Origin of the sequence: Nocardia sp. NPDC052566 (assembly GCF_044547285.1) — a bacterium.
Classification (GTDB): Bacteria; Actinomycetota; Actinomycetes; order Mycobacteriales; family Mycobacteriaceae; genus Nocardia.
The window spans coordinates 172,178-229,848 of record NZ_JBIUAF010000010.1 but is presented as its reverse complement, the minus strand read 5'-3'; the positions used below and the strand labels follow the sequence as shown (position 1 = coordinate 229,848).

Genomic DNA, 57,671 nt, shown 5'->3' with positions numbered 1-57,671 from the left:
CCGAGCGCGTCAGCGGATGGAGCGGACCTCGAGGTCACCGTTCGCCGCGGCGGCCTCGGTGGCCTCGGCGAGCAGCTGATCCAGGTGGTACGGGTAGACGGTTTCGCCCGACTGGTCCAGCCCCGCGATATCGGCGGTGGTGCACCATTTGTGCCCGGAGATGGAGCGGCGTTCGATGAACGTCAGATTCGCGGGCTGCGGTTCGTAGGCGCGCACCCGCAGCACGAAGAACAGTTCCTCGGAGCGGATCAGCTCGCCGTTGAACGGGAACACCGCGACCCGGCGCCAGATCGGACCGCGCAACGCCTCGGGCTCGGCCCGATATCCGGTCTCCTCGTACAGCTCACGCACCGCGGCCGTGCGCAGGTTCTCCCCCGGCTCGACACCGCCGCCGATGGTGAACCAGAACGACACCTCGGGGGTTTGGGGATCGTTGCCGCGCAACAGCAGTACCCGGTCGTGCTCGTCGAGCAGCACCACGCGCGCGGTGGTGCGGATGGTGTCCACCGCGAGCCCGGTCGAGGCGGCGGGGGTGGCCCGTTCGGTGATCTCGAAGTAGGTGGGCAGCGGCGCGGTGCCGCCGAGATGCAGGATGCGCACCGGCCTGCGGGTGCGCAGCGCGAGGGTGTCGCGGACCGCGTCGTTGTGGAAGCGGCGCGCGATCAGCACCCGCGCCTCGGCGTCGGCGAGTTCGGCGACGAGCTGCGGGCGCAGCTGGCCGATGTCTACCGCCGAAAGTGCCGCGGAGAGTTGGTTTTCGACGGTTTCGCGCTCGCCGCGATCGGCCCGCTCGGCGCGATCGGCCAGTGCGGACAGCCGCCGAGCCTGGTCGGTGAGTGTCGCGTCGGAAACCGGCCCCGCGATGGCCATGGCCACCGACCTGGCGACCACCGCGCGCCGGTCCAGCGCCGCGTCGAGGGCGAGCCAGGCCTGGTCGGACCGCACGTGCAGCCGGTCGAGCCGGTTGGCCGTGGAGTACGCCCAGATGCCGATCGCGATGAGCACCGCGGCGATCAGCGCGAGGACGAGCACCGTGGTGGCGGAGAAGGTGATCATCCGGCGGCCCGCACCCGCACGTCGCCGACGGTCACCGTCTCGTACACCCGCAGGATCTGCTCGGCCACCACCGGCCAGTCGTACTCGCCGACCACCTGGGTTGCCGTGCGCACCAGCGCGTCCCGGCGCTCCCGATCGGTGAGCACGGTCTCGATGGCCCCGGCCAGCCTGGCCGAATCACCTACCGGCACAAGCATTCCCGCGGCGCCGTCGCGCAAAACTCTGCGGAAGGCGTCCAATTCGCTGGCCACCACCGGCGTGCCGGCGGCCATGGCCTCGATCAGGATGATGCCGAAACTCTCCCCGCCGAGATTGGGCGCGACGTAGACGTCCGCGCTGCGCATCGCCGAGGCCTTCTCCGCATCCGATACCTGACCGAGGAAGCGTAAATGCCCGGCGAGCGGCCCGGCCTCGCGGCGCAACCGGTCCTCGTCACCGCGGCCGACGATGAGTATCTCGATGCCGGGATGGCGGCGCGCCAGCTCGGGCAGTGCCGCCAACAGCACCTCCATCCCCTTGCGCGGCTCGTCGTAGCGGCCGAGGAACAGGACGGTGCCGCCCCGGCGCGGGTAGCCGGGCAGCATCGGCGCGCGCGCGAACGCGGGCACGTCGACCCCGTTGGGGATCTCCACCGCGTCGGAGCCGAGCGCCTCGACCTGCCAGCGCCGCGCCAGCTCCGAGACCGCGATCCGCCCGCTGATCTTCTCGTGATAGGGCCGCAGTACCCCTTGAAAGGTGCTGAGCACCAACGATTTCGTGGTCGAGGTGTGGAAGGTCGCGACGATCGGGCCCTCGGCGATCTTCAGCGCGAGCATGGAAAGGCTCGGCGCGTTGGGCTCGTGGATGTGCAGCACGTCGAAGTCGTTGCCGTCGATCCAGCGGCGAATCCTGGTGTAGGCCATGGGCCCGAAGGACAGCCGCGCCACCGACCCGTTGTACGGAATGGCGACCGCGCGGCCCGCGGACACCACGAAGTCGGGTAGCACGGTGTCCTCCGCGGCGGGCGCGAGCACGCTCACCTTGTGCCCGCGCTCGATGAACACCCGCGCCAGCTCGACGACGTGCGCCTGCACGCCACCGGGCACATCGAACGAATAGGGGCAGACCATACCGATTTTCACGCGGTGCCCTCCGCCGGATCCGGGCTGTCCCGCTGGGCGACGCCGCGCTGCGCCTCGGCGATGCGCGCGAGCCTGGCCTCGGACAGATCGCCGGCGAACATCGGCTGCAGCATGTGCCAATCCGCGGGATGCTCGGCGATATTCGCCGCGAACCGATCGGCGAGCAGCTGGGTGGCCGCCGCGACGCCGCCCGAAACATCCAGCGGTGCTTCGGTTTTCATGCCCCAGCCTTCCCTGCCGTCGGCGTCGTCGGTGAACCACAGGTGCACCGGGATCAGTGCCGCGCCGGTTTCGATGGCGAGCTTGGCGGCACCGGCGGGCAGCCAGGTGCGCTCGCCGAACATGGTCACCGGCACGCCTTTTCCGGTGAGATCGCGCTCCCCCATCAGGCAGACCACTCCGTTCTCCCGCAGCCTGGCCGCCATCGTCGCGAACGGCGGCTGCTCGCCACCGGTCAGCGGGAACACCTCGAAACCGAGGATCTCGCGGTAGGCGATGAAGCGCTCGAACAGCGATTCCGGCTTCAACCGCTCCATGACGGTGGTGAGCCGACCGTGGTTCTGCACCAGCCACACCCCGGCCATATCCCAGTTGCCCGAATGCGGCAGCACCAGCACCACGCCGCGACCGCGCGCCAGCGCCGCCTCGAGGTTCTCCACCCCGTCCACCCGCAGCGCGTTGCCGAGCGCCACATGGTCCATCGACGGCAGCCGGAACGCCTCGCGCCAATACCTGGCGTAGGAACGCATACTCGCCCGGATCAGGTCGTCGGGCACCTCGTCGGGAGTCCCGCCGAGGACACGGGACAGGTTGCGCCGCAATTGCATCGGGCCGCCGTCACGCGCCGCCCGATCGGCGCCCCAGTCGAAGAGCCTGCGCGCCGCCCGGTCCGGCAGCGCGCGGACCAGCCGCCAGCCCGCCGCGTAGCCGAGGTCGCTGAGGCGCTCGCCGATACTCACGATCTCTCCCCTGTTTGCCGCAACACCATTCGACCGGAGCGCACCCGCACCGCGCAAGACCGACCGGTCACACCCTGCGGCCGCATCCGGCCGAGGGGCACCTTCACCGCGCCTCCTGCGCCGCCGGACCCGGCTGACTCGGCGGGATGACGTCGCGGGCACCCGGCGAATTCCGCACCGCGAGCACCCGCTGGAACACCGTGACGATGCTCAGCACGGCCAGGACCCACATCGCGACATGCACCGCGTAGGTGAGCCAGTCGATGCCCCAGTAGCCGCCGATACCGGTGAATCCGGCGCCGACGAGCACGATGATCAGCCGGTCCGGCCGCTCGATGATGCCGCCGTCGGCCGAAAGCCCACTGGCCTCGGCGCGCGCCTTGGCGTACGAAATCACCTGGGAGGTAACGAGAACCACCAGCGTCGCGAAGAACAGCGGCTTGTGCTGCTCGTGATACACCGCCCACCAGGCGAGCCCGGCGAAGATGGCGCCGTCGGCCACCCGGTCACAGGTGGCGTCGAGCACCGCACCGTATTTCGTGCCGCCGCCGCGTGCGCGCGCCATCGCGCCGTCGAGCATGTCGAACATGACGAACAGCCAGATCACCATGGTTCCCCAGAACAGATGTCCGGTCGGGAACAGGGTGACCGCGGCCGCGATCGAGGCGGTGGTACCGATCAGCGTCATCGCGTCGGGGGTGAGCCCCGTGCTCACCAGCGCTTTGCCCAGCGGCGCAGTCGCTTTGGAGAACGTCTCGCGGCCGAAGAAGCTGAGCATCGCTACTCGACTTCCTTCCATGCCTGCGACAGCAGCGCCCTGGTCTCGCGCAGCAGCTGCGGCATGACCTTCGAGCCGCCGATGACGGTGATGAAGTTCGCGTCGCCGCCCCAGCGCGGGACGATGTGCTGGTGCAGGTGGTCGGCCAGCGAACCACCGGCCACGCCACCGAGATTCAGCCCCACGTTGAATCCGTGCGGCCGCGACACCTTCTTCATCACCCGGATCGCCTGCTGGGTGAAGTGCATCAGCTCGACGCTCTCCGCGTCGGTGAGGTCCTCCAGGTTGGCCACCTTGCGGTAGGGCACCACCATCATGTGGCCGGGGTTGTACGGGTACAGGTTGAGCACCGCGTACACCAGCTCACCGCGGGCGATGACCAGGCCGTCCTCGTCCGACATCTTCGGGATGTCGGTGAACGGGTGGCCGGTGCTGTCCTTGCGGTCGGCGCCCGCGGCCTCGGCGATATAGGACATCCGGTACGGCGTCCACAGTCGCTGCAGCCGGTCCGGTTCCCCGGCGCCCTGATCCACGATGCTCTCCTGATCCGCGGCGTCGGTCAGGTCGGTCAGACCGTCCGGCACCGTGCGTTCGGTCATGCTGTGCCCTCCAAGGCATTCGCGGGACTGACCCTCATGCCTGCGCCGTCCTGATCTCGAACCCCTCCGCCGTGGGCGAGGCGTTCTCGCGGTTTGTGATCCACTCCGTGATGGTCGCGACCGCGTCGGCCACCGGCACGCCGTTGACCTGCGTGCCGTCGCGGAAACGGAAGCTCACCGCGCCCGCCGTCACGTCGCGCTCACCGGCGAGCAGCATGAACGGCACCTTCTGCGCGGTGTTGTTGAAGATCTTCTTCTGCATCCGGTCGTCGCTGCGGTCGACCTGGGCGCGGATACCCGCGTCCTGCAGCTGCTCGATCACCCGATCCAGGTGCGGCGCAAAGGTTTCCGCGACCGGGATGCCGACGACCTGCACCGGCGAGAGCCACGCGGGGAATGCGCCGGCATAGTGCTCGGTGAGCACGCCGAAGAAGCGCTCGATCGAACCGAAGAGCGCGCGGTGGATCATCACCGGCTGCTGCTTGGTGCCGTCGGGCGCGGTGTACTCCAGGTTGAACCGCTCGGGCAGGTTGAAGTCGAGCTGAATGGTCGACATCTGCCAGGTGCGCCCGAGCGCGTCCTTGGCCTGCACCGAGATCTTCGGGCCGTAGAAGGCGGCGCCGCCCGGATCCGGGACCAGCTCCAGACCGGAGGCCGAGGCGACCTTGGACAGCGTCTCGGTCGCCTCCTCCCAGATCTCGTCGGAGCCGACGAACTTCTTCGGATCCTTGGTGGACAGCTCGAGGTAGAAGTCGTCGAGGCCGTAATCCTTGAGCAGGTCCAGCACGAACTGCAGGGTGCTGGTCAGCTCCGCGTGCATCTGCTCTTTGGTGCAGTAGATGTGCGCGTCGTCCTGGGTCATGCCGCGCACCCTGGTGAGGCCGTGGATGACGCCGGACTTCTCGTAGCGGTAGACCGAGCCGAATTCGAACAGCCGCAGCGGAAGTTCCCGATACGACCGGCCGCGGGCACGGAAGATCAGGTTGTGCATCGGGCAGTTCATCGGCTTGACGTAGTAGTCCTGGCCGGGCTTGCGGACGGTGCCGTCCTCGTTGAGCTCGGCGTCCAGGTGCATTGCCGGGAACATGCCGTCGCGGTACCAGTCCAGGTGACCGGAGATCTCGTACAGATGCCCCTTGGTCAGGTGCGGCGTATTGACGAATTCGTAGCCCGCGGCGATGTGACGGCCGCGCGAGTACTCCTCCATCTCCTTGCGGATGATGCCGCCCTTGGGATGGAACACCGGCAGACCCGAGCCGAGCTCGTCCGGGAAGCTGAACAGGTCCAGCTCCAGGCCGAGCTTGCGGTGGTCGCGGCGCTCGGCCTCGGCGAGCAGGTGCATGTGCTCGTCGAGCGCCTCCTGCGATTCCCAGGCGGTGCCGTAGACGCGCTGCAGATCCTCGCGGCTCTGATCGCCGCGCCAGTAGGCGGCGGAGCTGCGGGTCAGCTTGAACGCGGGGATGAACTTGGTGGTGGGGATGTGCGGGCCGCGGCACAGGTCGGCCCATATGCGTTCGCCGGTGCGCGGATCCAGGTTGTCGTAGATGGTCAGCTCTTTACCGCCGACCTCCATGACCTCGGGATCGTCCACGCCGGACTTGTCGTCGATGAGCTCGAGCTTGAACGGCTCCTTGGCCAGTTCGACGCGCGCGTCCTCGATTTCGACCACCCGGCGCGAGAATCGCTGCGCGCCTTTGATGATCTTCTTCATCCGCGATTCCAGCTTGGCCAGATCCTCGGGGGTGAACGGCTTTTCGACCTGGAAGTCGTAGTAGAAGCCGTCCTTGATGAACGGGCCGATGCCGAGCTTGGCGTCCGGGAATTCCTGCTGCACGGCCTGGGCGAGCACATGCGCGGTCGAATGCCGGATGACGTTGCGCCCGTCCTGGGTGTTGGCGGCGACCGCGGTCACCTCGACATCGGCGTCCGGGGTCCAGGACAGATCCTTCAGCTCGCCCTCGTAGCGGACGACGACGATGGTGTCCGGGCCCTTGGTCGGCAGGCCGGCCTCACGCACCGCGGCACCCGCCGTCGTCCCGGCCGGCACCCGGACGAGGGCGACAGGGGGGATAAGGGCTGAGGTGGTCACGGCGGCGCTCTCCTTGGCGTTCGTGTGCGGGCGTGTTCCCGCGAGTGATCGAGCCGCGAGCACGTTGCTCCGGCGCGACAATGCTAACTAGCCCAGCTCCGCGCGTCTCATACCGGTCGTGCGGTTGCGGTCACTTCGCGTCGCGGACGGGCCCGCGCACACCGGCCCGAATTGTTCAGTTCTCGGCCGCGAGATCGGCGAGTAGCGACTCGCGTTCGGCGGCCGGGCGTTTCGGGCAGCTGGTGCACATCTGGCAGCCGGGCACCTCGAACACCAGGCAGCAGGAGATCCGCCGTACGAAGGTGCGCCCGCCGATCTCGACGAACCGCGGCACCGGCAGCTTCCCGCCGACCTCCGCCGCGAGCCGCGCGCCCGCCTCGGCGGAGCCCGCGTCCAGCGCCCGATTGCCGATGGCATCGGCCACGATCGCCCACAGCGACGGCACCCCGGCGCCGGAGACCGCCGCGACCGCGGGGATCACCGTCGCCAGCGTCTCCCGCAGCACGGCGCCGCACTCGGCGGCATCGGCCTCGTCGACGGCGAGCACGTGGATGCGGTCGACGCCGCCGTCCGGGCGTACCTCGCAGTCCAGCCGATCCAGCGCGGGGCCCGGCGCCGATTCCTCGCGCGCGTAGGCGGCGGCGAGCTGCTGCACCAGCGCGGAGGCGACCATGCACCACCACAGGGTGCCGCCGATCCGCGGCGAGGTGGTCCCCCACGACTGACCCATCTCCGCGATCCGCGCGGTCAGCCAGTCCGGCTCGGTGAGCATCCGCCCCGGGACGGTACTCACGGATTCAGGGGACTGCGTAACCATTGCCATTCGACTCCGATCCAGCTGCCGATCATCCCGAAGGTGCCCAATATCCACAGTGTCGCGAGGACAAGCGCAACGGTAGCCAGCGCCGCGAACACCCGCATGGCCGCACCCCGCGCGGAGTACCAGGCCATACCCTGCCGGTACTTGGCCCGCAACCAGCCGAGCGCCTTGCGCGCCCAGGCGAATTCGGTGGCGAGGATGCCGAGTCCGGCGAACACGATCGCCCAGCCGGGTCCGGGATAGGGAATCGCCAGTATCCCGACGATCAGCACCGCGACGCCGACGGCCGCGACCCCGATCCGGTAGGCGAGGTTCAGCGTAGGTCGCTCGGCCAGTTTGTTTCGGAAGGCGCGCCAGCGAGTCGGCGCGGCCTCGTCGACTGCGGCGACGCGGTCTGTTTCGAGAGTCATCTTCTCCAGCGTACGAAAAGTCCGGATCCGGTCCACCCGCCACGGAGAACGCGAACCCGCCCGGACACTGCGTCCGGGCGGGTTCGCGGTCGGTGGATCAGACCAATTCCGGTGCGGTGTCGTCGATGTGGGCGACACCGTCCACGGTGACCTCGACGACGCGCGCGCTGGCGATATCGAAGAACAACCCCGACACCGTCACCCCGCGCTCGGCCACCGCCTTGCGCACGGCCGGATGCCGCTGCAGGTTTTCCAGCTGCACAGCCACATTCACCATGCTGAGCTGATCGACCGGGCCGAAACCCGCGGCCGCGGCCGCGCGGGCCACCGGATGCCCACGGTGGTACCGGTCCAGGCTCGGGCGGGCGTGCGCCAGCCAGGTGCCGATCTCCGGGCCGGCGTCGGCGCCGGAGTGCAGTGCCGCCATGGCGCCGCAGGCCGAATGCCCGCAAACCACGATGGAGCGCACGTTCAGCTCCTCCAGCGCGAAGACCAGCGCCGCGTCCACCGAAGGATCGCCGAGCGCGGGGACCAGGTTGCCGACGTTGCGCACGGTGAACAGGTCGCCGGGACCGCTGCTGGTGATCACGTTCGGCACGATCCGCGAATCGGCGCAGGTGAGGAAGAACGAATCCGGGTCCTGCCGGTCGCGTAGCTCGTCCAGGTGTGGCCGCACCACGTGCGCGTGGCTGCGGTGGTACGCGGCGACGCCCGCGGTGACCGGATCCGGATGCGGTTCGTCGCGCCGCCACGGTCCGAGGATGTCGTCCCACACCGCCCTGCCGAACCCGCGCGCGGGCGGACCGGCGGTCGCGTCGGCCATCTTGGCGCTCCCGATTTCCACGAAATCGACAGTGCCGCCGCTGCTTTCCTGCTGACGCACCCATTCCTCGATGGCCTCGAAGGCGGCGTGATCGAGGAAGTCGACGGTCATCTCGACGGTGACGTCCGCGCCGGCTGGCACCTTCGCGAATTCCGCCGACAGCTTGGGCAACGCGAGGAAGGTGCACGAGCCGTCGATGGCGACCAGCCAGCGCTGCGATCCCGGAATCGGCTTGGCCACGATGGCGACCCGCACCACCCGCCACAGCAGCAGCGCGAACGCGAGCACCAGGCCGATCACGACGCCCTCCAACAGGTTCAGGAAGACGACGCCGAGCACCGTGACGGCGTAGACGAGCAGATCACCGGTGCGCCGGGCGAGCTTGATATGCCCGACCTTGACCAGCTGGATGCCGATCACGATGAGCAGACCGGCCAGCGCGGCCTTCGGAATCTGTTCCACCAGGCCGACCAGCGCGACCGAGAACAGCAGAATCCACAGACCGTGCAGCACGGCCGAGGCCCTGCTGCGCGCACCGGCCTGCACGTTGGTGGCGCTGCGCACGATGACGCCGGTGACCGGCAGGCCACCGAGCAGGCCCGACAGCACATTGGCCGAGCCCTGGCCGACCAGTTCGCGGTCGAAGTTGGTGCGCGGCCCCGTCTGCATCTTGTCCACGGCCACCGCCGAGAGCAGGCTCTCCACGCTGGCGATCAGCGCGATGGTCAGCACCGTCATCGCGATCGACGACCACCCGCCGTCCGGAATCCGCGGCAGCGCGATGGCGTCGAACAGCGAGCCGCTCAACACGATTCGCTCCGCGCCGGTCGGCAGCACCATGGCGAGCACGGTGCCGACGACCACCGCGACCAGCGGGCCGGGCACCTTGCGCAGCTTCTCCGGGACGTAGCGCCAGGTCAGCATGACCACGATGACCACAGCGCCGACGAACGCGTCACCGCCGTGCAGATTCAGCAGCTGCCCGGGCAGCTCGATGATGTTGTTCCATGCCGAACTGTGCGAGGAACCGCCGAGCAGCACGTGAATCTGCTGCAGCGCGATGGTGATACCGATACCGGCCAGCATCGCGTGCACCACAACGGGCGCGACCGCGAGTGCGGCGCGCGCGATCCGGCTGAGGCCGAACAGGATCTGCAACACACCGGCCGCGACCACGATGAAACTGGTGACGCGCCAGCCGAATTGGTTGATCGACTCGGCGACCACTACGGTGAGACCGGCCGCAGGGCCGCTCACCTGGAGCGGGGAGCCACCGAGGGCGCCAGCGACGATACCGCCGACGACGGCGGCGATCAGACCGGCGGCGATCGGCGCGCCGGAGGCGACCGCGATGCCGAGGGACAGCGGCAATGCGACAAGAAAAACCACGATCGAAGCGGGAAGATCGTGGCGTAGAACGGAATTCAAACGTTCGGACAGTGGAGCGGAACCTCGGCCGCTACCCACCTCCCTGGTCATCGGTGGGGCCAGGTCGTTCTCGACAGCCATGACTTCTCCTTCGCCGACTCGGCGGGTCGCCGAGGTCGGTTGACGATCAACATGTCCAGCAGGGCACAGACCGCGAACCGGCATCTCGCGGTGAAGCAGTTCTCGACGCGGCAATGGGTCGAGCGGTAAAACGCGTCAAGAATATTGGTAAAGACTTAGCAAAGACTGAGAAGTTGCCGGAAAGTGCCAGGCGCCATAGGAGCGCCGCGACTGTGCCCCGCATCACTGAGGGCCGACCGTGCCGGCCGAGCGACGGAGGCCGGTGCTACGCCGGCTCCGCGGCGGCACGGTGGCCCGCATCGTCGAATTCGGCGATACCGTCCGCGGTCACCTCGATGACCCGCGCCGTGGCGATGTCGAAGAACAGGCCCGACACCGCCACACCTCGTTCCTCCACCCCCCTGCACACTGCCGGATGCGCGTGCAGCGTCTCCAGCTGCACCGCCACGTTCACCATGGCGAGCTGGTCGACCTCGGAGAATCCGGCGAACGCCGCGGCTTCGGCCACCGGATGCCCGCGCCGGAAGCGTGCCAGGCTGGTGCGCGCGTGCGCGAGCCAATCACCGAGCCCCGGCCCCGCCTGGACCTCGCGATACAGCGCGTCCATCGCGCCGCAGCTGGAATGCCCGCACACCACCACCGCGCGCACGTCGAGCTTCTCCAGCGCGAAGATCAGCGCCGCCTCGACCGAGACCTCGTTGCCGTCCACCGGCACCAGGTTGCCGACATTGCGCACGGTGAACAGGTCGCCGGGACCGCTGTTGGTGATCACATTGGGCACGATCCTGGCATCCGCGCAGGTCAGGAAGAAGGTGTCGGCGTCGGGGCGGTTGCGCAGCTCGGCCAGATGCGGTCGCATCAGGTGCGCGTGACCGCGGTGATAGGCCGAAATACCGGCCACGATCGGGTCGACCCGGTTGCCCGTGCGCCGCCACGGGCCGATCACCTCGTCCACCGCCGCCCTGGAGTGACCGCGCGCGGGCGGGCCTGCCACCGCCGCGGCCATCCGCACCGCGCCGAGTTCGACGAACTCCACCGTGCCGCCGCCCGCGCGATGCCTGCGCACCCAGTCCTCGATCGCCTCGCAGGCCACGTGATCGAGGAAGTCGACGACCAACTGGAAGGTCACCGCAGCACCCTCGGGCACCTTCGCCAGCTCGCCGGACAGCTTCGGCACGGCGAGGAAGGTGCAGCTGCCGTCGACGGTGACCAGCCAGCGCGACGCACCGGACTCGCCGGGCACCGCCTCGGCGACCACCGTCACCCGGACCACCCGCCACAGCAGCAACAGGAATGCCGTTGCCAGCCCGAGCAATACGCCGTCGAGCAGATTCAGGAACACCACACCGAGCACGGTGACCGCGTAAATCAGCAGATCGCCGGTGCGCCGCGCGAGCCGGATGTGCGCCAGCTTCACCAGCTGGATGCCGACCACGATCAGCAGTCCCGCCAGCGCCGAGGTCGGGATCTGACGCACCAGGCCGACCAGGGCCACCGAGAACAGCAGGATCCAGAATCCGTGCAGCACCGCCGACGCCCGGCTGCGCGCGCCGGCCTGCACATTGGTCGCGCTGCGCACGATCACGCCGGTGACCGGCAGCCCGCCGAGCATCCCCGAGGTGATATTGGCACAGCCCTGACCGACCAGCTCGCGATCGAAGTTGGTGCGCTTGCCGGTGTGCATCCGGTCCACCGCCACCGCGGACAGCAGGCTCTCCACACTGGCGATCAGCGCCACCGTGAGCACCGTGACCGCCACCGCGAACCAGTCGCCGTCCGGGATGCGCGGCAGGCCGATCTCGTCGAACAGCGAGCCGCTCAACGTGATTCGGGCGATGTCACCGGGCAGGAGCAGCGAGAGCACGGTGCCCGCCGCGATCGCGACCAGCGGACCGGGTACCACCCTGGCGCGGGCGGGCAGGCACCTCCACCCGATCATGATCGCGATGACCACCGCGCCGATGAGGAAGGCGTCACCGCGCAGCGCATTCAGCCTGCCCGGCAGTTCGAGAATATTGCGCCATGCCGAACTCTGCGACGCGCCGCCGACGAGCACGTGCACCTGCTGCAGCGCGATGGTGATACCGATACCCGCGAGCATCGCGTGCACCACGACGGGGGTGATGGCCAGCGCGGCGCGCGCGATCCGGCTCAACCCGAACAGCACCTGCAGCACACCGGCCAGCACGGTGATGAAACAGGTGACGGCCCAGCCGAAGTGGTTGATCGCCTCGGCCACCACCACGGTCAGCCCCGCAGCGGGACCACTGACCTGCAGTACCGAGCCACCGAGCAGGCCCGCGACGATCCCGCCGACGACGGCGGCGATCAGCCCGGCGGCGACCGGCGCGCCGGTGGCCACCGCGATACCGAGCGACAGCGGCAGGGCGACGAGGAAGACGACGATCGAGGCGGGTAGATCATGGCGCAGAATTTCGTTGCAGCGCAACGCATCAGCGCGCGGCGACGTCCGTGGTGCGGGATCGGTGTCGGTGGACATTATTCTCCTTCGCCGAACCTGCGAATGCGGCTCGGTTCATCGGTCGAACATGTACTGGCATCGAAAGCGAGCGGCGGGCGAAGCGGTGGAGACCTGACCACGCGGGTCGGGGTAATAGTAAAGACTTCGCAAAGCGCATGGAAAGCTTTGCGTCGAGACTCCATGGAAGCGCTATCAAATTGTGACCTGAGTCACAATAGAGTATAGGCGGCCACGCTCCCCGGGGATCTACGAACTACAGCCCGGAGGGTCACGGCACCCGGCTCAGTTCGGCATTGATGGGATGTTCGGCCCGCGCTCGCGAACAGTTCATCCGAGCGTCCGAATCGTCGAATAGCAAGGGACCGCACTTGCTTTCTCGCTGTTCAGACGATCGGAGTGAGGATGACGATGACTGGTTCGATGACGCGGCGCACCGCCGTGAAGGCGTTCGGCGCGGCAGCAGGGTTGCTGGCGGCGGGGGTATCCATGCCGCTCGCAGGTGCGGCGCCGAGTAAGGAGATCCGGGTGCTTGCGCTCAACACCTGGCTCAGCGGCAGCAAGATCTCCGGCGGTATCGACCTGATCGCCGATCTGATCATCGACACGCAGTCGACGATCGTGCTGCTGTCCGAGGCGGGTAACGCGACCACCCCCGTCGCGGCGGCACTGGAGAAGAAGGGGCACAGGTTCAACGCGGTGCCCTCACACGACACGGGGGTGCTGTCGGCCTTCCCGATCGAGGACAGCGCCGACCTCGGCTTCCTGGTCAAAGCGCGGGTGAACGTCGAAGGGCGGAAGCTGACCGTCTACGCCGCACATCTCGAATATCGCTGGTACGCGACCTATCTGCCGCGCGGCTACGGCGCGGGCGTGCCCGCACCGGGCGAGTTCTCCGAATACGGCTGGAAGAAGATGCCCGCACCGGTGACCGATCCGGCCGTGGTGCAGCGGGTGAACATCACCTCCGGCCGCCCGGACGTGATCGGCAAGTTCATCGAGGACGCCAAAGGGGAAGCCGCGGCGGGACGTTCGGTGATCATGGGCGGCGACTTCAACGAACCGTCCACGCTGGATTGGACCGGTGCGACGAGGCACCTGTTCGACCACAACGGGGTCGTGCTGCCGTGGGAGAGCACGCAGCGGTTGCAGAACGCGGGGTTCGTCGACGCCTACCGGTCGAAGTATCCGAACCCGGTCACCCATCCCGGATTCACCTGGCCGGCAAGCAATCCGGACGCGAAGGTGGCCGAGCTGACCTGGGCACCCGACGCCGATGAACGCGACCGCATCGACTACATCTTCGCCGGGCCCGGCTCGGCACTGTCGCTGAGCGAGGTCGGCCTCGTCGGCCCGCGCGGATCCATCGTGCGCAATGCCCGCCAGGACGAGAACACTCAGGACAATTTCGTCGCGTCACCGAAGAAGTGGGTGACCGACCACAAGGCGGTGCTGGCCACCTACCAGCTCGGCGACGGAACCGGCCGCCCGCCAACGGGTTCCAGCGGTAACTGACGTCGCAATTGCGCCGGGCGGGGGACGCACCGCCCGGCGCTTCGGCGAAACGGCCGCCAATTATTTAGTGACCGAAAGGTTTTCAATTCTTCCCCAGTTCCACTGGGGAGACTCCGGCGCACATGCGGGTCCTACAGTAAATCTGTTCGCGTGAATATGTTTCGCGACCGAGCATTGCGAGGATTCCATGTTCAAACAGATTGCCACCGTTGGTACCGCCGTATTCGCATTGGCCATTCCACTCTCGGGCCCAACGGCTTCCGGTGCGCCGGGGCCGGTATTCACCCCGCCGCCGGACAAAATCACCATCGAGGTCGTGACGGTCAACGGCTCGGGTTGCCCGCAGGGCACCGCCGCCGTCGCGGTCGCGCCCGACAACACGGCGTTCACGGTGACCTACAGCGATTACACCGCGAAGGTCGGTGTCGGCGCCCAGCCGACCGATATTCGCAAGAACTGTCAGCTCAACCTGAAAGTCAATGTCCCGCAAGGCTTCACCTACGGGATCGCGCAGGCGGACTACCGCGGCTTCGCGCATCTGGAACCCGGCGCGACCGCGCTGGAAAGGGCGAGATACTACTTCCAGGGCAACTCGCCGACCGACTACATCGACCACACCTTCCGCGGCTCGCTGAACGACGATTGGCAGACGACGGACAAGACCGAAGTCAGCGCGATCGTCTACAAGCCGTGCGGCGAAATGCGCAATTTCAATATCAATACCCAATTGCGGGTGGACGCGGGCACTTCGGATCCGAAGAAGACCACCAGCTTCATCACCATGGATTCCACCGACGGAAACATCGCCACCAAATACCATTTCGCGTGGAAAGAGTGCCCCAAGTAGTCACTCGAGACCACTCTCAGCCTATTTCGGCGCCGCATTACCGAAACCCGCGCCACTGAAATAGGATCCGGCACCGTCGTCCGGCGAACCCTCGGCCCACACCTCTATTCCGCGGTCCGCCGGGCGACGGCGCCGGGTATCAGCCGAGCGGGCTGGCGCCGAGCTGAGCGCCCGACATGTCGGTGATCTGCTTCCACTGCGCGGCGACCTCGTCGATCGTCGGCGGCGTCGCGAACACCGCGCCCTCGCTCTGGAACAGCGCGACCCGCTGGACGCGACCGCCACCGGCCACGACAACCGTTGCGCTGTCGGTACATTCGTCGCTCATCAGATAGCCGACGACACCGGCGACATGGGCGGCGGGCAGCTGATCGAGCACCTCCTGCGGCACGATGTCCTCGGTCATCCTGGTGGCCGCGATCGGCGCGACGGCATTGGCGAGGATGTCGTACTTGCGCCCCTCGATCGCCAGGGTGTTGATCAGGCCGACCAGACCGAGCTTCGCCGCACCGTAGTTGGCCTGGCCGAAGTTGCCGAACAGGCCGCTGGTCGAGGTCGCGACGACCACGCGACCGTGGCGCTGCTCCCGGAAGTAGGGCCAGGCGGCGCGGGTGACGAAGTACCCGCCCCACAGGTGCACCCGTTGCACCGATTCCCAGTTCTCCGTGGTCATCTTGCCGAACGAGCCGTCGCGCAGGATCCCGGCGTTGTTGACCACGCCGTGCACCGCGCCGAACTCGTCGACCGCGGTCTTGATCAGCGCCGCCGCGCCCTCCTCGGTCGCGACGCTGTCGTAGTTCGCGACCGCCGTGCCGCCCGCGTCCCTGATCTCCTGCACCACCGCGTCGGCCATCGAATGTCCGGCCCCCGAGCCGTCACGCGCCCCACCGAGATCGTTCACGACCACCAGCGCCCCCTCCCGCGCGAGCAGCATGGCGTACTCGCGCCCGAGTCCGCCGCCTGCTCCCGTGACGACGATGACACGATCGGTTACTCCGGGCATGGTGTTGTCTCCCTCGATGAATCAGTGGCGCGCGGGTACGCACCGCTCATCGGGTAGCTTCGTCGATCGGCCCCGTTCGCACCAGCCGCGAAACACGCTACGAAGGCCGATCAGCGAGTTCGGGTTTCGCATTCCTCGAAATCGGCGCCGGTCTTGAAGCAGTCGTAGAAACCGCTTTGGACGTCCCCGCTGGTCGGCGGTTCGCCGCAGAGCAGGCCGCATCGATGGGCGCCCGGCACGTTGCTGCCGTCCGGCCAGCGGCAGGCGTCCTCATCACAGGTATAGCCGCGAGTGTTCGGATCGCGAGTGAGCGAAGCCCGATGGTAGGACCACACGAACGCGTCGGTCCGCTGCACCTGCGTGCAATACGCCGCGCGACCGTTCGCCAGACGGCCGAGCGCCCCATGGTCCTGGCAGTACGCGTTCAGTTCGACCACGGGCTCGGCCGTGGCGGCCGCCGCCGGACCGAACAGCACCATCGCACCGGCCAAACCCATGACGACGCGATATCCGATCCCGCGCCGCAGTACCTGTCCCATCATTTCCCCCTTGCGTGCCAGCCCGATTCGCGCCGATTCGGAACAACCCGCACGCGATTCTCGGAGATCCCCCTGTTCACAGTACCCGGGTGGCGGCCATGCCGATCGCGCTCGGCCCGGCGGGCCGCGTCGCCGAATCCGGCCGGACAACCCGTGACGCGCATCACGCACAGCCGCGTTGCCAATACCCCCAGGGGGTATTAATGTCATCGCTGTCGAGCAATCGAGAGAGGAACCGAGATGGAGCAGTGCCGCTGTCCCAGCACCCGCGATCCACCCCCACCCCGATCCCGAGGAAGTGTTTCCGATGCGCACCGCGCCCATGATCAGCTCTCTGTTCCGCAACCACGACTACCTGCGACTGTTCACCGCCCAGGTCTCCGCCCTGTTCGGCACCGGATTGACCACCGTCGCACTGGGATTGCTCGCCTACGACCTGGCCGGAGGTAACGCGGCCGCGGTGCTCGGCACCGCACTGACCATCAAGATGGTCGTCTACGTGACGGTCGCGCCGATCGTGGCCGCCTACGCCGACCGCTTCCCCCGCCGCCTGTTCCTGGTGTCGCTCAACGTCATTCGCGCCGCGATCGTGCTCGCGCTGCCGTTCATCGACCAGATCTGGCAGATCTACGTACTCATCGCCGTACTGCAAACCGCTTCGGCCGCTTTCACGCCCACCTATCAGGCGGTGATCCCGGACATCCTGCCCGACGAGCGCGAATACACCCGCGCCCTGTCGGCCGCGCAACTGGCAGCCACCATGGAAACCCTGCTGAGCCCCATGCTCGCCGCGGCGGCACTGGCCGTGATCAGCTTCCACTGGCTGTTCGTCGGCACCGCGATCGGATTCGCGATCTCGGCGATCCTGGTCATCACCACCCGCATCCCGAACGCGGGCACCGCCACCGAAGGCTCCTTCCGGGAACGCATCTCGGCCGGCATGCGCATCTTCGCCGCCACCCCGCGGCTGCGCGGCCTGCTCGGCCTCAACCTGGTGGTCGCCGCCGCAGGATCGGTGATCATGGTCAACACCGTCAACTATGTGCGCGACACCCTCGGCGGCACCCAGTCCGGTGTGGCGATGCTCTTGGCCGCCAACGGATTCGGCACGATGCTCGTCGCACTGTCGCTGCCCCGCGTCCTCGACCGCGCAGGCGCCAGGCCGGTGATGCTCGCCGGTGCGGCCACCCTGATCGCCGGACTCGGCTCGGCCATCGCGCTGTCGCTGGCGAATACGGGCGACTGGCGCTGGTCCGCCGCGATCGCGACCTGGGCGCTGGTCGGCGCGGGCACCGCGGCGATACTCACCCCGACCGGGCAGGTGCTGCGGCGCTCGTCGCAGCCCGCCGACCGTCCCGCGCTCTTCGCCGCCCAATTCTCGCTGTCGCACCTGGCCTGGCTCATCACCTACCCGATCGCCGGATGGCTGACCACCGCGGCCGGATTCACCACCACCTGGGTGACGCTCGCCGTGCTGGCCGGGCTGGGATTCGTCGCGGCACTGCGGATGTGGCCGCGTCACGATCCCGAGGTGATCAGCCACCTGCACGAGGTCGGCACCATCGACCCGGCCAGGCTGCTCGATGCGGTGCGCGTGGACGACCGCTTCTACCGCCACACCCACGCCTACGTCATCGACGCCGACCACCGGCGCTGGCCGGCACCGCAGCGGCGGCAGCTCGAAACCGCCGCCGCCTGAGTCCCTTCCGCGAGGCGGGCACCCGAGCCACGGGTGCCCGCCTCGTCGTCATCCAGCCGATTCCACCCGGGCCGCCCTGCCCCCGCTCCGGACGGTGGTACCCCGGAAGGGTAGAAAAGGTCCAGGCGTCACGGAGTTCCCGGCGCCGTGCAACCACATCTGTTGAACGGAGAGAGACTCTTCATGACGACCTCTGATGCGCGCGCCCAGATCGGTGTCACCGGCCTGGCGGTCATGGGCAGCAATATCGCCCGGAACTTCGCACGGCACGGCTACACCGTCGCGCTGCACAACCGCAGCGTCGCCAAGACCGACGCGCTGCTCGCGGAGCACGGCGGCGACGGCGAGTTCGTCCGCACCGAGACCATCGAGGAGTTCGTCGCCGCGCTGGAGAAGCCGCGCCGGGTGCTGATCATGGTGAAGGCGGGCGACCCGACCGATGCCGTGATCGAGGAGCTCGCGGCCGCGATGGAGCAGGGCGACATCATCATCGACGGCGGCAACGCCCTCTACACCGACACGATCCGGCGCGAGGCCGCACTCCGCGCGCGCGGGCTGAACTTCGTCGGCGCCGGGATCTCCGGTGGCGAGGAGGGCGCGCTGAACGGTCCGGCGATCATGCCGGGCGGCCCGAAGGAGTCCTACGAGTCGCTCGGCCCGCTGCTGGAGTCGATCGCGGCCCAGGTCGACGGGACGCCGTGCTGCACCCACATCGGCCCCGACGGGTCGGGCCACTTCGTCAAGATGGTGCACAACGGCATCGAATACGCCGATATGCAGTTGATCGGCGAGGCGTACCACCTGTTCCGCGACGCGCTCGGCTTCGACGCCAAGCAGATCGCCGACGTGTTCACCCAGTGGAACTCCGGCGATCTGGAGAGCTACCTGGTCGAGATCACCGCGGAGGTGCTCAACCAGGTCGACGCCGCGACCGGGCGGCCGCTGGTCGACGTCATCGTCGACGCGGCCGAGCAGAAGGGCACCGGCCGCTGGACGGTGAAGTCGGCGCTCGATCTCGGCGTTCCGGTCACCGGTATCGCCGAGGCGGTTTTCGCACGCGCGCTGTCGGGTTCGCGCGCCCAGCGCAAGGCCGCGGCCGGACTCGCCTCCGGCACCCTCGCCGAAAAGCCCACCGACACGGCACAATTCACCGAAGACATCCGCCGGGCGCTGTACGCGTCGAAGGTGGTCGCCTACGCGCAGGGCTTCGACCAGATCGCGGCCGGTAGCGCCGAATACGACTGGGATCTGCACCCAGGCGACCTGGCCACCATCTGGCGCGGCGGCTGCATCATCCGTGCCCGGTTCCTGAACCGGATCAAGGAGGCCTACGACGAGAACCCGGCGCTGCCGAGCCTGATCCTCGCACCGTACTTCCGCGAGGCGATCGAAACCGCCATCGACAGCTGGCGCCGAGTCGTGTCGACCGCCACGCTGCTCGGAATCCCGGTGCCCGCGTTCGCCTCGTCGCTGTCGTACTACGACGCCCTGCGCGCCGAGCGGCTCCCGGCCGCGCTCACCCAGGCGCAGCGCGACTTCTTCGGCGCGCACACCTACGAGCGCATCGACGCCGACGGCAAGTACCACACGCTGTGGAGCGGGGACCGTTCCGAGGTACGCGCGGACTGACCTGAATCCGCTCATCCGACAGCCCGGCCCGGTAACCCCGTGCCGGGCTGTCGTAGCTACGGGTCGATGGTGCGGACGATGTAGTCGGCGATGCTCGACATGACCGGGTCGGGGCTGCCGTCGTTCTGCCGCGGCGCCGCGTTGATCATGTCCTGATGGCTGTAGTCGCGCACCAGGATTCGGTCGTCCTCGAGAAACTTGGGTAGCCAGCCCATCTTGCCGCCCCAGAGTTGTTCGCTGACCAATTGGATGCCGGTCAGCCGGGTGCGGAAATCCTCGAAACGGATGAAACGGAAGTCCCCGCTGCGGTTTCCGGTGAGCATGAACATCTCATCGGTCCACTGGCGCATCGACATATACGAGTCGACGAAGCCGAGCCGCCCTGTGCCCCAGGCTCTGGCGACCTGGCGGGCGTCGCAGTGCTGCTGCTCCGGCCGCGCCAGCGGGCCGCCATCCGCCGCGACCTGCGGGAACTCATAAGGCTCACCGACCCTGTCGTAATTGCGCCAGCGGTAGAGGCGGCCAGGCTCGGTAGGCATCATTCGCGGCTGCCAGGAGACGACGCTCGTCGCCCAGCCGAGCACCGGCACCGTGTTGAATTCGGTGCCGAACGGGAACTTTCGCTCGGCCACCGGACCGCCGTCGAGTGTCCCGAAGCTCGTCGCGATGGCGCTGCCGAGCAGGCTCGCGTCATAGAAACATCCGAGTACCGCCTCGTTGGTGAACCGGAAATCGCGGAAGTTCCGCTGTCCGGTCAGCACATTCGCGATATCGCCGCCGAACAGCACCCGGCCGACCGCCTCGTAGAACCAGGTACGCGGCAGCTCACGCGGCAGCACGCTCTCCTCGTCGGGCTGGAAGCGGGCGCCGATTCCGATGATGTTGATCAACGTCGCCAGCTCCGGAATCGGGTTGGGCACAGCGTCTTTCGGGAGCAGATCCAGTAGCGGTGTCAGCATGTCCGGCACCATCGCGGTGCGCGGCAGGATGCCGCGGCGCAACCCCTCGGTGACCGCGTCCACCGACATGGTCCCGACGGCGCTGTCCCAGCCGATGCGCAGCGCCTGCGTCAGCTGCGGAATATCCTGCAGCGGAACGCGAATCGGCATCGGGCCGTCGATGCTGACGTACCCGGCCAGCTGGCTGCACCCGGCGTCGGCGAGATCGCCTCGATCACCGAAGTCCCACGACGCGTACAGCGCGATGATCTGACCGCCATAGGAATGCCCGCCCGCGAACAACTTTCGCCTGCGCACCGCCGGGTCGGGGATCTCGTTGGCATTGATGAAATGCCAGTCCTCCATGATCTGCCGCAACCCGATATCGGCGAGTACGGCCGAACGCTCGTCGCGCAGTGTGAATCCCGCGAAGCGCCGCCCGTCGATCTCGGCACCGTGGAAGTAGTAGTTCCACGCGACGGTGTAGTCGCGAGCCGCGACGGCAGCCTGGGTGCCGGTCGTATCGATGAGGGCATTGAAACGCCGGTCCATACACCAGAATTCGGCGCGCACACCCCGCCTGCCGAGCTCGCGGACGGTGTTGCGCGCGACCGGATCGATCGAGGACGCGCCCTCCCCCGCACCGGCCTGCGCCGAGATCACCGCATCGGCCGCGCCCGGGTCGTCAGGTCCGGCCGCCAGACGGAACCGCAGGAACGACAGATAGTCGACCTCGGGTGGATGCGGCATCGCACGCGCGGGCATCGGCGCATACCAGGTCACCTCGCTGACCAGCACCCCGTCGTCGTTCTCCAGCACCACCTCGGTGCGGCCCTGCGGGGCAGCCGATCCGAAGGGCGCACCGACCACTGCGGCGCCGGCGGCCAATGCGGCGGCGGACAAGAACGAACGACGGTCGACGGGCATGCGTGCCAGTCTCGGCACGGTGGACCTCGGCGAGGTGCGAAAGCGCGCCCGATGTCCACAGACGTCAACCTGCTGACCGGCAATGCCGGTCCGACGTGGCGAAGGACCACATCCGCGAGGACACTGAGGTCGTAGCGCCGAATTCGTCGCGAGGAGTAGAGGCGATGGCAACCAACGGACCTTTCGGCATCGATCCGGAGGACTTCGAACGCACCCTGCGCGAGGCGGGCGCCGAAGCACGCAACCTCCTCGGCAAAGCCGCGGAATACGTCGACCGCACCAGCCTGAACACACTGGCGGGCCTGCTCAGCCAGTTCGCGCAGCCACAGCCGGCGAAACCGGACGGACCGACCACCGGCGAATCCGGCAGCGGCGTCTGGGTCGTCTACACCCTCGACGACACCGGCCGGGCCAGCGTCGACCAGGTCTTCCCCACCGAACTCGAGGCCCTGCGCGCGCACCGCGACAACACCGACGAACACCGACGCGTCCGCTTCCTCCCCTACGGCATCCCGGTGGGCGTCCTCGACGCGAGCTGACGTGGGTCGCTCAGCGGCACGGAGCCTTATCCGAGTTCACTTACCGAATCGCCGCTGACGCCCGGCATAGGAGCGCAGTGCGCGGAGAAAATCTATGCGGCGGAATGCCGGCCAGTAACAGTCGAGCCACTGCATCTCGGCGTAGGCGGACTGCCATAGCAGAAATCCGGAAAGGCGCTGCTCGCCGGAGGTTCGGATGATGAAGTCGGTGTTCTCCACGGTGGGCGAGTACAGATGCCTGGAGATATCGTCGACGTCGAACTGCTCGATCAGCTCGAGCGGGTCGCCACCGGCCGCGACGTGCTGCTGAAATGCGCGCTTGACGGCGTCGACGATCTCGCGCCTGCCGCCGTATCCCACCGCGACATCCACCTTGGTGCCGCCGCGCCCGATCGTATCGGCCACCGATTCCTTGAGTACCCGCGCGGTGTCGCCGGGGAGCAGATCGAGCGATCCGATGACCTGGACCTCCCAGTCCCTGCCATCGGCGGCGATATCGCCGATGGTCGCCTCGATGATCTCGATCAGCGGCTCTAGCTCCTCGGGCGGGCGGCCGAGATTGTCGTCGGAGAGCATGAACAGGGTGACGTGCGCGATATCGGCGGCCGTGCACCATTCGAGGAATTCCACCACTTTGGCGCCGCCCGCCCGATATCCCGCACGGACATCGTCATGGCCTGCTTCTCGCCCCCAGCGGCGATTGCCGTCGAGGATGATTCCGATGTGCTGCGGCCGCGGCTGCCCGACCAGCGTCGTGGCCAGCCTGCGCTCGTAGACAGTCTCCATCGGCTGACGCAAGAACAAGGGTAGAAGTCTCATTCACTCTTCTTAGGTCACAGTGACAGCGCCTGGAACCGACGCAGTATATCGGCTACCCGGTCAGGCGGCCAGGATCAGTCCGTGGGCGGAAGTCACAGGAGCCGTGGCCGATCGAAATCCGAATTGTCGATGACCATGTCGACGGACGGGAGCGGGTCGACCTCGGCGAGGTAGATCTTTTCGGCGGGCAGGTACCGGTCCCGGTGCGTCGACTCGTCGTTGTCGCGCGCCGCCCCACGGCACAGCGAAACCTCGGGGGACACCTCGAGCCAGATGCGAAAGTCCCAGTACTCGTTGATCTCCGGGCGGAACGCGAAGACCCCGTCGACGATCAGCACCGCGTCCTCGGGGGCCTCGGTCGACTCCGACGAGTGGTCGGTCTGGGTCAAGGGATCGATGAAGCACAGCGCACACTCACCGGAACCGCTCGGGCCACCGGGTTCCAGCAGCAGGCTCCGGATCGCCGCGTAGTCGAAGGCATTGCGGTAGTAGCCCGCTCCCGACTCGCGATCGTAGCGATGCCGATCCCGCCACGGCCTCTTGAAGTCGTCCGAGCTCGCCCGCAACACCGGCCGTCCGGCCCGGCTGACCTGTTCGGCGAGCTCATGACCGAAACTCGTCTTCCCCGAGGCCGTCAACCCGTCGATGCCCACCCGCAGCCGCTGCCCGCGAACTCGTTCCGGCACCGGCCGTCACGAGCTCAGGTCGCGAACGGCGACGTAATGGACTTCACAAGATAATCTACAGCGGACCTAGAATGGGTCGCATGACCGCCATGGCACCCTCGCGCACCGAACCCGATCTGTCGTTCCTGCTCGACCGGACGAGTCACGCGCTGCGCACCCGGATGGCCGCGGCGCTGGCCGAGATCGGGCTGACGGCGCGGATGCACTGCGTGCTGGTGCATGCGCAGGAAGCGGAGCGCACGCAGATTCAGCTGGCCGAGATCGGCGATATGGACAAGACCACGATGGTGGTCACCGTGGACGCCCTGGAGCAGGCCGGACTGGCCGAGCGACGGCCGTCGAGCACCGACCGGCGCGCCAGGATCATCGCGGTCACCGAGAAGGGGCAGCAGGTCGCCGAGCAGAGTCAGCGGATCGTCGACCAGGTGCACCGCGAAACGCTCGAATCGCTGCCCGCTACCGATCGAAAGGTGTTGCTGCGCGGGTTGACTCAACTGACCGAAGGTCACCTTGCCACGCCGGTGGAAGCGCCGCAAACGGCCCGCCGCGCCCGCAAGTAGATCTCCTAGAGATTGTCTGCTTCGAAACTATCCGCTACGGTCTCTCTTGTTGGTTCTCGAACAGGAGTAGACCGTGCCGTATCCCAAATCTCTCGCGCTGGCCGTACTGTCGGCCTCGACGTTGATGACCATCCTCGACGGCAGCATCGTCACGGTGGCGATGCCCGCGATCCAAGACGATCTCGGCTTCACCGACGCCGGGCTGAGCTGGACGGTCAACGCCTATCTGATCGCGCTCGGCGGACTGCTGCTGCTGTCCGGGCGGCTCGGTGATCTCGTAGGACGCAAGCCGATGTTCCTGATCGGCAACGTCGTCTTCACGGCCGCGTCGCTGCTCGCCGGCGCGGCGACCGGCCCCGCGATGTTGATCGCCGCCCGGTTCCTGCAGGGCGTCGGCAGCGCCATCGCCACCTCGGTGGTGCTCGGCATCCTGGTCACGCTGTTCACCGAACCCGGTGAACGGGCAAGAGCCATCGGCGTTTTCAGCTTCACCGGCGCCGCGGGCGCCTCGATCGGCCAGGTGCTCGGCGGCGTGCTCACCGATACGCTCGGCTGGCACTGGATCTTCCTGATCAATGTGCCGATCGGCGTGCTGACGGTGGCACTCGCCGTCAAGGCGCTGCCCGCCGATCGAGGGATCGGACTGGCCGCGGGGGCCGACGTCCTGGGTGCGGCGCTGGTCACCTCGGGCCTCATGCTCGGCATCTACACCATCGTTCAGGTCGAGCGCTACGGCTGGCTGTCGGCGCGGACGCTCGGCCTCGGCGCCGTCGCGATCGCGCTGCTCGCCGCCTTCCTGGTGCGCCAGGCGACCGCGGCCACGCCACTGCTGGCTCTACGAATCTTCCGCTCGCGCAACGTTTCCGGCGCCAACGCCGTGCAGATGCTCACGCTGTCGGCGATGTTCGCGTTCCAGATCATCGTCGCGCTGTACATGCAGCGTGTGCTCGGCTACGGCGCGCTGAAGACCGGCCTGGCCATGCTGCCCGCCGCCCTCGCGATCGGCGGGGTCTCGCTGCTGCTCTCCGCCCGGCTCGTCGCGCGTTTCGGCGCCAGGACGGTGCTGATCGCCGGGTTGGTACTGCTGCTCGCCGGGATGACCTGGCTCGCCCGGCTGCCCGTCGACGGCTCGTATGTGGTCGATCTGCTGCCGATGATGGTGCTGATCGCCGGTGGCGGCCTGGTGCTGCCCGCGCTGACCGGCCTGGCCATGTCCGGCGCCGAAGCCGACGATGCCGGGCTCGCGTCCGGATTGTTCAACACCACCCAGCAGGTCGGCATGGCGATCGGCGTCGCGGTGCTGTCGACGCTGGCCGCCTCGCGCACCGGCGAACTGCTCGGTTCCGGCGCCACCGAGGCCGAGGCGCTGACCAGTGGCTACCGGCTCGCCTTCGCGGTCGCGGCGGCACTGCTGCTCGCCGCGATCGTGGTGAGCGCCACCGTATTGCGCCGCCCCGCATCGGATCCGGTACCCGGCGAGCTCGCCGTCGCGGCCTGACATTCCCTGTGACAGAACGGATCTACCATGCGATTCTTTCGCGCACTGCTCGTGGCCGTCGCACTGACCCTGCCCACTACCGCCGTGGCCGCGCCACCGGAACCACCGGGCTGGACGGCGGCGTGGACCACCTCGCCGCACCCGCCGAGCAAAGCCTTCGTCCCGAACTGGGCCGAGACCGGATTCGCGAATCACACGCTGCGCCAGTCGATCCGGGTGAGCGAGGGTGGCGAGGCCACCCGGGTGCGGCTGACCAACCGCTACGGTGCGACACCCCTGGTCGTGTCGGGGGCGACGATCGCCCGCACCGCGAGCGGCGCGGACATCCGGCCGGAGACGCTGCGCCCGCTCACCGTCGGCGGCGCGGGCGCCTTCACGATCGCGCCGGGCGCCGATATCGCGACCGATGCGGCGGCGCTGCGGATCGCACCGTTCGAATCCCTCACCGTCACACTGTATCTGGCCGAGCCGACCGGACCGGCGACCCAGCACGCACAGGCCTTCGCGACCGCCTACCGCGCCACCGGCGATCATCGCGGGGACGCGGGCGGCGCCGCGTTCGGTGAGAACACCCCCTCGTGGTACTACCTGGCCGGAGTGGACGTCTTGAACGCGGCGCCGCGCCGCACGGGCGTGGTCGCCTTCGGCGACTCGTTCACCGACGGCGTCGGCTCCACGCCGGGCACCGATCATCGGTTTCCCGACGAACTGGCCGAACGTCTTGCCGCCGAAGGTGTTCCGCGCGCGGTGCTGAATCAGGGCATCGGCGGCAACCGCGTCACGATCGATTCGTCGTGGCTCGGTGACAGCGCACAGCGCCGATTCCGGCGAGATGTGCTCGACCAGCCCGGTATCGGCACCGTGATCATCCTCGAAGGCATCAACGATATCGGCCTCAGCGCCGGCGCCGCCGATGTCGGCGAGCCCGCGGTACCCGTGTCCGCGGCGCAGCTCATCGACGGTCACCGCGACCTGATCCGGCAGGCGCACGCCCAGGGGCTGCGCGTGATCGGCGCGACCCTGCCGCCGATCCAGGGTTCGCCGTACGACTCGCCCAGCGCCGACGCGAAGCGGGTCGCGCTCAACGAATGGATCCGCACCGCGGGCGAATACGACGCCGTCGCCGATATGGACGCGGCCCTGGCCGACCCGGCCGACCGGCATCGCCTGAACCCCGACTTCGACAGCGGCGACCACCTGCACGTGAACGACGCGGGCGCGGCGGCCATGGCCGCCGCGATCAACCCCGCCGACCTCGCCTGATCACAGCGGTGTGGTCCCTGCCCCAGCGGGGACCACACCGCCGTCGAGGCGAGCAAGCCACTGCGGCGGCGGCGAACGCCGCTGTCGCGATGGTGCTGCGGCTAGGTTGGGGTGATGGGCGGTGGCGATGTGGCGGCGCGGTGGCGGGAATGGCAGCAGACCCCGTGGGGGCGACTGCGATACACACTGGCAGACGCCTTGCTGGCGCGGCATCTCGACGGCGAGCGGCTGCGGGTGCTCGACGTCGGCGGCGGGGACGGTGGTGATGCCATGCGGTTGGCCGCGCGCGGTCATCATGTGACGATCGTCGACCGGTCCGCGGAGATGGTGGCAGGCGCCGAAGAACGCGCCGCGACAGCAGGTTTCGCGGACCTGATCGACTGCGTCGCCGCCACGGCCACCGACCTGCCCGCGCAGGTGGTGGCGGGGGCATTCGATGTGGTGGTCTGCCACAACGTGATCCAGTACTTCGACGATGTTCGCGCGGGACTGCGATCGGTACTCGCTCCCCTGCGATCCGGCGGGCTGTTCTCGATCATCGCGTTGAACAAGCATTCCCCGCCGTTGGCGCTCGCGGTGCGCGAGATGGATCCGCGCACGGCGCTGGCCCGCCTGGACGACGACCACGCGCGCAGCGAAACCCTGGATGCGACCTACACGCTGCTCACCGCCGAGCAGGTCCGCGCGACACTGGCCGACCTCGGCTGTACTGTCCAGGCGCACTATGGAATTCGGGCTGTCTGCGACTACATGACCGACGACGACCGCAAGTACGATCCCGAATTCTTCGCCCAGGTGCAGGAGTTGGAGCTCGCGCTCAGCGACCGCATGCCGTATCCGCACATCGCGCGCATGTTCCAGCTCATCGGAACGCGATAGGGCTACCCGGCCTCGAAGGCGCGCAGCGTTCGCCGCACCGAATTGCGGATGAGCGCCTCGTCGACAGGCCGGGCGGTCACCAGGACGCGCAGGTAGATCGGCGCGATCGCCAGTTCGTTGAAATCGTCCGGATCGGTGTCCCCGGGGAGTTCACCGCGGGCGATCGCGCGCTCGACGATGACGGCCGAGCCCTCGAAGCGCGTCGTCCAGAACCGTTGGCTCGCAACGCGGACCCCCTCGGCGTCATCGGCCATCGCGACCTGCGCGCGCAGCAGCGCGAGCAACCGCGGCTCGGCGAGCACCGCGACGACCTCGCGCAGCAGCGCTTCCAGATCATCGGCGAGCGATCCGGTGTCCGGGATGGGAATCTGCCCGTCCACGTACGTGAGCACGGTGTCCGCGACGAGGTCCTGCTTACTCGGCCACCGCCGGCGGATCGTCGTCGGATGAACACCGGCGACGCGCGCGGCATCGGGGATCTCGAACCCGTGGTAGCCCCGCTGAAGTAGCAGGTCGAGGGTCGCTTTGCGCACCGACTCGACCACTCGCGCGCTGCGTCCGCCCGGCCTCGGCCTTCGTTCACCCCCGTCTCGCTGCTCCACCACGAAAGCTTGACATCCGGTAGGCACAGTTCCAAACTCTCTTAACGCACTTTCGCGTGCGTTAATTTCAGCCTGATGAGGAGCCGCGCCATGCGCCCACGATCCACCCTCGACCGACGACGATTCCTGGCGAGCGCGGGCGCCGCCGCCAGTGCGCTGGCGCTGGCGGGGATGTCGCCCGCCCGCGCCCAGCCTGCGCCCGTCCAGCGCTGGCCCGATCGCCCGTTCTTCGATTTCCAGCTCCGCCGCCTGCTCGGCGAGGCGCCGATGGGCGGCGCGGAGGTCGACGAGGTGTCGGCAGCCGTCCAGGCCATCGGCCCGTCCCCGAGCGCGGAGGCATGGGTGCGTGAGTTCGCAGGCCTCGGCCGCGGCTTGGTCCGGCAGGCCGCCGAGATGACCGATCCACGCCGCGCCCGCGCCACCTCCCTGCGCGCCGCCAACTACCTGCGCTCGGCGGAGTTCTTCCGCCCACCGCTCGGCGCCGCACTCGAGCCGAAAATCGCGATGTATCAGGAGATGCGCCGGTTGTTCGCGCTGGGAACGGTGGACCAGCGGGTAGAGCCGGTCCAGGTCCCCTATGAAAACACTTGGCTGGACTCCTATTACGTCCATCCGGACGAGACAGCGGCGCGAACACATCCGGGCGTGGTGTTCTTCGGCGGACTCGACAGCGTCGGCGAAGAACTCTATCTGTGGGCCGGAAGAGAACTCGCGCGCAACGGTATCGGCGTTCTGCTCGTCGACGGTCCCGGCAACGGCGCATCGCTGCGCCTGCGCGGCATCCTGTCCCGCTACGACTACGAGGTCGCCGCCAGCGCATCCGTCGACTACCTCGAACGCCGACCGGGAGTCGATCCCCGCCGCATCGGCTTGATCGGCATCAGCCTCGGCGGCTACTACGCCGCCCGCTCGGCCGCCTTCGAGCACCGCCCGCGCGCCACCGTGGCATGGGGCGCGATCTGGGACCAATCCGAGATCCTCACCAGCCCAGGCGATCTCGAGACCAAACTGTTCCTCGCGCAGTACGGCGCGTGGGTGCACGGCGGCGGCGACCCGGCCAAGGCGCTGGTGAATACCCGCCGATTCACGATGGCCCCGGTCGCCCACCTGATCCGCAACCCGATCCTCGTCCTCCACGGCGCCGACGACACCCTGGTACCCGTCGAGCAGGCACACGCACTGTACGACGCCATCCGAGCACCGAAAACACTCCACATCGTCCCCTCCGGCCACCCCGGCTCCGCACACTGCCAGGCCGACCACATCCCCGCCGCGTGGGAAGTGATGATCCCCTGGTTACTGGATCACCTGTGAGCTCGCTTCTTCCGTAGCCTGGACAGGTGGGAGTTGTGCGCGAGTCTGGTGGGGGGTGGGATTTCGCGGGTCCGGCGGATGATGTGCCGCCGGGGGCCGCGATCATCGGTTACCGCGATGTGGGTGGCGCCGGGTTGGATCTGCGGGTTGCCGGGACGACGGCGGTCACCGTGGTGATCGGGTTCGGGGATCACGAGGTGATCGTCGACGATGCCACGGGGCGGCGGACAATGGACGGGTTCGTTGTCGGGCTGCCCGCTGAGGCCATGCGTGTCCGTAGTGAGCGGGCGGCGTGCATCGAGATTCGTTTGTCGCCGATCCAGGCGTATCCGCTATTGGGTATTCCCCCACGCGATTTGGACCGAGGCGCGGTCGCCCTGGAGGACGTGTGGGGTGAACCGGCTCGGCGGCTGCGCGAGCAGCTCGCGTCGACCCGAACCTGGGACGAGCGTTTCGCGGTGACGAAATCGTTTCTGGCGCAGCGTGAAAGGCCGAAGCGAACGCCCGACCCCGAGGTGCTCGCGAGCTGGCATCGCATCCTGACCTCCGGCGGTCAGCTGCGGATCGGTGCGCTCGCCGAATCCCTCGGGTGGAGCCATAAGCGGTTGCTGACGCGGTTCGAGTCCCAGATCGGCCTGACACCCAAACGGGCGGCGATGCTCGCCCGATTCCGTTGTGCGGTAGACGGTCTGCTGGCGGGACGGCCCGCCGCCGACGTCGCGACGGCCTGCGGGTACGCCGACCAGGCTCATCTCTGCCGAGAGGTGTCGATGTTCGCGGACCAGACGCCGGGGGCGCTGACCGAGCACTACATGCCGACCATCGCCCGATATCGCTACCGGGCATGGGGGAAATTTATCCAATACCGGGCGGGGTCGGCCGACAGATAGTGGTGTCATGACCGACACCCTCGATCCCATCGAACTACAAACCGCCCTGGAAGCCGTCCAGCACGCGGGCGTGCCCGGACTCTTCGCCGAGGTGCGCGACCACGACCAAACCTGGTGCGGCGCAGCCGGAGTCGCCGACGTCGCCACCGGCCGCCCCGTCACGGCCGAGATGCGACACCGCGTCGGCAGCATCAGCAAGGCGTTCACCGCGGCCGCCGTACTGCAGCAGGCCGAGAACGGCGACATCGCGCTCGACACACCGATCGCCCACTACCTGCCTCACTTGGTCCCCGGCGAACGGGGTGCGGCGATCACGGTCCGCATGCTGATCAACCACACCAGCGGTCTCGCCGACTACCTCCCGCACGCCTACCCCTCCCTCGCCGCCTTCCCCGCCGTCGCGAAGACGACGCCGAAAAGCCTGGATGACCACCGGTTCACCAGGTTTCATCCGACCGAGCTGATCGAGCTCGGAGTCTCGGCGCCTCCTGCCGGGACTCCGGGTGGCACTCCGGGGGTGTACTCCAACACCAATTACCTTCTCCTGTGCCAACTCCTGGAGTCGATCACCGGAACCTCGGCGGAGAAGTGCATCACCCGAAATGTCATCGACCGCGCCGGGCTGCGCGACACCGAGCTCCCGACCGGACCCTATATCGAAGGACCACATTCGCTGCACTACGAGTCGTGGTTCGGGATGATCGACCCGCCAAGGGATTACAGCGTCTTCGACATGTCGTGGGTAGGCCCCGCGGCGTCACTGATATCGACCGTCGCGGACCTGAACCGCTACTTCGCCCTACTGCTGGCAGGCGAAATCATCAGCCCGTCGTCGCTGGCACAGATGCAGCACACCGTCCCGGTTATCTCCTTCGAGGGCAAACAGATCGAGTACGGCCTCGGCCTGCACCGAGTAGAAGTCCCCGGCCGCGGCACCTTCTGGGGCCACGACGGCTCCGCCTGGGGCAGCGGAGCGATATCCCTGATCAGCGCCGACGGCACCCGCCAAGCCTCCATCGCGGTAAACCTGCAACGCTGGAACCGGCTCGACTCCTCGGGAAGACCACAGCCCCACCCCATCGACACCGCCCTGCGTACCCTCACCCACCTTGCACTCGGCCACGAGCAGACGTCCGGGAAGTCACGTGGCTGAGGCCATTCGGAGCACCAGTCGAATACCGAGGTGGTGCCGACCCTTTCCGCTATATCAGCCGACGGCGGCGAGGTATTCGCTGTAGAACCAGCCGAGGCCGACGGCGGCGGCGATCCCGCCGAGGAGCCAGAAGCGGATGATCACGGTGGTTTCGGCCCACTTGCTCAGTTCGAAATGATGGTGCACCGGGGCCATCCGGAACAGCCGCCTGCCGCTGGTGCGGAACACGACGATCTGCAGCAGCACCGAGACGGCCTCGATGACGAACAACGCTCCGACCACGGCCACCAGCAACTCGGTGCGCGTGGTGATCGACAATCCGGCGAGCAGGCCGCCGAGTGCCATCGAGCCGGTATCGCCCATGAAGATCTTCGCAGGCGCGGCGTTCCACCACAGGAATCCGACGCACGCCGCACCACCGGCGGCGCAGACCAGCGCCAGATCGAGCGGGTCGCGCACCGCGTAGCAACCGACCGCGGGCTTGGTCGCGCAGGCATTGCTGTACTGCCAGAACGTGATGATCACGTACGCACCCAGCGCCAAGCTCATCGAGCCGCCGAGCAGGCCGTCGAGACCATCGGTGAAGTTCACCGCGTTCGACCACGCGACAACCCAGAAACACACCGCGAGGACGAACACGGCGACCGGCAACATCCAGCCGACGTCCCGAACGATGGACACACTCCGGCTCGCCGGGGTCAATCCCGTGCTGTCGGGGAATCGCAGCGCGAGCACACCGAAGACGACCGCCGCCGCGATCTGACCGACGTACTTCCCTTTCGCCGTCAGTCCCAGATTGCGCCGCTTGCGCAATTTGATGAAATCGTCGAGAAACCCCACGACACCCAGCGCGGTCGCCAACCCGAGAACCAGCAGCCCGGACGCGGAAACACCTGGCGCGTCATACCGCAGCCCGACCAGATGCGATCCCAGATACCCGGCCCACATGCCGACCACGATCGCGATACCGCCCATCGTCGGCGTCCCCCGCTTGGCCTGATGGCTGGCCGGCCCCTCGACCCGAATCTCCTGCCCCATCCTCCGCTGCGCGAACACCTTGATCAGCAACGGCGTCAACGTGATCGACACCGCAAGCGCGATCATCGCCGAAAACAGAATCTGCCTCATCAACACCCCAAGTCATCGCCGAAACTCCCGGCTACCCGTCACGAACCAACACGCGGGTCAGATGCTAGCCACAATCCCCGTGCCACGGTGAGCGTGATCGCCTCGGGGACAGTCGAATAGAGCAAGGAGCCGCCCTGTGGCGCTTTGGAGTCGTGAGTCCACGGCGTTCCGAGCGATCATCGGCCGACCCGTCGTCGACACGCGGAGGGGAACCGAATTTCGGGCTCGCGCATCGGTATTCAACGCAACGTCGTGTTTCGAGGTGCCACGCGTCCGCCGGCTCGTATCCTGCTGACGTGACCTCTCCCACGCCGTGGACGATGACGCTGCAGGGTGTGACGGTGGGCGGTATGGAGTGCGGGGATCGGTCCGGGTATCCGGTCCTGGCATTCCATGGCGTGCCCGGTTCGCACAGGGAGGCCGTCGTCTTCGGGGACGATGCGGCCGCGGCGACGGGATTGCGGCTGATCGCGATCGATCGTCCCGGGATGGGTGCGTCGGCGATGTCGCCGCGTCGCCGGATCATCGATTGGATCGATACCGTGACCGCGGTGGCCGATCGGCTCGGCTTGGATCGGTTCGCGGTGCTCGGCGCCTCCGGTGGCGGCCCGTACGCGCTCGCGTGCGCCTACCGCTTGCCCGACCGGGTGGCCCGGGCGGTGGTCGTCAGCTCTCCCGCTCCGTTCGGCGACGGGACAGCCGACAGGGGTGCGGGCGATGTGCGACGTGCCGGTGGGCTGATGGTGTTGCGGCGGTTTCCGTTTCTCGCGCGACCGGCCGCGGCACGCATGGCCGCGGTGACGCGTACGCCGCGCGGAATGGCGGCGATGATCGCGCGGATGTCGCCGACCGATCGCGAGCGGATCGCCGGTGACGACGAACTGCTCGGCAAGATCGACGCCAACATGCGTACCGCGTTCGCGCAAGGCAGCCGTGGCGTCGCGGCCGATCTGCAGGTGCTGTTCGCGCGTCCTTGGGGTTTCGAACTCACCGATATCGCTGTGCCCGTGGTGGTTTGGCAGGGTGATTCCGATGGCAACGTCCCGGTCACCGATGGTCGGCAGCTCGCGGACAACCTCCCGAACAGCACGCTCATGATCGTCGAGGGCGCCGGTCACCTGCTGTTCGTCGATCACGCCGCGGCGATCCTCGAGTCGATCCAGGCAAACCAGACATAACACCTTCGAGTCGCGGTTGAGCGGAGCGCGACCCCCCTATCTTGACCGTGGTGGACGAACTCGGCCGAGACCGCCCGCCGCAGACCATCGGGGTCGGTGTCATGCACAGGGAATGCGGCGATACTGCCAGGTCAGCGCGGAATTGCCGGACAACCAACAGCGGCGAGCCACGTGCTCGATCGGTCGTTGGTCACGCCTGCGCCCACCCCACGGCGGGCGGAGTCGAGTAGCGAGCCTCATGAGGGACGCTAAGGTTTTTGTGTTCTAGGCGCCATCGTTCGAACTTGGGATCTGATGAATGGTTGAGGTAGAGATCGCGCGGCCGCAAGCTTCTGCCGAGTTGCGTGCGGACTTGCGGAATCGACGTGGTCGGTCGTGGTGGACAGCGTCGGCGGCGGTGTTGGGCGGCGTGCTGCTGCTGGCATGGCAGGCCACGCGATACGGCAACTGGCTGGTGGACGACGCGGGAATCACCTTCGCCTATGCGCGAAGTGTCGCCGAGGGTTCGGGTCCGGTGCTGCAGCCCGGCGCGGAACCGGTGGAGGGATTCTCCAATCCCACTTGGCTTCTGGTGCTTGTCGTAGGCAAATGGTGTGGCCTGTTCGACCGCGGCACCCTCTTCGGCATCCCGGACTTCGTCGTGTATCCGAAAGCCGTTGCGCTGCTGTGCTGCGCGGGCATTCTCGCCGCCTGCTACATCGCCGCGCGAAGAGTGTCGCGGTGGCCCGCGCTGGTCACCTTCGTGACCGGCGTTGTGCTCGCGGCGATTCCGTCGTTCGTGATCTGGTGCTTCTCCGGCCTGGAGAACTCGTTGTTCGCGCTGGCGGCGTGCGTGCTGGCCGTCCGCCTGTTCCTTGCGGTGCTGGACCAGCGACTGTGGACACCGGCGGTGGCGGTGACCGCCGGTGCGATAGCGGCGTTCGCGGCACTGACCCGGCCCGACGGCCTGATCTATCTGGCCGCATATCCTTTGGTTTCGCTGATTCTGGTCCGGCGCGCGACCTGGCTCACCGGACTTCGGCACGTGCTGTATTCCGGTGTCGCGTTCGCGATTCCGTTCGGGGCGTATCTGGTGTGGCGGTACAGCGAATTCGGCAGGCTCGTCGCCAATACGGCGGTGGCCAAACATCAGGCGATACCGACCGTGCACGATCTGACCAGGGCCGGGGAACTGGTGCAGTATGCGGGTGCGCCGGCGGTTATCGCGGCCGTAGGCGTGGTCGGGCTCGCCTTGGCCGCACCGAGCAGATGGCGTGACGGCGTTGTCGCACTGCTGGTTCCGCTGGCGTTGGCGATGATCGCCTATTGCGTACTGCAGCCGGACTGGATGAAGCAATTCCGCTTCGCCACTCCGGTGTGGGCCCTCGCCGCGTTCGTCGTCGTACTGTCGGCGGCGGAACTCCTTGCCAAATTGCGCACGCGGGGCCGGATATTGATCGCGCTGACGCTGGTCGGCGCACTGATCCCGTCGGGTGTCGCGTTGGCCGACGAAGCCGAGTCCTACCGCGCCGATTCGGATGTCCCCCTGTGCTGGATCGCCCTTCGCTTCGGGCGCTACTTCAACGGCTACGCCGACATCCTCGATCTCCGGCAGGGCACATTGCTGGCGCCCGACATGGGCGGCAGTTCGCTGACATCACGGCTGCGGCTGATCGATATGGCCGGCCTCACCGAATCACGGATCGCGGACATCTACGCGGGCAAGGACACCATCAGCCTCGAGGACTACGTATTCGAGGACCGCAAACCCACTTTCGTGCACACCCACGGCGACTGGTGGCGCAACGAACTGACCCTCGACCCGCGAATGGCCCGCGACTACCACCAGATCCAGCGATACCAAGACGCGGCGTTCGGCGTCGACGAAGACTGGGTCCGCAAAGACGTCGTCCGCGACGACCAGCAACTCCAACAACTACGCCAGTACTCGAGCACCGTCCTGCCACACCTACTGCCCGACTACCAGAAGACGGGTGCGTGCGGACCGGTACTGCGCCCAGGACAAACCGTTCCCCGCTGACGAGGTCTGCGGGTCCACTCGGAGAGTGGACGGATTCGGCAGCACCACTGAGCTATTCGACGGCTAGCGGCATTTCACTGCGGCTCGCTCGGTCGTTCTGTGGAATCCGAAAGGTCGAGCGGGAGGTGGCTGGTCAGTACGTTGGTCCAGGCTCGCTGCTCGGCGGTGTCCGGAATGGGGAGGTCTCGGGCCCGTTGGAGTTGGTGCCAGGCGATGTCGGGGTCGGTGCCGGTGAGGATGAGCAACGAGGCGGCGAGCAGGCTGGAGCGACCGATGCCGAACCGGCAGTGGGTGACGATGTGTTTGCCATCGCACAGCATCCCAGCCAGCCGCTTCAGTGTGGGCAGGATCGCATGCAGGTCGGGGACGCCGCGGTCGGGGATCGGGATGGCGACAAAGTCCAGTCCGGCGACCCGGGCGGCGGCGGGTTCGCCGATCAGGCCGGTGTCGTGGAGTTCGGGTGTGGTGAGCGCGCAGACCAGGACATCGACGCCGGCTGCCCGCAGGGCGGCCATCTCATCGGGTAGCCAGTCGCCGCCGCGCGGTTTGGCCATGATGCTGACCCGGCCCGGGCCGGAGCTGCTGGCGGTGTAGAGGGTGGGGCGCATGGGTTACTACTTCCGATCGGGTTATTGGGTGGGGTGTTCGATGAACAAGAGCAAGGCACTGCCGGGCCGGGCGTCGAGTTCGCGCGGTGCCGGGCCGGCCGGAGTGGGAGTCTCCTTGGGGCGGAACGCCTGACGGAGCGGCCGATGCCTCCTCGTCGAGCCGGCCTCTCCACGGCAGGTCAACACAACCTCCTTCAAGGACGGTGCACTGGCACAGGACAACTCACGGTGGAGTCGGCGTCAGGTGTTCTTACTGGTGCGGCAACACTGAACTCGGCTGGCTTCAACCAGATGAACCGTCGGTGAACGTATTGCCGTAGGTGTCGGCCCCCGCGCAATCGACGACCCGACGCCGATCGTGCCGGGAGAGCGGCGGCGAGCGATGTCCTGACATCGCCTGCGAGACAGCATCTTCGAGCTGAGCCGCATCCATGCTGGTCCGGCGGCGGCCGCTGGTCCCGGCCCCAACCGACAGCCTTGACACCTTCTCGATGTACCCGCGATGGTCGGCCGAATTGACCTGAGACAAGAATTCACCCGGGCGACAAGAATTCACCTGAGTCTGTAGCTTGCGCACGCAAGCCATTCACTACGCGGGATGCCGGGCAGTGAACAATAAATGATCGCGTAGTTATTTTCGCACAACGCGAAATCGACCCGCATGCTGTACCCTCCGAAAATGGTCACGGAGTTCGACCCCCGGAACTGGATTCCTCGGCTCGGGTGAGCGATTTCTACACCATTGGCTTCTGCATGTCTTGTGTAGGTTCAAGTTAGGAATCTTCGTGGTTGATCAGGTCTCCGCCGTCTCCTACCCGTTGACGGCGAACCAACATGCTGTGTGGTTATCCCAGCAGCTGGACCATGATGTGCCATTCAACCTCGCAGTGTATCTCGATATCAGCAGTGAGATCGAGATCGATCTGGACACAATGTGCGCGGCGGCCCGGCAGATGATATCCGAGACGCCGACTCTCCTGGTGAATGCGGTTACCGAAGCCGGTGCGCCACGCCTGATTCGAAGAGAGTTGGGCGCGTGGACCCCTACCGTGGTGGACTTGGCAGGATCCGGCACGGCACCCGATGATGCGATGCGGCTGATGGCGGAGCTGGCCCAGACCGGATTCGACCTGGAACATGATTATTTGTTCAGAATTCATCTGATCAGGCAGTCGGCACAGCGGATATTCATCTGCTATGTGTCGCACCATATCGTCAGCGATGGCGCGGCCGCCGCGCTCCTCGCGGGGCGGCTGCTGGAGCTGTATTCGGCGGCCGTTTCGGGTACAGCGGCTCCGGTCGTGACGAATTTGGATATCGCGGCCTTCCATGCGGACTCGACACGGTATCGGGAATCGGAGCGGTTCGGTCGCGACCGCGATTTCTGGGCCGAGTACATGGATCCGACGGTGGAGCCGCTGCGTCTTCCTGGGAAAGGTTCCAGCGCAGCCCCGACGGTCGTGCTGCACGGTACCGAAATGGATCCCGACGAGTTGCGGCTACTGACCAAGAATGCCGAGCGAATCGGCGCGCAGTTGCCTGCGACATTGATGGCCGCTGTCGGATTGGTCATGGGCTCATTTTCGCATAGCCGTGACTTTTATATTCAATTGCCGGTAGCGAACCGGGTAGGCCCGGCTCGACGGACGCCCTGCTTGCTGGCGAATACGATACCGGTGCGTATTTCCTTGGATCCAGCGTCGACATTCAAAGATTTGACATTCGGAGTGCAGTCGGAGATGGGCACCGTCCTTCGGCACGCCAAATACAATATTTCCGACATTCGGCGGGATATTGTCGAAGCCGGTAATGATCCAACGGTGACAGGTGTTTCCGTGAATATCATGCCGTTCAAGGCGTACTTTCCGGTCCCGGGTGGCCAGGCCGAGGCCCATCCCCTCCCGATCTTCGCGGAAACGGCGGTGACGGTCGTCATCATGTACGACCTGGCCGCGGGCAGTGACCTCTATGTCGAGGCGCGCGCCGACAGCCGGCTGTACGGCACCGATGACATGCGTCGCCTCGTCGGCTCGATTATTACGTGCCTGCGGCGGATCACCGACGGTATCGAAACGCAGGTGGCGGATATCGAGGTGATCGACGCCGCCGAGCGCGCGCTGGTGCTGGACCAGTGGAATGTCACGACAATGCCGGTCGACGGCAATGCGACGCTGGTGTCATTGTTCGAAGAACAGGTGCGGCAGTCCCCGAATGCGACCGCGGTGGTATTCGAAGGTGTGCGGTTCTCCTATGCGGAGGTGAATGCGCGAGCGAATGTTCTCGCTCGGCATCTGATCGATTCGGGCGTTGGCGTGGAGTCATTGGTCGCGGTGGCGCTGCCGCGCTCGGTGGAGCTCGTGGTGACATTGCTGGCGGTACTCGAGGCCGGTGCCGCGTACGTGCCGATCGACACGGACTATCCGGCCGATCGGATCGGTTACATCCTTGCCGATTCCGGTGCGGCAGTGGCGATTACGACCGCGGCCGTCCGCAGTGCGCTGCCTGACGCGGCAGCGTGTGTGCTGATCGAGGATCTCGATCTCGCCGCTTATGGCGATGTGAACGTCTCGCACGCGGAGCGCCGCGGTGTATTGCGGTCGTCGAATGTGGCGTATCTGATCTATACGTCGGGATCCACCGGACGACCCAAAGGGGTCGCGGTCGCGCACGGGGCGTTGGTGAACCGACTCGTGTGGATGCAATCCCGCTATCCGCTCGACGCGCGGGATGTGGTGCTGCAGAAGACACCGATCAGTTTCGACGTCTCGGTGTGGGAGTTGCTGTGGCCACTGGTGGTGGGAGCGCAGATGTTGTTGGCCGCGCCGGGCGGGCACCGAGATCCCGCCTATCTGGCCGATCTGATCGCGCGGGAGCGGGTCAGCGTCGCCCATTTCGTGCCGTCCATGCTCGCGCAGTTCACGACGGTGCCGTTGCGGGACTGCGTCGACCTACGGCATGTCTTCGCGTCCGGCGAGGCATTGCCTGCCGCTCCGGCGCGGCGATTGCGGGCGGCGACCGGTACCCGGGTACACAATCTCTACGGTCCGACCGAGGCCGCGATCGACGTGACCTTTCACGAGGTGACCGATGCGGATGTGGTGTCGGTGCCGATCGGCGCACCCGTCTGGAACACCCGTATCTATGTGCTGGATTCCTGCTTACGGCCGGTGCCGATCGGTGCGCCGGGTGAGTTGTTCATCGCGGGTTCACAAGTGGCCCGGGGGTATTGGGGTCGGGCGGGGCTGACTTCGGAGCGGTTCGTCGCCGACCCGCATGGCGGCCCTGGTGAACGTATGTACCGTTCCGGTGACGTGGTGCGCTGGACCTCGGGCGGGGAACTGGAATATTTGGCTCGCACCGATGACCAGGTGAAGGTACGGGGTTTCCGGATCGAGCCGGGCGAGATCGAGGCGGTTTTGCGCACTCAGCCGGGAGTGCGCGAGGCTGTCGTGATCGCCCGCGAATCCGGGGCCGACGGTGGCCGGCAACTTGTCGCCTACCTGGTGCTCGACACCGAATCCGATGCCGGCGTGGTGGATTCGCCGCAGGTACGTGGTTTCGTGAGTGAGCGCCTGCCGGAGTTCATGGTGCCCGCGATCGTTGTGGTGCTGGATCGATTGCCGCTGACGCCGAACGGGAAGCTCGATCGCAAGGCGCTACCGGAACCGCGGCCCACCGCCACGGCCGCGTACCGAGAGCCGCGTACCGATCCGGAGCACGTGTTGGCGGCGGTGTTCGCCGAGGTGCTCGCGGTGCGGCGGGTCGGCATCGATGAGGATTTCTTCGCGGCGGGCGGTGATTCCATCCTGGCGATCCAGGTGGTGTCGCGGGCCCGAACGCGAGGATTGCACTTCACGCCGCGCGAGGTGTTCGAGTACAAGACTGTCGCGGGGCTGGCGGTCGTGGCCCGGCCGGCGCGGGCTGCGGTGCTGGCGGAGTTGCCGGGCGGTGGTGTCGGGACCATGCCGTTGACACCGATCATGCGGTCGCTAGTGGAGCGTGGCGGTCGGTTCGATCGGTTCAATCAGCATGTCGTGCTGGAGCTTCCGGCGGGAATCGACCGCGCCGGGTTGGTCGCGACGTTGACCGCTGTGGTCGATCACCATGACATGTTGCGAGCCCAGCTGTTCCGACCACTCGGCGCGGAACCGCACCTGCTGGTGCAGGAGCCCGGCAGCATCGACGTCGATACCCGGGTCCGGCACGTTCGGATCCCCGCATCGTTGACCGATCGCCAGCTCAGCGAGCTCGTACGATCCGAGCTGGCTCATGAAATCGGTTGTCTGGCACCGGAACTCGCGGTGATGATGCGGGCCGTATGGCTGGAGCCCGAACCCGGCCGCTCGGCCGGACGATTGATTCTCATCCTGCATCACCTGGTGGTCGACGGTGTGTCATGGCGAATTCTGGTACCGGACCTGATGTCGGCGTGGCAGCAAATAGGCGCTGGGGCTACGAAACCGGTGCTGCCGCCGACCGGGACATCGATGCGACGGTGGGCGCATGCGCAGGTCGAGGCAGCGCGGACCGGGGAACGAGTCGCTGAGCTGAGCAGGTGGCAGCAGCACGTGGACGGGTGGTCGCTCGGCGGCACCGACACCGGATCGCCCGCGGATGTGGGCACCGTGTCGGGTTCGATTCGGGCGCAGTTGCCTGAACAGGTGACCATGCGGCTGCTGACGAGCGTCCCGGCTCGCTTTCACTGCGGACCCGCCGAAGTCCTGCTCGCCGGTCTGGTACTGGCGGTGCAATCGTGGCGAGCACGTCGTGGGGTCGCGGACTCATCGGTACTGGTGCACATGGAGGGCCATGGCCGGGAGGAGACTCTCGTTGCCGGAGCGGACATTTCGCGGACGGTCGGCTGGTTCACGACGCTGTTCCCCGTGCTGATCGACACTCCGGCGATCGAAAATGCCGATGAGGTGGGCGCCCTGCTGAAGGCGGTGAAGGAGCAGCTGCGGGCCGTGCCGGACAAGGGCATCGGTTACGGACTGCTGCGGTATCTGAATCCGGACACCGCCACGGCCCTGGCGAGTACCGCGATACCGCAGCTGCTCTTCAACTACCTGGGCCAGGTGTCGGAGTCGTCGATCCCGGCCGAGCTGGCCGGGCAGGGCTGGATGCCGGCAGCGGATCCGACCGACTTGGACCTCGGCTCGGACCCGGAGACGCCGGTTCGGGCTGGACTCGAGGTCAATGCGATCGTGCACCGTGGCCGGTTGCGTGCGGAGTTCGGGTTCGTGTCGACGGTGATTTCGGCCGAAGAGGTCGATGAGCTTGCCGCGCACTGGGTTCAGGCCTTGACCTCGATCGTCGAGTCCGCCGACCTGCCGGGCTCGGGCGGACATTCGCCATCGGATTTTCCGTTGGTCGCCGTATCGCAGCACGATATCGATGCGTGGGAAGGGCGCTATGGCGCGGTCGCCGATGTATGGCCATTGACGCCGTTGCAGTCGGGTCTGTATTTCCATGCCCTGCTGGCCAATTCGTCGGTTGATGCGTACACCGCGCAGATCGCATTGACTTTCGATGGTCAGCTCGACGTCGATCGAATGGAAGCCGCTGCGGCGCAGCTGCTTACGCGGCATGCGGCGCTGCGCACCGCGTTCGTCGCCGATACCGCGGGTGTGGTGCGTCAGGTCGTGGCCGAGTCCGTCGAATTGTCTTGGCAGCTGGTCGATCTGACAGACGTGCCGGAGGCGGACGCGGCGGCCGGTGGCGCGGAACTGCGGATGCGGGATCGAGTGACGCCGTTCGATCTGAGCGCGCCGTCGGCGATCCGCTGCACCGTGCTCCGTCATGCGGCCGACCGTTACGAACTGGTGCTGACCAACCACCACATCCTGTTGGACGGCTGGTCGCTGCCGCTGATTGTCGGCGACCTGCTCGCCCTCTACATCGGTGGCGGTACGAAGCAACTGCCGTTGGCCGAGCCGATGTCGTTGCGCCCGTACCTGCAATGGCTGGCGGACTGTAACGCCGACGCCGGTCTCGAGGTCTGGCGCACCGCGTTCGCAGGCTTGGTGGAGCCGACATTGCTGGCCGGGTCCGGGACCGATCGGGTGATGACCCAGGTGGCGCAGGACCACCACACCGCGCTGGACTCGGCATCGACCAGGCGAGTGGTGGAGTTGGCGCGGCAATTGCGGGTCACGGTGAATACCGTCTTGCAGTTCGCCTGGGGCGTGACGCTGGCGGGGTTGACCGGACGCGCGGATGTGGCGTTCGCGACCACGGTATCGGGCCGACCGCCGCAGGTGCTGGGGGTCGAGTCAATCGTCGGTCTGCTGATCAACACGTTGCCGGTGCGGGTGTCGTTGTCCGCTACCGAGACGGTGGCGGAGGCGATCTGCCGGTTCCAGGACGAACAGGCACGGTTGCTCGATCAGCACTATCACTCCGATCTGGCCCGGATTCAGGCGGCGGTGGGTGCGGGTGCGCGGGCGGACACGCTGGTCGTGTTCGAGTCCTATCCGATCGACATCGACGATTTGCGTGGTCTCGCCGACAGCCTGGACGGTGTCGCCATCAACGAGGTCAGCACCGTCGACAGCACGCATTACCCGTTGAGCCTGATCGCGCACCTCGACGGATGCCTGCGTTTGCGTACGAGCTATCGCCCCGATCTGTTCGATCAGACCCGGATCGAACAGATCGTCGACCGGCTGACGCACGTACTGGACGTCCTCGCCGCCGATCCGCAGGCCCGAATGACCGCCGTCGAGGTGATCGACCCGGTCGAACGCCAATCGGTGTTGCATGCGTGGAACGACACGGCGGCAGCGGTCGATCCCGACGCGACCCTGGTGTCATTGTTCGAAGCCCAGGTTCGGCGGGCACCGACTGCGACAGCGGTGCTGTTCGACGGTGCGAAATATTCGTACGAAGAGGTGAATGCGCGGGCCAACATGTTGGCGCGCCGTTTACTCGCTGCCGGTGCCGAGGCGGAATCGCTTGTGGCGGTGGCACTGCCACGGTCACTGGAGTTGGTGGTCACGTTGCTGGCGGCATTGAAGACCGGTGCCGGATATCTGCCGATCGATGTCGAGTATCCGACCGACCGGATCGCCTACCTGCTGGCGGATGCGAAGCCCGCGGTGGTGGTCACGACTGCGGCAATGCGAAACCTTTTGCCCGCCAGTGGGATAGACGCCCTCCTGATCGAGGACAGCAGTGCCGGTCCAGCGGTACCCGGCCCAGCCGAGGTGGATATCACCGACTGCGAGCGTCACCGGGCGCTGCGGTCGTCGAATGTGGCGTACGTGATGTACACATCGGGGTCGACGGGCCGCCCGAAGGGCGTCGCGGTCACCCACGCGGCGGTGGTCAACCGGTTGCTGTGGATGCAGGATCGGTATCCGATCGACGCCGCGGATGCGGTGCTACAGAAGACGCCGTCCACCTTCGACGTCTCGGTGTGGGAATTGTTCTGGCCGTTGCTGGTTGGGGCCCGGATGGTGCTTGCGGCACCGGGCGGGCATCGGGACCCGACCTACGTGGCCGACCTGATCGGACAGGCGAAAGTCACCGTCGCACATTTCGTTCCGTCGATGTTGACGCAGTTCACGGCGGTTCCATTACACGAATGCTCGAGTCTGCGGCAGGTATTCGCCTCGGGGGAAGCATTGACTGCCGCGCCCGCGCAGCTGCTGCGGACCGCGACCGGAACTCGGGTGCACAATTTGTATGGCCCGACCGAGGCCGCCATCGATGTGACTTTCCATGAGGTCACCGATGCCGATGTGGTGTCGGTGCCCATCGGTGCACCGATCTCCAATCTCGCCGTGCGTGTTCTGGACGGTTGGTTGCGGCCGGTTCCGGTGGGCGTGCCGGGTGAGTTGTACATCGCGGGTGCGGGTTTGGCGCGCGGCTATCGGAGTCGGCCAGGTCTGTCGGCGCAGCGGTTCATCGCCGATCCCTTCGGTCCTTCCGGTGCGCGGATGTACCGCTCCGGTGACGTGGTGCGATGGACTCGGACAGGTGAGCTGGAGTATTCGGGCCGCGCCGATGACCAGGTGAAGGTGCGGGGCTTCCGCATCGAGCCGGGTGAGATCGAAACGGCGTTGCTCACCCATCCGGGTATCCACCAGGCGGTGGTGGCCGCCCGCGAACTGACCGTCGGCGGCGGGAAGCAGCTTATCGCGTATGTCGTGCTCGACGCCGAATCCGACACGACCGCAACGGATCTGCGCCGGTTCGTGGGCGAGCGTCTGCCGGAGTACATGGTACCGGCGGCCGTGGTGGTGTTGGACCTCTTGCCGTTGACCTCGAACGGGAAGCTGGATCGGCGTGCACTACCCGATCCGGAGTTCGGCGGCACGGTGCCGTTCCGGGATCCGCGGGGTGCCGGCGAACAGGCTTTGGCTGGTTTGTTCGCCGAGGTGCTGGGTGTGCCGAGGGTCGGTGCCGATGATTCGTTCTTCGACCTGGGCGGTCATTCACTGTTGGCGACGCGGTTGATCGGCCGCATTCGGGCGGTGCTCGGGGCCGAGGTACCGATCGGGACGGTGTTCGCGAATCCGACCGTGGCCGGTTTGGCCGCGCGGCTCGGCGATGAGGTTCGGGTCCGCATCGCGCTGACCGCGCGGGAGCGTCCGGAGCCGCTGCCGTTGTCGTTCGCGCAGCAGCGGCTGTGGTTCCTCCATCAGCTGGAGGGCCCGTCGGCGACGTACAACATTCCGATGGCGGTGAAACTCACCGGTGCCATCGACATCCCGGCATTGGTGGCCGCGATCGGTGACGTGATCGAACGCCACGAGGTATTGCGGACGGTCTACATCGAACGTGATGGTGTCAGTGCTCAGCACATTCTCGAACCCGGCGCGGTCGAGGCTCCGGTCGCGGTGGTCGACGCTTCGGCTGAGCTGGTCACCGACTCGGTGGCCACGGCGGCGGGGTATCGGTTCGATCTGGAACGTGAGATTCCGGTGCGCGCCACGGTGATCGATCGTGGCTCCGAGGGGGTCGTGCTGGTGTTGGTGGTGCATCACATCGCCACCGACGGTTCGTCGATGGTGCCATTGGCTCGGGATGTGTTCAACGCCTACGCGGCACGACGTAACGGAAACCCGCCCGCCTGGGTGCGATTGCCGGTGCAGTACGCCGATTACACACTGTGGCAGCGTGAATTGCTGGGTGAGGCCGAGTCCGCCGAGTCGTTGATCGCACAGCAGCTCGCGTTCTGGCAGGCCGAGTTGGCCGGGTTACCCGAAGTGATCGAGCTGCCGACCGACCGGCCGCGGCCGAAAATCGCCTCGTATCAAGGCGATACAGTCCGATTCGAGGTGCCATCGGAGGTACGTGCCCGGCTGGAGACGATGGCGCACGCACAGGGCGTGACGGTATCCATGCTGGTTCATGCCGGGCTGGCGATCCTGCTGCATCGTTTGGGTGCGGGCCAGGACATCACGATCGGTTCGCCGATCGCGGGCCGATCTGATGACGCGCTGTCGGATCTGGTCGGATTCTTCGCGAATACGCTGGTGGTCCGGGTGGATCTGTCGGGTGATCCCACCATCGGCGATCTGGTTGAGCGGGTGCGCGCGACGGCGTTGTCGGCGTACGCGAATCAGGATGTGCCGTTCGAGCGGCTCGTCGAATTGTTGAATCCGACGCGTTCGACGGGGCACCATCCGTTGTTCCAGGTGGGGTTGGCGTTCCAGAACTTCGACCTACCGGACCTGGCACCGCAGGAGGTGGGCTGCGCGGTCGAAGTGATCGAGTCCGATACCGCCACTGCGCGTTTCGACTTGATGATCGACATGCATCCCCCGGTGGCGACCGGCGGAGTCGGCGTGGGTTTCGCCGGTTCAGTCGAGTACGCCACCGATCTGTTCGACCGGGAAACGGTGGTGCGGTTCACGAACCGGTTCGTGCGCGTGCTCGACCAGATCTGCGCGACGAGCGCGGCCCGGGTCGCCGATATCGAGGTCACCGACGCTGTCGAGCGTGAATTGGTGCTGCGCACATGGAATGCCACCGCGGCACCGATAGCTCCGGAAGCAACCGTGGTGTCGATGTTCGAATCCCAGGTGTGGCGGGTCCCTGACGCGCCCGCCGTGGTGTTCGAGGGTGTCGATTACTCGTATGCGCAGGTGAACGCGCGGGCGAATACCCTTGCGCGCCAGCTGATCTCCGCCGGTGCTGGCGTGGACTCGCTGGTCGCGGTGGCATTGCCACGGTCGGCGGAGTTGGTGGTCGCGTTGCTGGCGGTGTTGAAGTCCGGTGCCGGATATCTGCCGATCGACCCGAATTACCCCGCTGACCGGATCGCGGGCATCCTCGCGGACGCGGACCCGTCGGCTCTGATCACCACGGCAGCCTTGCAGAGCCTGCTGCCGGGTACGGGTGTTGAGACCCTGCTGATCGAGGAGGTATTCGACGCCGAGCTGGGAAACGGACTCGACTGCGCTCCGGGCGCGATGATCACCGCTGCTGAGCGTCGTGGCGTGCTGCGACCGGAGAATCTCGCGTATGTGATCTACACATCCGGTTCGACCGGCAGGCCGAAGGGCGTCGCCGTCACGCACCGGAGTGTGGTGAATTGCGTCAACGCGTGCGCGAGCCTGCTCTGGCAGGATCGACAGCCGTCGAAAATTCTCGCAGCCACCTCGGTATCGTTCGATCTGTCAGTATTCGAACTGTTCCCGGCGATATGCAGCGGCGGCAGTATCGAAATCGTTCGCGATATTCTCGTTGCCGCTGAGCCCGCTGGACCGCTCGGTAATGTGCTGAGCGTTGTTCCGTCCGCATTCGCCGAGGTGATCGACGGACTGGGCGCCCGCCGCGACACGGATATCGACACGATATTCTTCATCGGCGAGTCGCTGAGCGCGCAGCTGGCCGCGAAAGTCAGGGATCTACTTCCCGATACCCGAATCATCAATGGCTACGGCCCTACCGAGGCCACGGTATATATGACTTCGTTCGAGGTGCCCGATAATGTGGCGGCACCGCGTGTGGGTGTTCCGATCGGTACACCGATCAGAAATATGCGGGCGTACGTGCTCGACAGCCGTTTGCGTCCGGTCCCGGTAGGCACACCGGGTGAGCTGTATATCGGAGGGACCGGCGTGGCCCGTGGGTATCACGGACGGCCCGGGTCGACCGCCGACCGGTTCGTCGCCAACCCCTACGGCAATCCCGGTGAGCAGATGTATCGCTCTGGCGATATCGTGACCTGGTCTGCCCTGGGATTACTGGAGTTCATCGGACGCGCCGACGAGCAGGTGAAGATTCGGGGATTCCGCATCGAGCCCGGTGAGGTCGAGGCGGTTCTGCGAAATGCACCGGATGTCACCCATGCCGCGGTGGTAGCCAGGCAACTGCCCGCCGGCGGCAAGCAACTGGTCGGTTACGCCGTAGCCGCTGCCGGGACCACCGTGGTTCCGGCGGCGTTGCGGCGATACGTCGGTGAGCGACTTCCCGAATTCATGGTGCCGTCCGCGGTGGTCGTCATGGACCGGCTGCCATTGACGTCGAACGGAAAACTCGACCGCAAAGCCTTGCCGGATCCGGTGCTCGTCGAACGCGAGTATCGAGAACCGACATCGTCGCAGGAGCGCCTGCTGGCATCGCTGTTCGCCGAGATTCTCGGCGTGGATCGAGTCGGTGCCGACGACAGCTTCTTCGATCTCGGTGGCCATTCGCTGCTTGTGCTGCGCTTGATCCGGCGGGTCCGAACGGTACTCGGCGTGGAGTTGGCAATTCGCACGGTTTTCGAGAACCCCACTGTGGCAGGTCTATCGGGCCACCTAGGCGATGACGGACAGGATTCGGATCCACTGGCATTGGTACTGCCTATTCGTGCGTCCGATGTCGGAGATCCGGTCTGGTGCATACACCCCGGCGGTGCGGTGGCTTGGGCCTATTGGGGCCTGCGTGAGCACATAACCGACCGGCCGATATACGGCGTGCAGGCTCGGGGCGTGGACGGTCGATCAGCCATGGCGGGCGATATCGAGGAGATGGTGGTGGATTACATCGACCGGATCCGCGCCATCCAACCCACCGGACCGTACACAGTCCTCGGGTACTCGTTCGGCGGTGTGGTCGCGCACGCGATCGCGGCACGGCTTCATGAACAAGGGCATCGGATAGCCAGGCTATTGATCCTGGACGCGCCCCCGGCCCGTGGCGACCAGAAGCCCGCAGAGGTGCCGGAGGAAGAGCGGCACAAGGCGGTTGTCGCTTGGATGGAGCAGCGGTTCGGCGGGCTCGGCGACTCCGCCGCCACCAACGACATGGTCGCGGGGCTGGTTCCGGTGATCAGTAACAACGCGGAACTGGTCGCCCGGTTCAAGTCACCGGTGCACGGCGGCAGCGCGGTTGTCGTCCGCGCGCTCGAAGGGCGGCACCAGGAACTGGCAAGTCAATGGTCGGAGTTCGTGCTCGGGCACATCAGCGAATTGGAAGTGGAAGGCGATCACAATGCCGTGTGCGCGCCGAAATCGCTCGGCCGGATAGCAGAACTGCTGCGGCAGGACTGACGAATAAGTTAGGAAATTCTATGAAAACAGTCGATGTCCGGACCCATCGCACAGATATGATCCGCATCACCTTACCGAACGATATTCGAGATGCGATGACTGCCGATCTCGCCGATCTCGATAATCCGGAAGACGATCCGGACCGGGCCACCACCATCGGATACAAGGCATTCGCACTGCTTCCCGATCATATGTTGCAGGCGATTCTCGACTTCGGCCGCCACGTCGACGCACCGGGAGTCGCGCTGGTCGAGAATTTGCCGCGCGACCCTCGATTGCCGCCGACCCCGGCGAATGGCGGTCCGTACCGCGACAAGCCCAGCTATATCGCGGAAGGCGTATTGCTCGGACTCTCGGGGCTACTCGGCGAGCCAGTCGGATTCAGCACCGAAAGAGATGGAAGAATCATCCACGATATCATTCCGACCCAGGACGGCGCATCAACTCAAACCAGTCGGGGATCCGATGTGCTCCTGAATTTTCACAATGACATCGTGCATGATGTCAGCGGGCGTTACGATATCAGCAACCCGGACTTTCTCGTCCTCAATTGCCTACGCGCCGACATGCTCGGCGAGGCGATGACCTGCTATGTCGACGCACGTGACCTTCTCGACAATCTGGACAGTGACGTAGTCGCGGCTCTGCGCGCACCCGACTATCGGCTGAACGCCCCCGGCGGTTACACCCAGAAGTACGCCGATGGGGCGGAAGTGCTCTCCGAACCCGTTCCGCTCATCACCGGGCCGGAGCACTCCCCCGAGGTATATGTTGCGGCCAATGGCGTGAAACGGCTTACCGAAACTGCCGAACAGGCATTCAACGAGCTCCAGCGGGTATGCCGTGAAACCGATATCGGGCAGGTTGTCAAACTCGAGCCCGGCCAGGCTCTCCTCATCAACAACCGGAAGGGTCTGCATTCCCGTTCGCAATTCCGGGCACGTTACGACGGAACCGACCGATGGCTGCAACGCACCTATATCAGAAAGAATCTATGGAATATCCGCGAGCAAGCGTCACCGATGAACCGAAGGACACACCGGTAATATGACAATAATTGAAGATCGAAAGCATTCGATTCCGTCGAGTCCGGTCACGACTGCTCCTGAGCAACGGCTCACAATTCTGCTCACCGGCACCGTCTCCGATGCGCACACCTGGAATCTCGTCTTCCTCAGCATGCTGTTGGAGGAGTGGGGACATCATGTGGTCGTGCTGAGCGCGTGCGTGCCGGAGCAGGAGGTCGTTGACGCCTGTCAGCGCATCAATCCTGATCTCATTGTCGTCAGCAGCGTGAACGGCCACGGCTATCCGGACGGCCTTCGGCTCATCGCGGCCGTGCGCGAGCTGCGCGATCGCAGCGCCCTCCCGGTGGTCATCGGCGGCAAACTCGGCATCGCCGGTGACTGTGACGCGACCCGCACCCATGCACTCATGGCGGCCGGATACGACGCCGTTTTCGACGACATCGGCGACGGAACAATGCTGGCGTCACTGGATGGATTCATCAGCCGCCTGCACGCTCGGCCACGTCCGCCGGGGTTGCCGTCATGACCATCCCCGCTGGGCTCGCACCGTCCGAACCGAGTCGCGCGCGCGACGATCTCGGTGGGTTCGTTCGGCAGGCCGCCGCCGCCCGCAAGCTGGTCATTCAACCCCGCATGGGTTTCAGTGATCCAGCGGTCATGGCCGCGGGATTGCACGCTACGCGGAATGTCGCGGCGGCGACCGTCGGAACGCTGACCCTCGACAGCTATACCCGAACGCTCGATTACCAGGGTATCCAGCAGGCATTCGCCGCGGGGATCCCGATCAACGGCTATCCGTTGGTCACCACCCCGCACTCGGTCACCCAGGCGATGATCGATGACGTGGGCGCTGATTTTCCCATTCAGGTACGGCACGGCTCACCGGATCCGCGAGACATCATCGAAACGATGATCGCCCTTGGTCTTTCCGCGACCGAGGGCGGTCCGGTTTCCTACAGTCTTCCCTACGGTCGCACTCCGCTGCGGAAAACCGTTCCGGCCTGGCGCGAGGCATGCCGACGCCTGGCCGACAGCGCCGAGCACGGCGTTCGGCCGCATCTGGAATCCTTCGGCGGTTGCATTACCGGGCAGTTGTGTCCGCCGAGCGTGCTGATCGCGGTCAGCGTCTTGGAAGCGATGTTCTTCGCTGACCAGGGGCTGACCAGTGTGTCATTGAGCTACGCGCAGCAGACCAATCCGCAGCAGGACCGGGAGGCGCTGTATGCGCTCCGGCGGCTTGCCGCCGAGCTCCTCCCCGCACGCGTGGACTGGCATGTCGTTCTGTACACCTACATGGGCGTCTTTCCGCGAACACCCGCGGGTGCCGGACTCCTACTGAGACGAGCGGCCGAATTGGCGCTGCACACCGGTACCGAAAGATTGATCGTCAAGACTGCTGTCGAGGCGTCTCGAATTCCGAGCATCGCGGACAATGTCGAGGCGATGCAACAGGCGGCGCTGGTGTCGCGCGATGACATCGACAGAGCCACGCTCGACCAGGCGCTCTACCTCGAGGCTCGCCAGTTGGTCTATGCCACACTGGAATTGCACCGCGATATCGGAAATGCTTTGATCACCGCCTTCGAACGTGGCTACCTCGACGTTCCGTTCTGCCTGCACCCCGATAACAGAGCTGCCGCGCGAAGTTATCTCGATTCCACCGGACGACTGCAATGGAGCGACCTGGGAAAGTTGCCGTTGTCCGGCATCGCCGAGGCCGCCGCCCCATCAAGAATGACTTCCGGGGCTCTGCTGCACGCACTGGACTACGTGCGACGGATCCACGACGAACCCGAAAGCCACGAAGGCGCTCTCGCGCGCCGCGGAAGGTGAGCAGGTAGAACCGCGACTTCGACAACGCCATGCGCCCGCGCGCTGAACCGACACTCGCCAGCTGCAGTCGTCTCGCGGGCCTTCCGCAAGCACTATCCGCGACGCCCTGCGCACCTATACGACCGGCCGGAGGACGCGGGGCGAATCGTTTCCGCGCACCAATGACGTGTAGCGGCTATCGGGCGGTCCAATTGGCCAGCACCGCAACAGATTCCGAGAGCGCGCTCATGGTGATGAGGTCGGGCCGGCAGCAGCGCTGCGTCAGTTCTGCACATTGACAACGTTTTTCCGAATTCTGCGCATGGCCGGAATCGCCTTCCATCGGAGCATATGATCCGGATCACACACTATGTACCTCTACTGCGATTGAGGTTCTAGATTCGAATTGCAATATCAGCGCAGTCTCGAAAGGAGTTTTGCCATGTCGACTGATCACACTCGCGAGTTGTTTCAACAGCACCTGAAGTTCTGGAAGGCTGGAGATCTGGACGGACTCATGCGCGATTTCCACCCGGACGCGTACATGATCAGCGCCCGGGGTGTCATCAAGGGGCTGGACAATATCCGCCAGCTCTACGCCCAGGTGTTCGAACACGAGTTGACCGACGATCTGCGTGCCGGGATCTCCTTCGACAAGCAGAAGTACGAGGGCGACGTCGCCTTCAGCGAATGGTCTGGTCCTGGCATCGTCTATGCCGCGGACACGATGGTCGTCAAGGACGGCCTCAAGTGGGTCGAAACCTTCGCCGGGGTATACGAGAACAACTGAGCTCCAACCACATCCGGCTCGGTCGCCGCCATACCGCATCGTCCTCGGCGTAGCGACCCAGCCGGACCCCCGCACCAGCGAACAAGGAGTGGGAATGTTGTCTTTGGATGGAAAAGTGGCATTGGTAACCGGCGGCGCCCGGGGTATCGGCGCGGCCATAGCGATCCGACTGGCTCGCGAGGGCGCCGACGTCGTCCTCACCTACTCCGTCAGTCGACAGCAGGCGGAGGCCGTGGTCGCCGAGATCACCGCGCTCGGCAGGCGCGGGTTGGCGATTCAGGCCGACAGCGCCGACGCCCTCGCCGTGACAGACGCGGTGCACACCGCCGCGGCATTGTTCGGCGGGCTCGACATTCTGGTCAACAATGCCGGGCGCTATGTGGAAGGCCCGATCGAAACCTATGCCGCCGAGACGATCGACGCGGCCTTCGCGCTGAATGTGCGATCGGTGTTCGTCACGACCGCCGCGGCGTTGAAGTACCTGCCGAGAGGCGGCCGCATCGTGACCATCGGCAGCGTCACCGCCGAGCGCGCGAGCATGCCGGGGCAGATCCTGTACGCATCGACCAAATCCGCGCTGCTGGGATTGAATCGGGGACTGGCACGCGAACTGGGGCCCCGCGGCATTACGACGGTCGTCGTGCAGCCCGGCCCGACCGCGACCGACACGAATCCGGAAAACGACGGCGCACGCTCCGATCGGCTGCGCGCGATCGCCCCCATCGGCAAATTCGCGCAACCGGAACACATCGCCGATGTCGTCGCCTTCCTCACCGGCCCCGACGGCGAATTCATCACCGGCACCGCGATTACCGTCGACGGCGGGGTGAACGCATGACCACCGGACGATCGATGCGAATCGGAATCGGCATGCCGAACAATGTCATCGGCGCCACCGGGCCGATGCTCGTGGACTGGGCCCGGCGCGCGGAGGAACGGGGATTCGACAGCCTCGTAACAATCGACCGGATCACCTATCCCACCTACGATCCGCTCATCAGCCTCACCGCGGCGGCGAGTGTGACAAGCCGAATCGAGTTGAGTACCAACATCCTTTCCGCACCGCTGTATCAGCCCACCCTGCTGGCCCGCAGCGCCGCCGCGCTCGACGACATCTCCGGTCACCGGCTGTCGCTCGGCCTGGCGCTCGGCGGCTACCGGGAAGATTACGCGGCCGCCGGAGTCGACTACGCGCGCCGCGGCGAGATTTTCGATCGAACGCTGACAGCGATACGGCAGTTTTGGCATGGCGATCAGTTCATCTGCGATGACAGCATCCGCCGCACCGCATCGATCCCGATACTCGTCGGCGGTTCGACCGCGCCGGCCATCCGGCGGATCGTCCAGCACGATGGCTGGGCCGGCGGCGCCACCCGCGACTACGCCGACCTCGGCGTGTTCGCGGATCGGCTGCGCACCGCCTGGCGCGACGCGGGCCGGACCGGGCAACCCCGCCTGCGCGCCTCGGTCAATTTCGCCCTCGGTGATGCCGCCACGGTCGCGTCCGGGCGCGCACACCTCGCCGCGTACTACGAGCTCCTGCCCGACTTCGCGCCGCATTCGGTGGCCCAGCAAGTCTCGGACAGTGTCGACGTCAAAGAGGTCATACAGGCCTACGGCGACCTCGGCTTCGACGAGTTGATCTTCCATCCCGCCGTCGCCGCCACGGATCAGATCGACCGGCTCGCCGACCTCGCACTATGACGCAGACCGCCGCAACACCGCGCTCGACGTGGTCAATGGCTATTGGTTGGCAACGCTCAATGACCTTGCCTCCGACGGCACCTCGACCATCCTCACCACCGGGCAACTCACCGCCCCACTGCGCGTGGACAGCTACGCGGCGAACCTCCCGCGCGGCATGACGATTCCGGCGCTACCGCTGGAATACCAGCTCAAACCCGCTCCTGAACCCCAGCGCATCGAGCTTCGTCGACATCCCCTCGGTCGCCCGAGCTGAGCACGCAACGGTGGTTCGCTGACCGGAATGGGGGGCTCGCTGGCCTGACGGACCCCCGACGGCATGACCCAGATCACTTTCTTCTGTCGCGCTCGCAACTTCATGGCAATCATTTCTCATGCCGATGCGCTACCGCAGCTTTCGCGCACTCGGTACCAACCGGACCAGAAAGGATTGCGACATGAAACTCGTAGACCTGGCTTCCGCCACCGTCGGCGCCACCCTCCTCACCGCCCTCGTCTTCACCGCACCCCAGGCCGGCGCGGACCCCGTCCGGGGTGCGTGTACCGGTGGCACCATCACCTGGAACGGCAACGGCGGAAACATCGACCTCGGTGGTGACATCACCGGTTGCAGCGGGCACGGCCCCATTACCGCCGCGCGGTTGCGCGGCAAGATGACCAGCGGCAACTGCGCCACGACCAGTGGGCAGAACGACATGTATCTCGACTGGAGCGACGGTCAGACCTCCCATCTCGTCGGCACATACGCCACTCCGCCGAACGGATTCTCCGACAACACGCTGCCCGTCGTCGACGGTCTCGGCGCGGGCCAGAAGGTCCATGTCGTGGCCCAGTACAACTTCACGAACCCCTCGACGTGGGGCTTCTGCTTCGGCACGCCGAACAGCGGAACCGCGCAGGTGCTCGGCGCGAGCTTCGTCTCCTGATCGATTCCCGCACGGTGGAGCCTCGTACCGCTGAAATGCGAAGGAGCCGTAGTGGCTGCCGGCCGGCGTGCTGCCGGCCGGTGCCGCGATCCCGCGTGAATCCGCCTGAACCGAACCCCACTCCGATTGGGAGCAGCCATGTCTGGTCACAGCAATGAAGCCGCCCAGCACCCGGTGATCCACGCATTCGGCGACGACGCGCTCGGCGAACTGGACGCGGTCGGGGTCGCCGAACGCATCCGCTCAGGCGCGCTGGACCGTCGCGCCGTGATCGAGGCCGCGATCGCCCGAATCGAACGGGTGGACCCGACCCTGGGCGCACTCCGGGCCGAATGCTTCGACTGGGCTCGGCACGCGGCCGTGGACGACGGCGCGCCGTTCGCCGGTGTGCCCACGGTCATCAAGGACAACAACGCGGTGGCGGCACTGCCCACCGGCATGGGATCGGCTGCGGTGCGGCCACATCCCGCCACCCGGACCGATCCGCCCGCGCGGCAACTACTGGCGCAGGGCGTCGTGCTGCTCGGCAAATCCGCCATGCCCGAATTCGGTCTCACCCCCGTCAGCGAGTATGCCGGCCGACCGCCCACCCGGAACCCGTGGCACACCGACCGTTCGGCCGGTGGGTCCTCGGCGGGCTCCGGTGCGCTGGTGGCCGCGGGCGCGGTGCCGATCGCGCACGGCAACGATGCCGGTGGCTCCATCCGGATACCGGCGGCCGCGAACGGCTTGGTGGGACTGAAGGTCACCCGGGGCCGCCTGCTCGATGTGGCGGGGGTGCGGCAGCTGCCCGTCAATCTCGTCGTCGAGGGGGTGCTGACCCGCACCGTGCGCGATACGGCCCACTATCTCGCCTCCGCCGAAAAGTACTACCACAACCGGAAACTGCCCCGGGTGGGACTGGTGGCGCACCCGTCGGACCGACGGTTGCGGATCGGCCTGCTGACCACCGATACTCGCGGGGTGCCCGCGCATCCGGCCATGGCCGAGGTTGCACGATCGGCCGCGGCGCTGCTGGAGCGGATGGGCCACGACATCGAGACCGTCGATAGCGACGCCATCGCCGACCCGCGACTCATCGAGGATTTCCAATACTATTGGGGATCGGTCGCCATGCTGATCGTGATCGCGAACCAGGTCGAGCACGGACGGCACTTCGATCCCCGAGACCTCGAGCCGTTCACCCGGGGGCTGATGGCCCAGACCGCGCGCCACCCGCTCGCCACGGCACGGGGCATGGCGCGCCTGCGCCGAGCACACCTGCGCTACGAGGCCGTGTTCCTTCGGCGGAACCTGGACATCGTGCTGAGTCCGGTTCTCGGCCAACCCATTCCACTACTCGGGGAGCTGGCGACCGATCAGCCGTTCGATGATCTGCTCGCCAAGCTGACCGACTACGTCGCGTTCACACCCGTGGAGAACGTCACCGGGTCGCCCGCGATCGCGGTGCCGTACGGCATGACCGCCGACGGGATACCCGGCTCCATCCACCTGTCCGCGGGCCGCGGCGGGGAACGGCTGCTACTGGAGTTGGCCTACGAACTCGAAGCGGCAGCCGTCTTTCCCCGCATCCAGGACCAACCGTGACCGGAGTTCGTGGTCGGCGATGGTAGCGTGCTCGACGCGAACTCGTTCGCGCATACCCGTTCTCACTCACTCCGGACCGGCGGGAGAGACATGGCGCGTCGTTTTTCGGTACTCGGAACAGTGGGCAATGGCGTCCTCGCGCTGCTGGTGGCCACCGCCCCGCCGAGTGCGATGGCCGACCCGCCCGCGGCATGGCGTTCCGCCGCGCCGCTCCCCCACGCCCTCCAAGAGGTCGGCTCGGTGGCCCTCGGCGACAATGTCTACGTGGCAGGCGGACTCGGCACGCCCGCGGAACTGTTCTCGAACCATCACCTGCGATTCGATACGCGAACCGGTGAATGGCGGCAGCTGGCCCCGATACCGGTCGCGCAGCATCATCTCCAGGGCGTCGCGGTCGACGGAAAGATCTACTACCTCGGCGGCGAAGAGGGCGCCGCACTCATCCCCAACGGGCGGGTG

Annotated in this window: 43 protein-coding genes (1 of these 43 cut by a window edge); 25 read left to right on the top strand and 18 right to left on the bottom strand. The window is 66.6% G+C overall.

Translation table 11 applies throughout. The features are described from left to right. Positions 1-9 precede the first annotated feature (9 nt). The 10 genes from ACIG5A_RS43185 to ACIG5A_RS43140 form a co-directional block, all read right to left on the bottom strand. Complete coding sequence (locus ACIG5A_RS43185; protein ID WP_397251567.1) at positions 10-1,053, bottom strand: NUDIX domain-containing protein; 1,044 nt, start codon at positions 1,051-1,053, stop codon at positions 10-12. Further along, positions 1,053-2,177 (bottom strand): glycosyltransferase family 4 protein, encoded by a 1,125-nt coding sequence (locus ACIG5A_RS43180; protein ID WP_397251359.1) that lies wholly within the window; start codon positions 2,175-2,177, stop codon positions 1,053-1,055. The genes ACIG5A_RS43185 and ACIG5A_RS43180 overlap by 1 nt, the downstream gene beginning before the upstream one ends. Then, on the bottom strand, positions 2,174-3,136 hold the full coding sequence (locus tag ACIG5A_RS43175) for a phosphatidylinositol mannoside acyltransferase (RefSeq protein ID WP_397251357.1): 963 nt from the start codon (positions 3,134-3,136) through the stop codon (positions 2,174-2,176). Before ACIG5A_RS43175 ends, ACIG5A_RS43180 begins: the two co-directional genes overlap by 4 nt. Before the next feature lie 103 nt (positions 3,137-3,239). Continuing rightward, a complete protein-coding gene (gene pgsA, locus ACIG5A_RS43170) occupies positions 3,240-3,914 on the bottom strand; it encodes a phosphatidylinositol phosphate synthase (protein ID WP_397251355.1) in 675 nt (224 codons plus the stop codon). Between the two features lie 2 nt (positions 3,915-3,916). Further along, complete coding sequence (locus tag ACIG5A_RS43165; RefSeq protein ID WP_397251353.1) at positions 3,917-4,513, bottom strand: HIT family protein; 597 nt, start codon at positions 4,511-4,513, stop codon at positions 3,917-3,919. A gap of 34 nt (positions 4,514-4,547) precedes the next feature. Further along, complete coding sequence (gene thrS, locus ACIG5A_RS43160; RefSeq protein ID WP_397251351.1) at positions 4,548-6,602, bottom strand: threonine--tRNA ligase; 2,055 nt, start codon at positions 6,600-6,602, stop codon at positions 4,548-4,550. 175 nt (positions 6,603-6,777) lie between these two features. Continuing rightward, entirely contained in the window at positions 6,778-7,395 is a 618-nt protein-coding gene (locus ACIG5A_RS43155; protein ID WP_397251349.1) for a (2Fe-2S)-binding protein, read from the bottom strand. Further along, the gene (locus ACIG5A_RS43150; protein WP_397251347.1) at positions 7,392-7,832 is read right to left on the bottom strand and encodes a TIGR02611 family protein; all 441 of its coding nucleotides are present in this window, start codon (positions 7,830-7,832) and stop codon (positions 7,392-7,394) included. The genes ACIG5A_RS43155 and ACIG5A_RS43150 overlap by 4 nt, the downstream gene beginning before the upstream one ends. A gap of 97 nt (positions 7,833-7,929) precedes the next feature. Next, positions 7,930-10,164: a solute carrier family 23 protein gene (locus tag ACIG5A_RS43145; protein ID WP_397251345.1), complete on the bottom strand. Its 2,235-nt coding sequence runs from the start codon at positions 10,162-10,164 to the stop codon at positions 7,930-7,932. A gap of 265 nt (positions 10,165-10,429) precedes the next feature. Further along, the gene (locus ACIG5A_RS43140) at positions 10,430-12,664 is read right to left on the bottom strand and encodes a SulP family inorganic anion transporter (protein WP_397251343.1); all 2,235 of its coding nucleotides are present in this window, start codon (positions 12,662-12,664) and stop codon (positions 10,430-10,432) included. Between the two features lie 384 nt (positions 12,665-13,048). Here ACIG5A_RS43140 and ACIG5A_RS43135 point away from each other — a divergent pair, with 384 nt between their 5' ends. After that, complete coding sequence (locus ACIG5A_RS43135; protein WP_397251341.1) at positions 13,049-14,158, top strand: endonuclease/exonuclease/phosphatase family protein; 1,110 nt, start codon at positions 13,049-13,051, stop codon at positions 14,156-14,158. A gap of 187 nt (positions 14,159-14,345) precedes the next feature. Continuing rightward, on the top strand, positions 14,346-15,005 hold the full coding sequence (locus ACIG5A_RS43130) for a DUF4360 domain-containing protein (protein WP_397251339.1): 660 nt from the start codon (positions 14,346-14,348) through the stop codon (positions 15,003-15,005). A 139-nt stretch (positions 15,006-15,144) separates the two neighbouring features. On the opposite strand, the gene ACIG5A_RS43125 is transcribed toward ACIG5A_RS43130, so the two are convergent. Both ACIG5A_RS43125 and ACIG5A_RS43120 read right to left on the bottom strand, forming a co-directional pair. Beyond that, entirely contained in the window at positions 15,145-16,008 is an 864-nt protein-coding gene (locus ACIG5A_RS43125) for an SDR family NAD(P)-dependent oxidoreductase (protein WP_397251337.1), read from the bottom strand. Between the two features lie 110 nt (positions 16,009-16,118). Beyond that, on the bottom strand, positions 16,119-16,550 hold the full coding sequence (locus ACIG5A_RS43120) for a hypothetical protein (RefSeq protein WP_397251335.1): 432 nt from the start codon (positions 16,548-16,550) through the stop codon (positions 16,119-16,121). Positions 16,551-16,869: 319 nt separating this feature from the next. Here ACIG5A_RS43120 and ACIG5A_RS43115 point away from each other — a divergent pair, with 319 nt between their 5' ends. Both ACIG5A_RS43115 and gndA read left to right on the top strand, forming a co-directional pair. Continuing rightward, positions 16,870-18,246: an MFS transporter gene (locus ACIG5A_RS43115; protein WP_397251565.1), complete on the top strand. Its 1,377-nt coding sequence runs from the start codon at positions 16,870-16,872 to the stop codon at positions 18,244-18,246. A gap of 183 nt (positions 18,247-18,429) precedes the next feature. Next, positions 18,430-19,875, top strand: coding sequence for an NADP-dependent phosphogluconate dehydrogenase (gndA, locus tag ACIG5A_RS43110; protein WP_397251333.1), 1,446 nt, complete (start codon positions 18,430-18,432; stop codon positions 19,873-19,875). A 56-nt stretch (positions 19,876-19,931) separates the two neighbouring features. Here gndA and ACIG5A_RS43105 read toward each other — a convergent pair whose 3' ends face one another. Beyond that, positions 19,932-21,740 carry a twin-arginine translocation signal domain-containing protein gene (locus tag ACIG5A_RS43105; protein WP_397251331.1) on the bottom strand — a complete coding sequence of 603 codons (1,809 nt, stop codon included), beginning with the start codon at positions 21,738-21,740 and terminating at the stop codon, positions 19,932-19,934. A gap of 164 nt (positions 21,741-21,904) precedes the next feature. Between ACIG5A_RS43105 and ACIG5A_RS43100 the strand changes: the two genes are divergently transcribed. After that, entirely contained in the window at positions 21,905-22,279 is a 375-nt protein-coding gene (locus ACIG5A_RS43100) for a hypothetical protein (protein WP_397251329.1), read from the top strand. 36 nt (positions 22,280-22,315) lie between these two features. Here the strand turns inward: ACIG5A_RS43100 and ACIG5A_RS43095 are convergent, their stop codons facing one another. Continuing rightward, positions 22,316-23,098, bottom strand: coding sequence for an isoprenyl transferase (locus tag ACIG5A_RS43095; protein WP_397251327.1), 783 nt, complete (start codon positions 23,096-23,098; stop codon positions 22,316-22,318). Between the two features lie 92 nt (positions 23,099-23,190). After that, positions 23,191-23,784, bottom strand: a complete 594-nt coding sequence (locus tag ACIG5A_RS43090; protein ID WP_397251326.1) for a hypothetical protein — start codon at positions 23,782-23,784, stop codon at positions 23,191-23,193. Between the two features lie 80 nt (positions 23,785-23,864). On the opposite strand from ACIG5A_RS43090, the gene ACIG5A_RS43085 reads away from it, so the two are divergent. The 4 genes from ACIG5A_RS43085 to ACIG5A_RS43070 all read left to right on the top strand — a co-directional run bounded on the left by ACIG5A_RS43085 (position 23,865) and on the right by ACIG5A_RS43070 (position 27,984). Next, complete coding sequence (locus ACIG5A_RS43085; RefSeq protein ID WP_397251325.1) at positions 23,865-24,344, top strand: MarR family winged helix-turn-helix transcriptional regulator; 480 nt, start codon at positions 23,865-23,867, stop codon at positions 24,342-24,344. A gap of 73 nt (positions 24,345-24,417) precedes the next feature. After that, positions 24,418-25,842, top strand: a complete 1,425-nt coding sequence (locus ACIG5A_RS43080; RefSeq protein WP_397251321.1) for a DHA2 family efflux MFS transporter permease subunit — start codon at positions 24,418-24,420, stop codon at positions 25,840-25,842. 27 nt (positions 25,843-25,869) lie between these two features. Beyond that, entirely contained in the window at positions 25,870-27,105 is a 1,236-nt protein-coding gene (locus ACIG5A_RS43075) for an SGNH/GDSL hydrolase family protein (RefSeq protein ID WP_397251317.1), read from the top strand. A gap of 114 nt (positions 27,106-27,219) precedes the next feature. Then, positions 27,220-27,984: a methyltransferase domain-containing protein gene (locus tag ACIG5A_RS43070; RefSeq protein ID WP_397251315.1), complete on the top strand. Its 765-nt coding sequence runs from the start codon at positions 27,220-27,222 to the stop codon at positions 27,982-27,984. A 2-nt stretch (positions 27,985-27,986) separates the two neighbouring features. On the opposite strand, the gene ACIG5A_RS43065 is transcribed toward ACIG5A_RS43070, so the two are convergent. Continuing rightward, entirely contained in the window at positions 27,987-28,517 is a 531-nt protein-coding gene (locus ACIG5A_RS43065) for a TetR/AcrR family transcriptional regulator (protein ID WP_397251312.1), read from the bottom strand. 159 nt (positions 28,518-28,676) lie between these two features. Between ACIG5A_RS43065 and ACIG5A_RS43060 the strand changes: the two genes are divergently transcribed. Genes ACIG5A_RS43060 through ACIG5A_RS43050 form a run of 3 tightly spaced genes read left to right on the top strand, consistent with a single transcriptional unit; the run spans position 28,677 to position 31,943 of the window. Continuing rightward, positions 28,677-29,900 carry an alpha/beta hydrolase family protein gene (locus ACIG5A_RS43060; protein WP_397251310.1) on the top strand — a complete coding sequence of 408 codons (1,224 nt, stop codon included), beginning with the start codon at positions 28,677-28,679 and terminating at the stop codon, positions 29,898-29,900. Positions 29,901-29,926: 26 nt separating this feature from the next. Further along, the gene (locus ACIG5A_RS43055; protein ID WP_397251307.1) at positions 29,927-30,790 is read left to right on the top strand and encodes a helix-turn-helix domain-containing protein; all 864 of its coding nucleotides are present in this window, start codon (positions 29,927-29,929) and stop codon (positions 30,788-30,790) included. Positions 30,791-30,797: 7 nt separating this feature from the next. After that, positions 30,798-31,943: a serine hydrolase domain-containing protein gene (locus ACIG5A_RS43050; RefSeq protein ID WP_397251305.1), complete on the top strand. Its 1,146-nt coding sequence runs from the start codon at positions 30,798-30,800 to the stop codon at positions 31,941-31,943. Between the two features lie 54 nt (positions 31,944-31,997). Here the strand turns inward: ACIG5A_RS43050 and mraY are convergent, their stop codons facing one another. Further along, entirely contained in the window at positions 31,998-33,071 is a 1,074-nt protein-coding gene (mraY, locus tag ACIG5A_RS43045) for a phospho-N-acetylmuramoyl-pentapeptide-transferase (protein WP_397251303.1), read from the bottom strand. A gap of 296 nt (positions 33,072-33,367) precedes the next feature. Here mraY and ACIG5A_RS43040 point away from each other — a divergent pair, with 296 nt between their 5' ends. Both ACIG5A_RS43040 and ACIG5A_RS43035 read left to right on the top strand, forming a co-directional pair. After that, on the top strand, positions 33,368-34,249 hold the full coding sequence (locus ACIG5A_RS43040; RefSeq protein WP_397251300.1) for an alpha/beta fold hydrolase: 882 nt from the start codon (positions 33,368-33,370) through the stop codon (positions 34,247-34,249). A 397-nt stretch (positions 34,250-34,646) separates the two neighbouring features. Further along, on the top strand, positions 34,647-36,269 hold the full coding sequence (locus ACIG5A_RS43035) for a hypothetical protein (protein ID WP_397251298.1): 1,623 nt from the start codon (positions 34,647-34,649) through the stop codon (positions 36,267-36,269). Positions 36,270-36,343: 74 nt separating this feature from the next. Here the strand turns inward: ACIG5A_RS43035 and ACIG5A_RS43030 are convergent, their stop codons facing one another. Continuing rightward, on the bottom strand, positions 36,344-36,877 hold the full coding sequence (locus tag ACIG5A_RS43030; RefSeq protein ID WP_397251296.1) for a hypothetical protein: 534 nt from the start codon (positions 36,875-36,877) through the stop codon (positions 36,344-36,346). A 785-nt stretch (positions 36,878-37,662) separates the two neighbouring features. Between ACIG5A_RS43030 and ACIG5A_RS43025 the strand changes: the two genes are divergently transcribed. From ACIG5A_RS43025 to ACIG5A_RS42975, 11 genes are all read left to right on the top strand, one after another. After that, the gene (locus ACIG5A_RS43025) at positions 37,663-49,365 is read left to right on the top strand and encodes an amino acid adenylation domain-containing protein (protein ID WP_397251294.1); all 11,703 of its coding nucleotides are present in this window, start codon (positions 37,663-37,665) and stop codon (positions 49,363-49,365) included. 20 nt (positions 49,366-49,385) lie between these two features. Continuing rightward, positions 49,386-50,411, top strand: a complete 1,026-nt coding sequence (locus ACIG5A_RS43020) for a TauD/TfdA family dioxygenase (protein ID WP_397251292.1) — start codon at positions 49,386-49,388, stop codon at positions 50,409-50,411. A gap of 1 nt (position 50,412) precedes the next feature. Next, a complete protein-coding gene (locus ACIG5A_RS43015) occupies positions 50,413-50,919 on the top strand; it encodes a cobalamin B12-binding domain-containing protein (RefSeq protein ID WP_397251290.1) in 507 nt (168 codons plus the stop codon). 2 nt (positions 50,920-50,921) lie between these two features. Next, complete coding sequence (locus tag ACIG5A_RS43010; protein WP_397251563.1) at positions 50,922-52,226, top strand: methylaspartate mutase; 1,305 nt, start codon at positions 50,922-50,924, stop codon at positions 52,224-52,226. Positions 52,227-52,647: 421 nt separating this feature from the next. Next, positions 52,648-52,995, top strand: a complete 348-nt coding sequence (locus ACIG5A_RS43005) for a nuclear transport factor 2 family protein (RefSeq protein ID WP_397251288.1) — start codon at positions 52,648-52,650, stop codon at positions 52,993-52,995. A gap of 94 nt (positions 52,996-53,089) precedes the next feature. Further along, positions 53,090-53,833, top strand: a complete 744-nt coding sequence (locus ACIG5A_RS43000; protein WP_397251286.1) for an SDR family NAD(P)-dependent oxidoreductase — start codon at positions 53,090-53,092, stop codon at positions 53,831-53,833. Further along, the gene (locus tag ACIG5A_RS42995) at positions 53,830-54,699 is read left to right on the top strand and encodes an LLM class flavin-dependent oxidoreductase (protein ID WP_397251284.1); all 870 of its coding nucleotides are present in this window, start codon (positions 53,830-53,832) and stop codon (positions 54,697-54,699) included. The genes ACIG5A_RS43000 and ACIG5A_RS42995 overlap by 4 nt, the downstream gene beginning before the upstream one ends. A gap of 46 nt (positions 54,700-54,745) precedes the next feature. Then, a complete protein-coding gene (locus ACIG5A_RS42990; RefSeq protein ID WP_397251282.1) occupies positions 54,746-54,955 on the top strand; it encodes a hypothetical protein in 210 nt (69 codons plus the stop codon). A 181-nt stretch (positions 54,956-55,136) separates the two neighbouring features. Then, positions 55,137-55,625: a hypothetical protein gene (locus ACIG5A_RS42985; protein WP_397251280.1), complete on the top strand. Its 489-nt coding sequence runs from the start codon at positions 55,137-55,139 to the stop codon at positions 55,623-55,625. Between the two features lie 138 nt (positions 55,626-55,763). Continuing rightward, positions 55,764-57,212 carry an amidase gene (locus ACIG5A_RS42980; protein ID WP_397251278.1) on the top strand — a complete coding sequence of 483 codons (1,449 nt, stop codon included), beginning with the start codon at positions 55,764-55,766 and terminating at the stop codon, positions 57,210-57,212. 90 nt (positions 57,213-57,302) lie between these two features. Next, on the top strand, positions 57,303-57,671 hold the 5' end (the start) of the coding sequence (locus tag ACIG5A_RS42975; RefSeq protein WP_397251276.1) for a Kelch repeat-containing protein. Its footprint extends 603 nt past the window's final position; the window shows 369 of its 972 coding nt (coding positions 1-369); its start codon is at positions 57,303-57,305; its stop codon lies beyond the right edge, outside the window.

Excerpts from the sequence above, each read along its gene's own strand:
- ACIG5A_RS43130 (WP_397251339.1), top strand. The coding sequence starts at position 14,346 with ATGTTCAAACAGATTGCCACCGTTGGTACCGCCGTATTCGCATTGGCC.
- ACIG5A_RS43000 (WP_397251286.1), top strand. The coding sequence starts at position 53,090 with ATGTTGTCTTTGGATGGAAAAGTGGCATTGGTAACCGGCGGCGCCCGG.
- ACIG5A_RS43140 (WP_397251343.1), bottom strand. The coding sequence starts at position 12,664 with ATGTCCACCGACACCGATCCCGCACCACGGACGTCGCCGCGCGCTGAT.
- ACIG5A_RS43020 (WP_397251292.1), top strand. The coding sequence starts at position 49,386 with ATGAAAACAGTCGATGTCCGGACCCATCGCACAGATATGATCCGCATC.
- ACIG5A_RS43105 (WP_397251331.1), bottom strand. The coding sequence starts at position 21,740 with ATGCCCGTCGACCGTCGTTCGTTCTTGTCCGCCGCCGCATTGGCCGCC.
- pgsA (WP_397251355.1), bottom strand. The coding sequence starts at position 3,914 with ATGCTCAGCTTCTTCGGCCGCGAGACGTTCTCCAAAGCGACTGCGCCG.
- ACIG5A_RS42980 (WP_397251278.1), top strand. The coding sequence starts at position 55,764 with ATGTCTGGTCACAGCAATGAAGCCGCCCAGCACCCGGTGATCCACGCA.
- mraY (WP_397251303.1), bottom strand. The coding sequence starts at position 33,071 with ATGAGGCAGATTCTGTTTTCGGCGATGATCGCGCTTGCGGTGTCGATC.
- ACIG5A_RS43150 (WP_397251347.1), bottom strand. The coding sequence starts at position 7,832 with ATGACTCTCGAAACAGACCGCGTCGCCGCAGTCGACGAGGCCGCGCCG.
- ACIG5A_RS43165 (WP_397251353.1), bottom strand. The coding sequence starts at position 4,513 with ATGACCGAACGCACGGTGCCGGACGGTCTGACCGACCTGACCGACGCC.
- ACIG5A_RS43115 (WP_397251565.1), top strand. The coding sequence starts at position 16,870 with ATGATCAGCTCTCTGTTCCGCAACCACGACTACCTGCGACTGTTCACC.
- ACIG5A_RS43120 (WP_397251335.1), bottom strand. The coding sequence starts at position 16,550 with ATGATGGGACAGGTACTGCGGCGCGGGATCGGATATCGCGTCGTCATG.
- ACIG5A_RS43050 (WP_397251305.1), top strand. The coding sequence starts at position 30,798 with ATGACCGACACCCTCGATCCCATCGAACTACAAACCGCCCTGGAAGCC.
- ACIG5A_RS43145 (WP_397251345.1), bottom strand. The coding sequence starts at position 10,164 with ATGGCTGTCGAGAACGACCTGGCCCCACCGATGACCAGGGAGGTGGGT.
- ACIG5A_RS43075 (WP_397251317.1), top strand. The coding sequence starts at position 25,870 with ATGCGATTCTTTCGCGCACTGCTCGTGGCCGTCGCACTGACCCTGCCC.
- ACIG5A_RS43125 (WP_397251337.1), bottom strand. The coding sequence starts at position 16,008 with ATGCCCGGAGTAACCGATCGTGTCATCGTCGTCACGGGAGCAGGCGGC.
- ACIG5A_RS43015 (WP_397251290.1), top strand. The coding sequence starts at position 50,413 with ATGACAATAATTGAAGATCGAAAGCATTCGATTCCGTCGAGTCCGGTC.
- gndA (WP_397251333.1), top strand. The coding sequence starts at position 18,430 with ATGACGACCTCTGATGCGCGCGCCCAGATCGGTGTCACCGGCCTGGCG.
- ACIG5A_RS43135 (WP_397251341.1), top strand. The coding sequence starts at position 13,049 with ATGACGATGACTGGTTCGATGACGCGGCGCACCGCCGTGAAGGCGTTC.
- ACIG5A_RS43030 (WP_397251296.1), bottom strand. The coding sequence starts at position 36,877 with ATGCGCCCCACCCTCTACACCGCCAGCAGCTCCGGCCCGGGCCGGGTC.
- ACIG5A_RS43095 (WP_397251327.1), bottom strand. The coding sequence starts at position 23,098 with ATGAGACTTCTACCCTTGTTCTTGCGTCAGCCGATGGAGACTGTCTAC.
- ACIG5A_RS42995 (WP_397251284.1), top strand. The coding sequence starts at position 53,830 with ATGACCACCGGACGATCGATGCGAATCGGAATCGGCATGCCGAACAAT.
- ACIG5A_RS42985 (WP_397251280.1), top strand. The coding sequence starts at position 55,137 with ATGAAACTCGTAGACCTGGCTTCCGCCACCGTCGGCGCCACCCTCCTC.
- ACIG5A_RS43060 (WP_397251310.1), top strand. The coding sequence starts at position 28,677 with ATGCGCCCACGATCCACCCTCGACCGACGACGATTCCTGGCGAGCGCG.
- ACIG5A_RS43100 (WP_397251329.1), top strand. The coding sequence starts at position 21,905 with ATGGCAACCAACGGACCTTTCGGCATCGATCCGGAGGACTTCGAACGC.
- ACIG5A_RS43085 (WP_397251325.1), top strand. The coding sequence starts at position 23,865 with ATGACCGCCATGGCACCCTCGCGCACCGAACCCGATCTGTCGTTCCTG.
- ACIG5A_RS43005 (WP_397251288.1), top strand. The coding sequence starts at position 52,648 with ATGTCGACTGATCACACTCGCGAGTTGTTTCAACAGCACCTGAAGTTC.
- ACIG5A_RS43070 (WP_397251315.1), top strand. The coding sequence starts at position 27,220 with ATGGGCGGTGGCGATGTGGCGGCGCGGTGGCGGGAATGGCAGCAGACC.